The organism is Streptomyces solincola (genome assembly GCF_002982015.1).
Taxonomy (GTDB): Bacteria; Actinomycetota; Actinomycetes; order Streptomycetales; family Streptomycetaceae; genus Streptomyces; species Streptomyces solincola.
Genome location: NZ_PVLV01000074.1, coordinates 1 through 48470 on the forward strand (window position 1 = coordinate 1; position 48470 = coordinate 48470).

36 protein-coding genes and 1 pseudogene are annotated in these 48470 nt (G+C 73.4%); 17 read left to right on the plus strand and 20 right to left on the minus strand.

Going from position 1 to position 48470, the window contains the following annotated elements; all coding sequences use genetic code 11:
* Nucleotides 1-128: 128 nt before the first annotated feature.
* Together C6N75_RS05500 and C6N75_RS05505 are read left to right on the plus strand one after the other, a co-directional pair.
* The gene (locus tag C6N75_RS05500) at nt 129-1565 is read left to right on the plus strand and encodes an FtsW/RodA/SpoVE family cell cycle protein (RefSeq protein WP_105867705.1); all 1437 of its coding nucleotides are present in this window, start codon (nt 129-131) and stop codon (nt 1563-1565) included.
* Complete coding sequence (locus C6N75_RS05505; RefSeq protein ID WP_105867706.1) at nt 1562-3022, plus strand: penicillin-binding transpeptidase domain-containing protein; 1461 nt, start codon at nt 1562-1564, stop codon at nt 3020-3022. The genes C6N75_RS05500 and C6N75_RS05505 overlap by 4 nt, the downstream gene beginning before the upstream one ends.
* A gap of 23 nt (nt 3023-3045) precedes the next feature.
* Here C6N75_RS05505 and C6N75_RS05510 read toward each other — a convergent pair whose 3' ends face one another.
* A complete protein-coding gene (locus C6N75_RS05510; RefSeq protein WP_105867707.1) occupies nt 3046-3750 on the minus strand; it encodes a hypothetical protein in 705 nt (234 codons plus the stop codon).
* A gap of 336 nt (nt 3751-4086) precedes the next feature.
* Between C6N75_RS05510 and C6N75_RS05515 the strand changes: the two genes are divergently transcribed.
* The 4 genes from C6N75_RS05515 to C6N75_RS05530 all read left to right on the plus strand — a co-directional run bounded on the left by C6N75_RS05515 (nt 4087) and on the right by C6N75_RS05530 (nt 7541).
* Nucleotides 4087-5022, plus strand: coding sequence for an AurF N-oxygenase family protein (locus C6N75_RS05515; RefSeq protein ID WP_105867708.1), 936 nt, complete (start codon nt 4087-4089; stop codon nt 5020-5022).
* A gap of 39 nt (nt 5023-5061) precedes the next feature.
* The gene (locus C6N75_RS05520; protein ID WP_105867709.1) at nt 5062-5784 is read left to right on the plus strand and encodes a TetR/AcrR family transcriptional regulator; all 723 of its coding nucleotides are present in this window, start codon (nt 5062-5064) and stop codon (nt 5782-5784) included.
* A gap of 24 nt (nt 5785-5808) precedes the next feature.
* Complete coding sequence (locus tag C6N75_RS05525; RefSeq protein ID WP_105867710.1) at nt 5809-6117, plus strand: hypothetical protein; 309 nt, start codon at nt 5809-5811, stop codon at nt 6115-6117.
* Between the two features lie 89 nt (nt 6118-6206).
* Nucleotides 6207-7541 carry a C40 family peptidase gene (locus C6N75_RS05530; RefSeq protein WP_181160353.1) on the plus strand — a complete coding sequence of 445 codons (1335 nt, stop codon included), beginning with the start codon at nt 6207-6209 and terminating at the stop codon, nt 7539-7541.
* 9 nt (nt 7542-7550) lie between these two features.
* On the opposite strand, the gene C6N75_RS05535 is transcribed toward C6N75_RS05530, so the two are convergent.
* The 5 genes from C6N75_RS05535 to C6N75_RS05555 form a co-directional block, all read right to left on the minus strand.
* Nucleotides 7551-8789 carry a styrene monooxygenase/indole monooxygenase family protein gene (locus C6N75_RS05535; protein WP_105867712.1) on the minus strand — a complete coding sequence of 413 codons (1239 nt, stop codon included), beginning with the start codon at nt 8787-8789 and terminating at the stop codon, nt 7551-7553.
* A gap of 61 nt (nt 8790-8850) precedes the next feature.
* Entirely contained in the window at nt 8851-9480 is a 630-nt protein-coding gene (locus tag C6N75_RS05540) for a GTP-binding protein (RefSeq protein WP_181160355.1), read from the minus strand.
* Nucleotide 9481: 1 nt separating this feature from the next.
* Entirely contained in the window at nt 9482-9895 is a 414-nt protein-coding gene (locus tag C6N75_RS05545; RefSeq protein WP_105867713.1) for a DUF742 domain-containing protein, read from the minus strand.
* On the minus strand, nt 9892-10482 hold the full coding sequence (locus C6N75_RS05550) for a roadblock/LC7 domain-containing protein (protein WP_105867714.1): 591 nt from the start codon (nt 10480-10482) through the stop codon (nt 9892-9894). The genes C6N75_RS05545 and C6N75_RS05550 overlap by 4 nt, the downstream gene beginning before the upstream one ends.
* Nucleotides 10479-13346: a sensor histidine kinase gene (locus C6N75_RS05555; protein WP_105867715.1), complete on the minus strand. Its 2868-nt coding sequence runs from the start codon at nt 13344-13346 to the stop codon at nt 10479-10481. Before C6N75_RS05555 ends, C6N75_RS05550 begins: the two co-directional genes overlap by 4 nt.
* A 349-nt stretch (nt 13347-13695) precedes the next feature.
* On the opposite strand from C6N75_RS05555, the gene C6N75_RS05560 reads away from it, so the two are divergent.
* Nucleotides 13696-14472, plus strand: coding sequence for a hypothetical protein (locus C6N75_RS05560; protein WP_105867716.1), 777 nt, complete (start codon nt 13696-13698; stop codon nt 14470-14472).
* A 19-nt stretch (nt 14473-14491) separates the two neighbouring features.
* On the opposite strand, the gene C6N75_RS05565 is transcribed toward C6N75_RS05560, so the two are convergent.
* The 3 genes from C6N75_RS05565 to C6N75_RS05575 form a co-directional block, all read right to left on the minus strand.
* On the minus strand, nt 14492-14959 hold the full coding sequence (locus C6N75_RS05565) for a MarR family winged helix-turn-helix transcriptional regulator (RefSeq protein ID WP_105867717.1): 468 nt from the start codon (nt 14957-14959) through the stop codon (nt 14492-14494).
* Between the two features lie 101 nt (nt 14960-15060).
* Nucleotides 15061-15480 carry a RidA family protein gene (locus tag C6N75_RS05570; protein ID WP_105867718.1) on the minus strand — a complete coding sequence of 140 codons (420 nt, stop codon included), beginning with the start codon at nt 15478-15480 and terminating at the stop codon, nt 15061-15063.
* 109 nt (nt 15481-15589) lie between these two features.
* Nucleotides 15590-18418 carry a M4 family metallopeptidase gene (locus C6N75_RS05575; RefSeq protein ID WP_258177243.1) on the minus strand — a complete coding sequence of 943 codons (2829 nt, stop codon included), beginning with the start codon at nt 18416-18418 and terminating at the stop codon, nt 15590-15592.
* Nucleotides 18419-18566: 148 nt separating this feature from the next.
* On the opposite strand from C6N75_RS05575, the gene C6N75_RS05580 reads away from it, so the two are divergent.
* On the plus strand, nt 18567-19487 hold the full coding sequence (locus C6N75_RS05580) for a TrmB family transcriptional regulator (protein ID WP_105867719.1): 921 nt from the start codon (nt 18567-18569) through the stop codon (nt 19485-19487).
* A gap of 12 nt (nt 19488-19499) precedes the next feature.
* Here C6N75_RS05580 and lon read toward each other — a convergent pair whose 3' ends face one another.
* Nucleotides 19500-21953 carry an endopeptidase La gene (gene lon, locus C6N75_RS05585; RefSeq protein ID WP_105867720.1) on the minus strand — a complete coding sequence of 818 codons (2454 nt, stop codon included), beginning with the start codon at nt 21951-21953 and terminating at the stop codon, nt 19500-19502.
* Between the two features lie 161 nt (nt 21954-22114).
* On the opposite strand from lon, the gene C6N75_RS05590 reads away from it, so the two are divergent.
* Complete coding sequence (locus C6N75_RS05590; RefSeq protein WP_105867721.1) at nt 22115-22753, plus strand: GNAT family N-acetyltransferase; 639 nt, start codon at nt 22115-22117, stop codon at nt 22751-22753.
* Here C6N75_RS05590 and C6N75_RS05595 read toward each other — a convergent pair.
* Nucleotides 22714-23538 (minus strand): rhomboid-like protein, encoded by an 825-nt coding sequence (locus C6N75_RS05595; protein ID WP_181160354.1) that lies wholly within the window; start codon nt 23536-23538, stop codon nt 22714-22716. The genes C6N75_RS05590 and C6N75_RS05595 overlap by 40 nt on opposite strands.
* Before the next feature lie 194 nt (nt 23539-23732).
* Between C6N75_RS05595 and C6N75_RS05600 the strand changes: the two genes are divergently transcribed.
* From C6N75_RS05600 to C6N75_RS05615, 4 genes are all read left to right on the plus strand, one after another.
* Nucleotides 23733-24443 carry a spermidine synthase family protein gene (locus C6N75_RS05600; protein ID WP_407703195.1) on the plus strand — a complete coding sequence of 237 codons (711 nt, stop codon included), beginning with the start codon at nt 23733-23735 and terminating at the stop codon, nt 24441-24443.
* Between the two features lie 165 nt (nt 24444-24608).
* Entirely contained in the window at nt 24609-25352 is a 744-nt protein-coding gene (locus C6N75_RS05605) for a response regulator transcription factor (protein ID WP_105867722.1), read from the plus strand.
* A gap of 146 nt (nt 25353-25498) precedes the next feature.
* Entirely contained in the window at nt 25499-26569 is a 1071-nt protein-coding gene (locus C6N75_RS05610) for a HAMP domain-containing sensor histidine kinase (protein ID WP_105867736.1), read from the plus strand.
* Between the two features lie 334 nt (nt 26570-26903).
* A complete protein-coding gene (locus C6N75_RS05615) occupies nt 26904-30809 on the plus strand; it encodes a multifunctional oxoglutarate decarboxylase/oxoglutarate dehydrogenase thiamine pyrophosphate-binding subunit/dihydrolipoyllysine-residue succinyltransferase subunit (RefSeq protein WP_105867723.1) in 3906 nt (1301 codons plus the stop codon).
* A gap of 75 nt (nt 30810-30884) precedes the next feature.
* Here C6N75_RS05615 and C6N75_RS05620 read toward each other — a convergent pair whose 3' ends face one another.
* Together C6N75_RS05620 and C6N75_RS05625 are read right to left on the minus strand one after the other, a co-directional pair.
* Complete coding sequence (locus tag C6N75_RS05620; protein WP_105867724.1) at nt 30885-31124, minus strand: DUF397 domain-containing protein; 240 nt, start codon at nt 31122-31124, stop codon at nt 30885-30887.
* On the minus strand, nt 31121-31942 hold the full coding sequence (locus C6N75_RS05625; protein WP_105867725.1) for a helix-turn-helix domain-containing protein: 822 nt from the start codon (nt 31940-31942) through the stop codon (nt 31121-31123). The genes C6N75_RS05620 and C6N75_RS05625 overlap by 4 nt, the downstream gene beginning before the upstream one ends.
* 150 nt (nt 31943-32092) lie before the next feature.
* Between C6N75_RS05625 and C6N75_RS05630 the strand changes: the two genes are divergently transcribed.
* Nucleotides 32093-32578 carry an ATP-binding protein gene (locus C6N75_RS05630; RefSeq protein WP_105867726.1) on the plus strand — a complete coding sequence of 162 codons (486 nt, stop codon included), beginning with the start codon at nt 32093-32095 and terminating at the stop codon, nt 32576-32578.
* On the opposite strand, the gene C6N75_RS05635 is transcribed toward C6N75_RS05630, so the two are convergent.
* The 3 genes from C6N75_RS05635 to C6N75_RS05645 form a co-directional block, all read right to left on the minus strand.
* Complete coding sequence (locus C6N75_RS05635; protein ID WP_105867727.1) at nt 32562-33116, minus strand: hypothetical protein; 555 nt, start codon at nt 33114-33116, stop codon at nt 32562-32564. The genes C6N75_RS05630 and C6N75_RS05635 overlap by 17 nt on opposite strands.
* Nucleotides 33117-33288: 172 nt before the next feature.
* Nucleotides 33289-33723, minus strand: coding sequence for an Imm10 family immunity protein (locus tag C6N75_RS05640; RefSeq protein WP_105867737.1), 435 nt, complete (start codon nt 33721-33723; stop codon nt 33289-33291).
* Nucleotides 33720-40685, minus strand: coding sequence for a polymorphic toxin-type HINT domain-containing protein (locus C6N75_RS05645; RefSeq protein WP_258177244.1), 6966 nt, complete (start codon nt 40683-40685; stop codon nt 33720-33722). Before C6N75_RS05645 ends, C6N75_RS05640 begins: the two co-directional genes overlap by 4 nt.
* Nucleotides 40686-41019: 334 nt before the next feature.
* On the opposite strand from C6N75_RS05645, the gene C6N75_RS30460 reads away from it, so the two are divergent.
* Nucleotides 41020-44112 (plus strand): FG-GAP repeat domain-containing protein, encoded by a 3093-nt coding sequence (locus C6N75_RS30460; RefSeq protein ID WP_258177245.1) that lies wholly within the window; start codon nt 41020-41022, stop codon nt 44110-44112.
* Between the two features lie 84 nt (nt 44113-44196).
* On the opposite strand, the gene C6N75_RS05655 is transcribed toward C6N75_RS30460, so the two are convergent.
* Together C6N75_RS05655 and C6N75_RS05660 are read right to left on the minus strand one after the other, a co-directional pair.
* A complete protein-coding gene (locus C6N75_RS05655) occupies nt 44197-44394 on the minus strand; it encodes a DUF6191 domain-containing protein (RefSeq protein ID WP_105867729.1) in 198 nt (65 codons plus the stop codon).
* 30 nt (nt 44395-44424) lie between these two features.
* Entirely contained in the window at nt 44425-44607 is a 183-nt protein-coding gene (locus C6N75_RS05660) for a DUF6104 family protein (protein WP_019075209.1), read from the minus strand.
* Between the two features lie 116 nt (nt 44608-44723).
* Here C6N75_RS05660 and C6N75_RS05665 point away from each other — a divergent pair, with 116 nt between their 5' ends.
* Nucleotides 44724-45584 (plus strand): DUF4097 family beta strand repeat-containing protein, encoded by an 861-nt coding sequence (locus C6N75_RS05665; RefSeq protein ID WP_105867730.1) that lies wholly within the window; start codon nt 44724-44726, stop codon nt 45582-45584.
* Between the two features lie 2 nt (nt 45585-45586).
* Complete coding sequence (locus tag C6N75_RS05670) at nt 45587-46516, plus strand: PadR family transcriptional regulator (protein WP_105867731.1); 930 nt, start codon at nt 45587-45589, stop codon at nt 46514-46516.
* Here the strand turns inward: C6N75_RS05670 and C6N75_RS05675 are convergent.
* Both C6N75_RS05675 and C6N75_RS05680 read right to left on the minus strand, forming a co-directional pair.
* Nucleotides 46513-46947: a PIN domain-containing protein gene (locus C6N75_RS05675; protein WP_105867732.1), complete on the minus strand. Its 435-nt coding sequence runs from the start codon at nt 46945-46947 to the stop codon at nt 46513-46515. The two genes, C6N75_RS05670 and C6N75_RS05675, sit on opposite strands and share 4 nt — an antisense overlap.
* A 169-nt stretch (nt 46948-47116) precedes the next feature.
* Nucleotides 47117-48396 (minus strand): annotated as a pseudogene (locus C6N75_RS05680) (glycoside hydrolase family 5 protein).
* Nucleotides 48397-48470 lie beyond the last annotated feature (74 nt).

Below are 48470 nucleotides of genomic sequence, written 5' to 3' on the forward strand. Positions count from 1 at the left end.
CTCCCCCCCTGCCGGAGACGCGCTGACGCGGAGCCGCCCGCGTCGCCACTCCCGGCGGATGAGGATCCGCGCACGCCACCCTGCGCAGATAAACGGACATATCGCCCACCACTTGCTACGTTCCCGGCATGACCGCCACCGGGCCCGCCGGCCGCCCCACCGGAAACCCCGCCGCCGTGTCCGGTGGGGCGGGTGGGCGGCGCGGGGTGGAGCTGTGCCTGCTCGTCGGCGCGGTGCTGATCTCCGTGTACGGCTATGTCGCCGTGGGGCTGGCGCACGACGGGGCGGTGCCGCCGGACGCGGCCGGGTACGGGGCCGGGCTCGGGCTGCTGGCGCTGCTGGCGCACGGCGCGGTCCGGGTGCGCGCCCGCCACGCCGACCCGCTGCTGCTGCCGATCGCGGTGCTGCTCAACGGCCTCGGCCTGGTGCTGATCTACCGGCTGGACCTGGAGACCCCCGGCGACCGGGCCGCGCCCGCCCAGTTGGTGTGGTCCACGCTCGGCGTCGGGCTGTTCATCGCGGTGGTGGCGGCGCTGCGCGACCACCGCACGCTCCAGCGGTACGCGTACGTCTGCGGCGCGGCCGCGCTGCTGCTGCTCGCCGCGCCGATCGGCTTCCCCGAGGTGAACGGGGCCCGGATCTGGATCCGGTTCGGGCCGCTGTCGTTCCAGCCGGGCGAGTTCGCCAAGGTGCTGCTGGCCGTCTTCTTCGCCGCCTATCTGGCCGCCAACCGGGACGCGCTGGCCGCGCGCGTGCACCGGAGCGTGCCGGTGCTGGCCGGCGGCGCGGCCCGGGAGCGGCGGATGCGGCTGCCGGCCGGCCGGGTGCTCGGACCGGTGGTGACCATCTGGCTGGTCAGCGTGGGGGTGCTGGTGTTGGAGCGGGACCTCGGCACGTCCCTCCTCTTCTTCGGGATGTTCGTGGTGGTGCTGTACGCGGCGACCGGGCGGGCGAGCTGGGTGGCGATCGGGCTGCTGCTGGCCTCGGCCGGCGCGTTCGCCGTCGGCAGCGTCGAGCCGCATGTGCACGGCCGGGTGGAGGACTGGCTGCACCCCTTCGCGTCCATCGAGGCGGGCCGGGGGCCGGACCAACTGGCCCAGTCGCTCTTCGCGTTCGCCGCCGGCGGGATGCTGGGCGCGGGGCTCGGCCGGGGCGAGTCGGTGCTCATCGGCTTCGCCGCCAAGTCCGACTTCATCCTGGCGACCGCCGGGGAGGAGCTGGGACTGGTCGGGCTGACCGCGCTGTTCCTGCTGTACGCGCTGTTCGTGGCGCGCGGCTACCGCACCGCGCTGTCGCTGCGCGACCCGTTCGGACGGCTGCTGGCCACCGGGCTGGCCACCGTCCCGGCGCTCCAGGTGTTCGTGATCGCGGGCGGGGTGATGGGGCTGATCCCGCTGACCGGGATGGCGATGCCGTTCCTGGCGCAGGGCGGCTCGTCGGTGGTGACCAACTGGATCATCGTGGCGCTGCTGGTGCGGGTCAGCGACTCGGCCCGCGCCCCGGATCCGCCGCCCACCCTCGCCGGCCTCCCCGACCGGGTGCCCGCGGGGGAGGTCCCGCGGTGATCCCCTGCATCCGGCGCGCCGCCGCGCTGTGCCTGCTGCTGCTGGCCGCGCTGCTGGTCAACGCCGTCCGGGTGCAGCTCGTCGACGCGCCCGAGCTGGACCGCAACCCGGCCAACCGCCGCCCCGCGCTGGCCCGTTACGCCGAACCGCGCGGGGACATCCTGGTCGGCGGGCGGCCGGTCACCGGCTCCCGGGACACCGGCGGGAGGCTGCGGCACGAGCGGACCTACACCGACGGGCCGCTGTACGCGCCGGTCACCGGCTACGCCTCGCAGACCTACGGCACCACCCTGCTGGAGCACACCGAGGACGGCATCCTGGCCGGGACCAGCGCGATGCTCACCGCGCTGCCGCTGTGGCGCGACCTGAGCCGGTTCCGGCCGCCCGGCGGGACCGTCCACACCACCGTCCGCGAGCAGCTCCAGCGCATCGCGTACGAGGGGCTGCGCGGCAAGCGCGGCGCGGTCGCCGCGCTCGACCCGTCCGACGGCCGGATCCTCGCCCTGGTGACCAGCCCGTCCTACGACCCCTCGGTGCTCTCCGGCACGGGGAAGGCGGCGAGCGGGGCGTGGGCGCGGCTGAACGCCCGTACCGACCAGCCGATGCTCAACCGGGCGCTGCGGCAGACGTATCCGCCCGGCTCCACCTTCAAGATCGTGACGGCGGCGGCGGCGCTGGAGTCGGGGGCGGTGGAGGACCCGGACGCCCCGAGCGGCGTCCCCGAGCCGTATCTGCTGCCGGGCACTCGCACCCGGCTGCCGAACGAGGCGGCCGGCTGCGGCGACGCCTCCCTCGCCTACGCGGTCCGCTGGTCGTGCAACACGGTGATGGCGCAGTTGGGGGTGCGGGTGGGCCTGGCCGGGATGCGGGAGGCGGCGGGCCGGTTCGGCTTCAACGACGCCTCGCTGCGGGTGCCCTCGGCGGTGGCCCGCTCCAATTTCGACGACGACCTGACCGTGGACCGCCTGGCGCTGTCGTCGATCGGCCAGTACGACACCCGGGCCACCCCGCTCCAGATGGCGATGGTGGCGGCGGCGGTCGCGCACGAGGGCGAGATCGCCCACCCGTACCTGGTGGAGCGGACCACGACGGCCGACGGCGACACCGTACGGCGGCATGTGCGCACCTCGTACCGGCGGGCGATGAGCCCGTCGACCGCCCGGGTGCTCCAGCGGCTGATGGTGGAGGCGGTGGAGCGCGGCTCCGGCAAGCGGGCGGCGATCCCGGGCGTGGTCGTCGGCGGCAAGACCGGCACCGCCCAGCACGGCATGGACAACATCGGCACCCCGTACGCCTGGTTCATCGGCTGGGCGAAGCGCCCGGACGAGGTCCGCCCGGCGGTGGCGGTGGCGGTGGTGGTGGAGGACGCGGCGGCCAAGCGGCAGGACATCAGCGGCGGCGGCAGCGCGGCCCCGATCGCCCGGGCGGTGATGGCGGCGGCGCTGGGCGACCGCTGACGAGCCCTCGCGGAGGGCGGGTTTCAGCCGATCGGGGTGCGGACCTCCGCGCGTATCGCCACGGTCCGCTCCGCCGCCTCCGCCAGGTCGAAGTCGCCGGCCTGGGCGTCGGTCGCGGCGGTGTCCATGAAGGCCACGCCGGCGACGGTGTTGGCGTCGCCCCAGGCGCACATGGGGAACAGCACGGGCGAGCCGTCCGCTCCCTCGGCGGACAGCACCGCGCACTCGATGGCGGTGTCGGAGCCGGTCGGGGTGACGTCCTCGGCGGGCTTGGCCACGGTGGCGTTCTCGGCGGTGGCCGCGCCCCGCAGCACCGAACCCCGCTCCAGGTGGGGCTTCTTGACCTGCCCGTGGAACCCGGAGAGGACGATGACCTTGCCGCCCTGCTCGCCCTGGGCGGTGTACTGGCCGATCGCGGCGCCGTCCGCCCGGGTGTCGGCGGAGGTCTTCCCGGTCAGGGCCGCGCCCTCGGTGCCGCTGAGATCCTGGAGCAGCGTGTACTCGCCGTCCAGCAGGGACTTGGGCACGGTCAGCTTGTACTCGGCCTTCGGGAAGGCCCCTGAGGAGGACACTCCGCCCACCCCGTCGGCGATCGACTTCACGCCGTAGCCGAGGGCGCCCAGCACCACCAGTCCGCCGATGACCAGCAGCGCCACCGTGCCGCCCCGCCCCTTGCGCGGCGGCGGCTGCTGTCCGTAGGGCCCCGGGTGCCCGTACCCGTGGCCCACCGGCTGCGGCTGCCCGTAACCTCCGGGCTGGGGCTGACCGTGCCCCCCGGGCTGGGGCTGCCCGTAACCTCCGGGCTGGGGCTGACCGTGCCCCCCGGGCTGGGGCTGCCCGTAACCTCCGGGCTGGGGCTGACCGGCGGGGTACGGGCCGTAGGGGCCGGTCGGCTGATGGGGCGGCGGAGGCGGCATGCTCATGCCGTCAGGTTATGTGACGGGGCGGCGCGCCTGACCTCACCCGTCCGAGTGGACGCCGCACAGGCATTGACGCGCTTGCTGACGGGCAGTCTTATAAGAGGTGACCGCTGGTAACGCGACTCGACGCGAGGTGCCTTCGACATGACCGCCGTGACCGAACGGGACGTCCGCCTGCTCAGCGACGCACTCGGGCCGCTCCGGGACCGCGAGCAGGTCGCGGCCCGCCTGCTGGAGGCGTCCGCCAAGCACTCCTTCGACCCGGACAAGGACCTGGACTGGGACACCCCGCCCGAGCCCGACAAGTGGTCCTGGCCACCGGAGCTGGTCTCCCTCTACGGCACCCCGCTGTGGCGGCGGATGTCCGAGGAGCAGCGGATGGACCTGGCCCGGCACGAGGCCGCCTCGCTCGCCTCGCTGGGCATCTGGTTCGAGATCATCCTGATGCAGCTGCTGGTCCGCCACATCTACGACAAGTCGGTGACCAGCAACCACGTGCGCTACGCGCTCACCGAGATCGCCGACGAGTGCCGGCACTCGATGATGTTCGCCCGCATGATCCAGTACGGCGGCGCCCCGGCGTACCAGGTGCCGCGGGTCTACCACAACCTCGCCCGGGTCCTGAAGACGGTCTCCACCACCCCCGGTTCGTTCGCCTCGACCCTGCTCGGCGAGGAGATCCTGGACTGGATGCAGCGGCTCACCTTCCCCGACGAGCGGGTGCAGCCCCTGGTGCGCGGGGTGACCCGCATCCACGTCGTGGAAGAGGCCCGGCACGTGCGCTACGCCCGCGAGGAGCTGCGCCGCCAGATGGTCACCGCCCCGCGCTGGGAGCAGGAGCTGACCAGGCTGAGCTGCGGGCAGGCCGCGCAGGTCTTCTCCGTCTGCTTCATCAACCCGCAGGTGTACGAGAACGTGGGCCTGGACCGCCGGGAGGCGCTGGCCAACGTCAAGGAGAGCGGCCACCGCCGGGAGGTCATGCAGTCCGGCGCGAAGCGGCTGACCGACTTCCTGGACGACATCGGCGTGCTGCGCGGTCCGGGCCGCCGGATGTGGCGCAGGTCCGGGCTGCTGGCCTGACCCGCTCCCCCTCCCCCGGACCGGGGTTACGCTGCGGACATGACCAGTGCCGCCACCCCCGCCTACCGCCGGCTCAGCGTGCAGGAGCGCCGCCGGCAACTGCTCGGGGTGGCGCTGTCCCTCTTCGCGCACCGCCCGCCCGAGGAGGTCTCGCTCGACGTCGTCGCCGAGGCGGCCGGGGTGTCGCGCCCGCTGGTCTACCGCTACTTCCCCGGCGGCAAGCAGGAGTTGTACGAGGCGGCGCTGCGCTCGGCCGCCGACCGGCTGGAGCTGTGCTTCGCCGAGCCGCCCGCCGGGCCGCCCACCGAGCGGCTGACCCGGGTGCTCGACCGCTACCTCGCCTTCGTGGACGAGCACGACGCCGGCTTCAGCGCCCTGCTGCGCGGCGGCAGCGTGGTGGAGACCTCCCGGACCACCGCCATCGTGGACGGGGTGCGCCGGGCCGCCGCCGGGCAGATCCTGCTCCACCTGGGCGTCCCCTCCCCCGGCCCGCGCCTGCGGATGATGGTGCGCACCTGGATCGCCTCGGTGGAGGCCGCCTCCCTGATCTGGCTGGACGAGGGCAAGCCGCCACCGGTCGCCGCCCTGCGCGGCTGGCTGGTGGACCATCTGGTGGCGCTGCTCACCGCGACCGCGGCGACCGACCCGGAGACGGCCGCGGTGCTGGCCGCGCTGCTCGCCCGGGAGTCGCCGGACGGCCCGGTCGGCACCCTGGCCCGGCGGGTGCTCCCCGTCGTCGCCGACGGCGCCCGCCTGCTGTGACGCGGGAGGGGTGACACTGGAGGGGTGCGAAGCGAGAACACGCCCTTCCGTGGCGGCCCCTTGGACGGCCGGGTCCTGCCGGTGCTGACCGGGCCCACCGGCCACCCGCCGGCCTGGTACACCGTGCCCGTGCCCGCCGAGGACGGCGGCCCGCCCACCGTGCTCGCCTACCGCCGGGTCCCGGCCGGCCACACCCGCCGGCTCGGGCTGCGCCGGGGCTGGACGTACGAGTACGCCCCCGAAGGGCGCCCACCGAGGGAGATCCGCTGGCCCTGGTCGAAGCCGAAGGACGGCGGCCCGGGCGGAGGGTCCGGCGGGGCCCCGCGGGAGTGACCGCCGTGGGCCGGACGGCGTAGTCCCGAGCCGGTCATATGATCATCCGCCGCCTTCGCGCGCATCATCCGTGCGGAGGTGGTGACGTCATGCCAGGAAGGCTGCTGCGGGCGGTCTGCGCGCTCGCGCTGGCGGCGACCCTGCCGGCCGTCCCCGCGACGGCGACCCCCCGGATGCCGGAACCGGAACCGGCGGCGACGGCCGGCGCTCCCTCGGGGGCGGCGGCCGGGCCGGAGGGTCCGGAGGCGGAGACCGGGCCGGAGGGTCCGGACGCCGGCACGGAGCCGGAGGGTGCGGACGCGGGCACGGAGCCGGAGACCGGGCCGGAGGGTCCGGAGGCGGAGGGCACGGGCACGGCGGCGGGCGCCGGGGCGCCCCTGGCCGCGCCCGGCACCGTCGCCGGGATGCTGGGGAGGCTGCGCACGCTGTACCAGCAGGCCGAGGAGGCCACCGAGGCGTACAACGCCGCCGAGGAGGAGCTGAAGACGCTCGGCGGGCAGACCCGCGCGCTCAGCGGCGACCTCGCCCGCACCCGGGAGGCGCTGGCGCGCGGCCGGGCCGAGGCGGGCAGGCTGGCCCGGGCCCAGTACCAGGGGCGGACCGTCCTCCCTGACGCGCTGCGGCTGCTGTTCTCCCGCGACCCCGACCGGGCGATGACCCAGAACCACGTGGTGCGGCGCGCCGCCCGGGAGCGGGCCGCGCTGGTCAGGCGGCTGACCAGCGGCGAGAAGCGGGCCGGGGAGCTGGCCACCGCCTCCCGTACCGCCCTGGACCGGGAGCGGGCGCTCGCCGCCCGGCGCCGGCAGGCCAGGGACGCGGTCACCGCGAGGCTGCGCGAGGTCGAGGGGACGCTCGCCGGGCTGTCGCCCGAGCAGGTGGCCGAGCTCGCCACCCTGGAGTCCGCGCAGACCGCGGGCGCCCAGCGGGCCCTGGTGGACGCCGGGGAGCTGGACCCGGACAGCGGGGCCGCCCCCTCGGCGACGGGCGCCCGGGCGGTGGCCTACGCGGCCGAGCAGCTCGGCAAGCCCTACCTGTGGGGCGCGGAGGGGCCCGGCTCGTTCGACTGCTCCGGGCTCACCTCTTCGGCCTGGGCCGCCGCGGGCCGGGCCATCCCGCGCACCAGCCAGCAGCAGTGGCGCACCCTGCCCCGGGTGCCGCTGCGCTCGCTGCGCCCGGGCGACCTGGTGGTCTACTTCCCCAAGGCCACCCATGTGGCGCTCTACCTGGGCGACGGCAAGGTCATCCAGGCGCCCCGCCCCGGCGGCCGGGTCAAGGTCTCGCCGCTGGCGGCGAACCCGCTGCTCGGCGCCGTACGCCCGGATCCGGCGGACCTGCCGCTGGCCGGCTACGCCGCGCCGGAGCTGCCGGCGGGCGCGGCCGACGGCTCCGACGCCGGATACGACGGCGGCCCCGTCCGGGGCTGAGGGGGGGCGTCAGTTCGCGGGGGCGACCGAGGCCAGATAGGCGGCGGCCTTGTCCGGCTCGTAGAAGAAGTCCTCGAAGTCGCCGGGGTCGTTGAAGCCGTTGGCGAACCGGTCGGCGACCGGCGGGAGCTGCCCGGCCGCGCCGATGAGGTTCAGCACGTGCTCCGGCGGGACGCCCAGCATGGCGTTGGTCCACTTGGTGACGTGCCGGGCGGTGTCCCAGTACCGGTCGAACGCCGCCCGCATCCACGCCTCGTCGAACGGGGCGTCGCCGTGCGCGGTGATGGAGTCCAGGTAGGAGGCGGCGCACTTGGACGCCGAGTTGGAGCCCTGGCCGGTGATCGGGTCGTTGGCGACGACGACGTCCGCGACGCCGAGGACCAGCCCGCCGCCGGGCAGCCTGCCGACCGGGTTGCGCACGGTGGGCGCGTACCGGCCGGCGAGGGTGGAGCCGGCGTCGGTCAGCTCGACCTTGGTGGCCCGGGCGTACTCCCAGGGCGTGTAGCGCTCCATCAGCTCCAGCGTCAGCGCCAGGTGCTCGGAGGGGTCGGTGACGCCCCGGAAGACGTCCAGCGGGCCGCCGGGCAGGCCCTCCCAGAACAGGATGTCGGCCCGGCCGCCGACGGTCAGGGTCGGCATCACGAACAGCTCGCCGACGCCCGGCACCAGGTTGCAGCGGACCGCCTCGGTGTCCGGGTGCTCGGGCCGCGGGCCGAGCCCGTGCACGTACGACACGGCCAGGGCGCGCTGCGGCTCGCGGTACGGCGAACGGGCCGCGTCCCGCTCGAACAGCGACACCAGCTCGCCCTTGCCGGCCGACACCAGCACCAGGTCGTAGGTGCGGGCGAAGTAGTCCAGGTCGGAGACGGCCGCGCCGTGCACCACGAGCTGGCCGCCGCGCTGGGTGAACACCTCCATCCAGCCGGCCATCTTGACCCGCTGGTCCACGGACTGGGCGAAGCCGTCCAGCCTGCCGAGCCAGTCGACGGCCCGGGCGCCGTCGGGTGCGGCGACGGAGACGCCCAGGCCCTCGATCCGGGGCGCCTGGTCCTCCCAGAAGTTCAGGCCGAGGTCGCGCTCGTGCTGGAGGGCGGTGTGGAACATGCACTGCGTGGACATCACCCGGCCGGACCGGACCTCGTCGGCGGTGCGGTTGGACATCAGGGTGACCTCGTAGCCCCGCGACTGGAGTCCGAGGGCGAGCTGGAGCCCGGACTGCCCGGCTCCGACGACGAGTATCTTCCGCATCGCGGTCGTTCTCTTTCTCTGCTGCTGGTGGGGAGGGGTGCTGCCGGGAAGCTGCCCGGAGCTATGCGGGGGTGGTCTCCAGGGCGCGGGCGACGAGCGCGAGCAGCGCCTCGACCACGGTGGCCTTCGACCGGGCGTCCATGAGCACGATCGGCACCCGCGGCGGGACGGTGAGCGCCTCGCGCACGTCCTCGGCCGCGAACAGCTCGCTGCCGTCGAAGTGGTTGACGGCCACCACGTACGGCAGCCCGCAGCTCTCGAAGTAGTCGAGGGCGGGGAAGCAGTCGGTGAGCCGGCGGGTGTCGGCCAGCACCACCGCGCCGATCGCGCCGCGCACCAGGTCGTCCCACATGAACCAGAACCGCTGCTGACCGGGCGTACCGAACAGGTACAGCACCAGGTCGTCGTCGAGGGTGATCCGGCCGAAGTCCATCGCCACCGTGGTGGTGGTCTTGCCGGGCACCCCGGTGAGGTCGTCGGTCTCCTCGCTCGCCCGGGTCATCAGCGCCTCGGTCTGGAGCGGGGTGATCTCGGAGACGGACCCCACGAAGGTCGTCTTGCCGACGCCGAAGCCGCCCGCGACCACGACCTTGGTGGCCAGCGGCGCCCGGGTGTGGTCGAGCTGCCAGGGCTGCTCGCCGTCGTCGGGCACGGGGTCGACGTCGTCCCCGGGGCGGTCCAGCGGCTGTATCTCAGAGACGGCGGAGGCCACTCAGCACCCTTTCCAGCAGCGCGCGGTCGGGCCGCCCGGCGCTGTGGCCGGTCCCGTACACGCGGATCCTTCCCTGGTCGGCGAGGTCGCTGAGGAGGACCCGGACCACGCCCAGGGGCATCCTCAGCCGCGCCGAGATCTCGGCCACCGTCCGCATCCGGCGGCACAGCTCCACGATGGCGCGGCTCTCCGGCATGCCCCGGGCGGCGGGGCGGTCGGCGGCCGGCGTCTCCAGCGCGGCGACCAGCGTCTCCACCAGCAGCACGTGCCCGAAGCGGGTCCGGCCGCCGGTCAGCGAGTACGGGCGGACGCGGGCGGGGCGCCGGTCGGCGCCGCGTACCGGCAGCCGGGGGGCGGCGGCGAAGGCCGCGCGCGCGGCGGACACGGCGCTCATCGGCCGTCCTCCCGTTCCGTCGACTCCATCGACTGGGCCAGCTCACCGCGGAGTTCGGGGGTCAGGACGTGTCCGGCCCGGCCGACGAACAGCGCCATGTGGTACGCCACGACGCTCATGTCGCAGTCCGGCGTGGCGTGCACGCCGAGCAGCGAGCCGTCGCTGATCGACATGACGAAGACGCTGCCCTCCTCCATGGCGACCATGGTCTGCTTCACCGCGCCGCCGTCCATCAGCTTGGCCGCGCCGATGGTGAGGCTGGCGATGCCGGAGACGATGGTGGCGAGGTCGGCGGTGGAGCCGCGCGGTCCGGCGGCGTCGCGGGACGGCAGCGGGCCGTCCGTCCGCTGCCCGCCCCGGCCGGTGTCCGCGGCGCGCGCGGTGGGCGGTCGGTCGTCGGCGCCGCCGTCGGGCACCGGGTCGGAGGAGAGCAGCAGCAGGCCGTCCGAGGAGACCACGGCGACCGAACGGACCCCGGGCACCTCCTCGACCAGGTTGCCCAGTAGCCAGTGCAGGTCTCTGGCCTCACGGCTCAGCCCGAACGTGGCGGTTCCCGTCGCTGTGCTGGTGCCGGTCGTCGCAGTCAACCGCGTGCCTCCTCGACTGTCTCCCCCGTCTCCTCGGCGCGCGCGCCCTGCGCACGTGCCGCTTCCCGGTGTACTGCTTCCTCCGTCTGCGGGCCGGTCCGGCCGGCCCCCTCGTGCGTCTCCGCCCGCTCGGCGGCGGCGATCTCCGCCTCGACGTCCCGCCGGCCGTCCTTGGCCCCCTGCTGGAACCCGCCCAGCCTGCGCCGCAGCGCCTCGGCGTCCACCCCGCCGGCGCGCCCGGCGGCCGGCGCGGACGGCGCGACCACCCGGGGCGTGCGCTTGGGCAGCCCCTTGTCGGTGACCCGCTCCCAGCGCGGCTCGTGCGGGCGGCGGTGCTCGTCGTGCTCGGCCGGGGCGGGCTCGTCATCGGCGGCGTCGCTCGCCTCCGCCGTCGTCGGCTCCCGATCCGGCTCCGGCTCCGGCTCTGCCTGTGCGTGCGTCTCGTCCGCCGCCTCGGAGTCGGCCGCCACGGGGTCGGAGGCCGGGCGGGGCAGCCGGACCTGGAGCGTCGTCTCGCCGGCGACGGGCTCCGCGTCCTCGGGCGCGTCCTCGGGCGCCTCCTCGACCGTCGCCTCGGGCTCCTTGGACGGCGGCGTCTCCTGGCGGTCGCGGGCGCCGGGCAGGGCGTTGGAGTTGGCTTCGGCGGTCGAGCCGGGCAGGTTGAGCGGCGGCCCGGTGACGGTCTCGACGGGCGGGGCCTCGGCGAGCAGCGCGGGCGGCAGGACGGCGAGCGCGATCAGGCCGCCGCCCTGCTCCGGGGCGCGCAGCTCCACCCGTACGCCGTGCCGGGCCGCGAGCAGCGCGGTGACCCGCATCCCCAGCCCCGTACCGCCGTCCGCACCGGCGTCCGCGCCTGGTTCGGCGAGGCGGGCGTTCAGCTCGGCGAGGCGCTCCGGCGGCGCCCCTATCCCGGTGTCCTCCACCGAGACGACGATCTCGCCGCTCTCCAGCGCCCGGGCGGAGAGCTGGGCCTTGGCTTCCGGCGGCGAGAACGAGGTGGCGTTCTCCAGCAGTTCGGCGAGCAGGTGGCTGAGGTCGTCGGCGGCGAAGCCGGCGATGTGGGCGTGCGGCGGCAGGGCCTGGATGACGACCCGCTCGTAGCGCTCGATCTCGCTGACCGCGGCGCGCGCCACGTCCACCAGCGGCACCGGGTCCTGGTGGGCGTGGTGGTGCTCGTGGCCGGCGAGGACCAGCAGGTTCTCGCTGTGCCGGCGCATCACGGTGGCCAGGTGGTCCAGCCTGAAGAGGGTGGCGAGCCGGTCCGGGTCCTGCTCGCGCTCCTCCATCTGCTCGATGACGCCGAGCTGGCGCTCGACCAGGCCGAGGGTGCGCAGCGAGAGGTTGACGGTGTCGGGCCGGCCGGAGTCCCGCAGCCGGGCCAGTTCGGCGGTGAGCGCCGCGATCTCGGCGGTGCGTTCGGTGGCGTCGGCGCGGTGCGCGGCCAGCTGGGCGGCGAGCGCCTCGCGCTCCGTCTCCGCGGCCTCGGCCCGCTTCCGGGCGGTCCGGGCGGCCCCCTGGAGCGGCTCGGGGGCGGGGGCGGGCTGCTGGGCGGCCGAGGCCCGCTCGGCGAGGACGGCGAGCTTGCCGTGCAGGGTGTTCAGCGACCGTACGACCTGGGCGAACTCGTCGTTGCGGCCGGTGAAGCGGACCGGCTCCTCGGCCTGCGGGGCGGGGGCCTCGGCGAGCCGGGCGGCGCCTCGGCGCAGGACGGACAGCGGCCGGGTGAGGCTGCGGGCGACGGCGGTGGAGATGGCGATGGCGAGCAGCAGCAGGACGCCGAGGGCGGCGACCCGCAGTTCCAGACCGGTGACGTCGTCGTCGCGCAGCCGTTCCATCCGGGCGATCTCGTCGGTGGCGAGCGCGGATTCGACGCCCCGCATCTGCTCGATCCGGGCGGTCAGCGCGGCGTCGAGCTTCTCGGGGTCGGTGGCGCGTTCGGCGTCGGTCAGCGCGGGGGCGTCGGTGAGGCGGGCGAGGAAGCCGTCGGCGGTGGTGACGTCGGGGCCGGTGACGGTGGCGGCGAGGCGTTCGCGGGCCGAGGCGGGCGCGGCCTGGCCGAAGTCGGCGAGCGCGGCCTGTTCCCGGACGCGGGACTGCTGGGCGGCGGTGGTGAGTTCGCCGCGGGTGCGGCCGGCGGCCTCGCCGGCCGGGTCGGGCGCGGGGACGAAGCGGCCGGTGGCGGGGTCGTAGACGGTCTGGCCGCTCTTCTCGCCGGGCGTGGCGAGCGCGGCGAGCAGCAGGCCGCGGGTGGCGGACGCCTGGTCGGCGGCCTGGCCGAGTTCGGCGAGGGCGCGGGCCCCGGAGCCGGCCTCAGCGGCGCGGGCCGGGACGCGGTCGGCCAGCTCGGCGGAGAGGGTCAGCAGCTTGCCGACGACCCTGGTGTACGCGCGGTGGGCGGCGGTGGCGGTGTCGTCGCCGGTGAGGGCGGTACGCCGGATGTCGCCGACGCCGGCCAGTTCGCGGCGCAGGTCGGCGGGGGCGGTCTCGCGAATCTCGCTGATCTGCCGGTCGACGCGGGCGCTGAGGGCCCGGTCCACGGCGGCGGGCCGCGCCGGTGCGCCCGCCTCGGCGGGCGGCTGCTCGCCACGGCCGGCGGCGACGTACGCGGTGACGTCGTCGCGCTCGTCGGCCAGGGAGTGGGCGAGGGTGACGGCCTGCCGGTTCAGTTCGGCGCGGGTGACCAGGGCCTGGGAGTCGTTGAGGTCCTGGGAGGCGGTGAGGAGCATGGGGGCGCCGGCGGCCAGGACGGTGAGGCCGGTGAGGGCGACTCCGATGACGAGCCGGCTCCGTACGCGCTTGCGGCGGCCGCCCGGTGCGTGGGGATCGCCGGGGGTGTCACTGCGCTTCTGCACCGATGCTCGCATTCCTGGAAACGAGAGGTGACGGCCGGTCACCACCGGGCGCTCACCTCTGGTACGGCTTCCGACCTTGGCAGCGCCGCCGCGGGGAACGCACGCGTCGGCCTCTTGGCCACCTGAACGAGTGAACAACACTCCGGAGTTGGCGAACAACTCGGGCGGGCGCCCGGCGCGCGGCCCGGCGCGCACGCGGGTTGAAAGTTCGTCGGGGGCTTTGGCAGGATGCGCGCCCGCATCCCGCCGGCTTCTGCCGGGTGCGCCCCGCCTGCCCGCCTGACCAGCCACGACCCCGCCGCCCGGGGCGGGACGGGGCGGGCGTCCCCCGGCGCCGGGGGTCTCCGGCAGACTGGCCCCCATGCATGCTGAGATCGCGTCGGCCCCGGCCGCGCCGGAACGGCCCAACGAGGACTGGGTGTCGGTGGCGGGTCCGGCGGACGGCCAGGGCGGTGCGCTGGTGCTGCTGGACGGGGTGACGCCGCCGCTGGACGACGACGGATGCGCGCACTCGGTGCCGTGGTTCGTCACCCGGCTGGGTGGCGCACTGACCGAACTGTCCACTTCGCGGCGCGACCTGACCCTGGCTGAGGTGCTGGCGGAGTCGATCCGGCGCACCGCGGACGCCCACCGCTCCACGTGTGACCTTTCTCACGTTCGCACGCCGCAGGCAACCGTGGTCGTCGCCCGCTGGGACGCGGTGGAGCTGGAGTACCTGGTGCTCGCCGACTCCGTGCTGCTGCTCCGGGCGCCCGGCGGCGCGGTCCGGGCCGTGCTGGACGACCGCCTGGCCCGCCTCCCCGCCTCGTCCCTCGTCTCCCACGCCGTCGTGGACTCCACCGTCCGCAACCGCGAGGGCGGCTTCTTCACCGCCGCCGCCGATCCCTCGGTGGCCGCCCGTGCGGTGACCGGCTCGGTGCCGCGGTCCGAGGTGGCGGCCCTGGCCGCGCTGAGCGACGGGGCCTCCCGCTGGACCGAGCTGTTCGCCGCCGGCGACTGGGCCGACTGCCTGGAGGTGCTGCGCACCGAGGGCCCCCGCTCCCTGATCGCCCGGGTCCGCGCCCTGGAGCAGTCCCCGCCCCTCCCCGTCCGCGGCAAGACCCACGACGACGCCACAGCGGCGTACGTCCAGTGGTGACCGTCCCCGCCCGGCCCCCTCAGTCCTCCGCGCCCGCGTTCAACTGGCGCAGCAGTCTGGCCAGTTCGGCGACCTCGGCGCGGTCCCAGCTCGCGAGCGTGCGCTTGTAGCGGGCGCGGCGGGCGTCGCGCACCCGGTGGAAGCGGGTGCGACCCTCCTCGGTGAGCCGGACCAGCGAGGCGCGCCCGTCGGCCGGGTCCGGGTCGCGGGCCACCAGCCCCAGGTCCTCCAGGGCGCGGAGCTGCCGGCTCATGGTGGCCTTGCCGACCCCGAAGTAGCCGGCCAGCGCCGTGGCCCGCTGGGTGCCGGCGTCGGCGAGCCGCACCAGCAGCCCGTACGCGGCCGGCTCCAGGTCCGGGTGCACCTCGCGGGCCATCTCGCCCGAGGAGGCCCGGGCCCGCCGCAGGAAGACCGCCAGCTCCCGCTCCAGCGCCAGGAACTCCTGCTCCCCCGCCGCCGCGCCCCGCCCCGTACCGCTCTCCCGCACCTCAGCACCCCTCGCACGCTCACGGCCCACCGGATGTGTCCCCGCCACGGACGACCGTCCCCGCGGCGCGGCCCCAGTATTTCCCAGCCGGGCCCCGGCCTTCACTCCGGCAGCGCGGCGGTGAGGTCCACCTCCACGAGCTGCCCCTCGTAGCCGAGCTGGGCGACGCCGAGCAGCGTGCTCGCGGTGGTGAACGCCTCGCCGATGACCGAACGCCTCAGCCGGCCCCAGGTCTCCGCGAGCACCGCCTGCCGGGGGCTGGCCACGTAGATCACCGACCGCACCACGTCCTGCGGCCGCGCCCCGACGGCCTCCAGCGCCTTCAGCGCGTTCGCCGCCACCTGCTCGACCTGCGCGTCGAGGTCTCCCTGCCCCACCACGGCGCCGCCCTCCCCGACCGGGCACTGCCCGGCCAGGTACGCGGTCCGCCCCGCCTCCACGACGGTGACGTGGTGGTAGCCGGGAGTGCCGTGCAGATTCTCGGGGTTGAGCCGGGCGATGCGCCCGCCGGAAGTCGCCATGCCCCGAGTCTGCCGTCCCCCCGGGCCCGGCGGTACCGGCTTTCCCGGACACGCCTGACCCCCGGCGCCGTCCGCCGGGGGTCAGGGGCAACAGGGGTTCTGCCGGTGGTCAGCCGCAGGCGCCCGCGGGGCGGGGGCGGGTGGCGAGGGTGGTCCAGCCGGTGGTGCCGTCGAGCCAGACGACCTGGGTGCCGGAGACGGCGGCCGGGGAGATCTGCTCGCCCCGGTTGCAGGAGACCCGCTCCTTGCGGGAGCCGTCGGTGGTGAACTGCCAGTTCTTCGGCAGGGTCTCGTTGCGCCAGGCGGTGTCGGGCACCGTGGCGTTGACGGTGACGGCGGTGTCGGAGACCGTCAGGTCGGACGGGATGAGGGCGGCGGGCTTGCCCTCGGCGGAGATGTCGTAGGGGTCGGAGCCGTCCAGGTCGGCGCGGCGGATGCCCATGCGGGCGTCGGCCGAGTCGGATTCGGTGAGCCAGAAGACGTGGGTCTTGTTCAGGCCGGTCTGGCCCAGGGTCTCGGGCTCGTCGAGCTGCTCGGCGAGGGTGGTGCGGCCGGTGGCCAGGTCGCGCAGCTCCACGCCGAGGCGGTAGGCGCCGGTGGTGGCGTCCGGGTAGAGCTTGGCGTAGGCGAGGCGGCCGGCGGCGACGGACGGCAGGGCGGTGAGGACCTCGTCGCTGTTGCCGTCGACGGCGGTGGGCTGCTTGTCACCGGGGCGCAGGTACTGCACGTGCCGGTCGAACAGGCCGAGGGTCTCGAAGACGACGGTGCCCTGGTCCACGCGGAGGCCGGAGACGTCGGCGGTGGTGGAGGAGAAGAGCTTCCTGACGGGGCCGCCGGCGATCGGGCGGGAGAGGATGTCGAGGCCGGCCTCGCCGTAGGCGGTCCAGACGACGGTGGCGCCGTCGGTGGCCGGGTTGACGTGGTAGCGGCCGTCGTTGGGGCTCATCAGCTTGGGCGCGCCGCGGCCGTCGGCGCGGCCGGCGTAGACGGAGTAGGGCTCGGTGCCGTCGTCGTTGGACTTGGCCGCGGTCCACCAGCCGCCGCCCGCCTGGACGGTGGAGCCGGTGGTGTTGAGCTTGCCGAACAGTTCGTCGGAGTCGACGCCGAGTGCCAGCTCCCAGTCGTCCACGATGCCGTGGGCGTTGAAGGAGCGCTTGGTGACGGAGATCTGCTTGGCGGTCGCGCCCACCTCCCTGGCGGCGGCGAGGACGGCGTTGCGGCCGTCGGTGAAGCCGTCCAGCGGGGTGAGGTAGGAGGTCAGCGCCTTGTAGACGATCTTGTCGGCGAGTTCGGCGCCGAGGTCCTGGCGCATGTCCCACAGCGCGCCGGAGAAGATGGTGGAGTTGAGGTGGACGCCGCCGTTGTCGGTGGAGAAGGTGACCCCGAGGAAGTCCTTGGAGGTCGTCGCCCCGTCGTTGAGGTCGCGCAGGGCGCAGGCGCGCGGTCCGCCGGTGCGGCACAGGTCCTCGCCGATGAGACCGGCGTCGGGGTGGTCCATCGGGGTGCCGGAGCGGTCCACGTCGATGGCGTTGCCCAGGTAGTCGGCGATCGCCTCGTTGAGGGCGCCGGACTGGCCGGCGTAGACGAGGTTCGCGGTGTTCTCCACCACGCCGTGGGTCATCTCGTGGCCGACCACGTCCAGGTCGGCCGAGAGCGGCCGGTAGGTCTCGTCACCGCCGCCGTACACCATCTTGGTGCCGTCCCAGAAGGCGTTGACGAACGGCATGCCCCACTCGGTCACGCCGACCAGGGATTCGACCGCGCCGCCGCGGCCGTCCAGGCCGTCGCGCCCGTGCCGCTGCTTGTAGTAGTCGTAGACCTGCCCGGCCGCCCAGTGCGCGTCCACCGCGCCGGACTCGGTGGCCTCCTTGCCGAACTCCGGGGTGGGCGAGGAGAACTCGGCCAGGCCCTCGGGCCAGGTGCCCAGCACCTCGTAGACGTCCTTGTCGCGGGCGTCCCAGGTGGTGAGGGAGTTCTTGCTGCTCGCGGCCATCCGGGCGTCGTCGGCCATCAGGTGGCGGCCGCCGGACTCGCGGACCTCCAGCGGGACGCGGGAGCCGTCGAGCCGGACGCCGGAGCCGGTCGCGGCGGCGGACGCGGGACCGGCGGCGGGCGCGGGACCGGCGGCGGGCGGCGTGCCGACCGCCGTGCGCTCGGGGGCCAGCGTCTTGATGCCGCTGAAGCTCAGCAGCGGGTAGCCGGCCCGGGCGTCCACGTAGACCTGCTGGAGGACGGGCGCGCCGGTCGCCGGGTGGGCCCCGCGCACGGTGACCTGGTAGGCGAGGACGCCCTCGCCGCGCGGGACGACGACGAGGCCGGCGGCGTCCCCGGTCAGCGGCGCGGCCTCCTCCTTGCGCACGCCCGGGGCGTTCTTCAGCGACAGCTTCGCCCCGCCGAGGCGCTCCATGGTGGCGGTGACCGCGCGGCGCACGGCGGTGGCCTCGTCCACGGCGGGCTTCACCCCGGTGGTGAGCCCGGTGAAGTACTTGCCGGAGGTGCCGGTGACGACCCGCTTGCCGTCCGCCTTCTCCATCCGGACCAGGTACTGGCCGCCGAGCACCGGCACCCCGCGGTGCTTCTGCTGGAGCCGGACCGTCTCCTCCGCGCCCTGCTTGAGGGTGCCCACGGGGGCGAGATCGCGCCCAGGTTCGGCGATCTTGTAGCGGTCCTCCTCGGCGGCCAGATGGGCCTTCGCCGCGTCCGCCGCACCGGCCTTCGCGTCCACCGCCTCGCGGATGCCGTCCACCAGGGACGGCGTGTCGGTCCGCGCTCCCGGGATGACGTCGATGGCCTCGGCGGGCGGCTCCACGGCCGCGGACGGGGTCGCCGCCCCGGCCGGCGCCGCCGTGATCAGCAGGCCCGCGGCGGCCAGCAGCGCCGCCGCCCTGGCCCCCGTCCGTATCCCGATCCCCGCCGTGTGCGTACTGGGTCTGCGCACAGTCCGTACCCCTCCCACGTGCTGGTCAGCCGTTCAGGTGGTCATGGCCATGCAAGCCGTGAGGCGTCGGCGCGACAACGGGCCGGCAGGGGTGAGAAGTGGACACGCGCACTTGTGAGGCGGTGCGGAGGCGGTGAGAATCCCCGGCATGATCCAGGGAGAACTGACCACTCTCGGCCTGGGCCGGACCGAGGAACGCGCGTACGCGGCACTGCTGCGCCACCGGGGGGACGGGGCGGAGGAGTTGGCGCGGAAGCTGGGGCTGCCGCGCCGACGGCTGGACGCGGCACTGGACCGGCTCGTACGGCACGGCTTCGCCAGCCCACCGGACGGCGGCGGCGGTGCGGACGGCCTGCCCCGCCCGGCCCAGCCCGCCGCCATCCGCTCGCTCATCCACCGCCGCCAAGCCGAACTGCACCTGCGCTCGGCGGAGTTGGAACGACTGCGGATGGCCGCGGAACGGCTGGAGCCGCCGGACGGCGGGGTCGGCGGCGGCGGTACGGAGCCGGTGACCGGCCCGGCCGCCATCGCCGAGCGGACGGCCCGGCTGCTGGCGGGCGCCCGGCAGGAGATCGCCGTGCTGGACCGCGCCCCCCACGCCGTACCGGCGGCGCGGCCGGGCCCGGGCGTGGCGGTGCGCGCGGTGCTCGCCCCCGGCGGCCCCGGCGGGCCGCCCGCCCTCGCGGGCCCCGGGGTGCGCACCGCCGCCGACGTCCCCGTACGCCTGCTGCTGGTGGACCGGCGCACGGCCCTGCTGCCGCCGGCCGACCCGGACGCCCCGGACGCCGCCGCGCTGCTGGTGCGGGAGGGGCTGCTGTGCACGGCGCTGCTGGGGCTGTTCGACTCGGTGTGGGAGCGGGCCGAGCCGCCCGGGGTGCCGGGCCCGGAGCGGGAGCTGCTGGCGCTGCTGGCGGCGGGCCTGAAGGACGAGGCCATCGCCCGCCGCCTCGGCGTGCACGTGCACACCGCCCGCCGCCGCATCAGCAGGCTGCTGGACACCCTCGACGCCCGTACCCGCTTCCAGGCGGGGGCACGGGCGTCGGTACGGGGGTGGCTGGAGGGCCCTTGAGGCCCTCGGGCGTCAGGCGGCCACCGGGGCCTCCGAGGCCGCAGCGGGGGCACCGGCCGTCGCCGGGGCCAGGGCCAGCTCCAGGACCTGGCGGACGTCGGTGACCGGGTGGACCTCCAGCGTGTCCAGGATCTCGGCGGGGACGTCGTCCAGGTCCGCCTCGTTCCGCTTGGGGATGACCACGGTGGTGATGCCCGCCCGGTGCGCGGCGAGCAGCTTCTGCTTCACCCCGCCGACGGGCAGCACCCGCCCGGTCAGGGAGACCTCGCCGGTCATCGCCACATCGGTGCGCACCAGCCGCCCGGAGAGCAGGGAGGCGAGCGCGGTCGTCATGGTGACGCCCGCGCTGGGGCCGTCCTTGGGCACCGCGCCGGCCGGGAAGTGGACGTGCACGCCCCGGTCCTTCAGCCCGGTGACCGGCAGTTCCAGCTCGGCGCCGTGCGAGCGCAGGAAGCTCAGCGCGATCTGCGCGGACTCCTTCATCACGTCGCCCAACTGGCCGGTGAGGGTCAGTCCGGCGGCCCCGGTCTCCGGGTCGGCGAGCGACGCCTCCACGAAGAGGACGTCCCCGCCGGCGCCGGTGACCGCCAGGCCGGTGGCCACCCCGGGCACGGCGGTGCGCCGCTCGGCCGGGTCCTGCGCGGACTCCGGTACGTGGTGGGGGCGCCCGATCAGCGCGCGCAGGTCGCCGGCGGTGAGGGTGGACGGCAGCTCCCGCTCGCCCAGTTCGCTCTGCGCGGCGACCTTGCGCAGCAGCCTGGCCAGGGAGCGCTCCAGGTTCCGCACGCCGGCCTCGCGGGTGTACTCGCCGGCCAGCCTGCGCAGCGCGCCCTCCTCCAGGGTCACCTCGCCGCCGGCCAGTCCGGCGCGCTCCAGTTGGCGGGGCAGCAGGTGGTTGCGGGCGATGACGACCTTCTCGTCCTCGGTGTAGCCGTCCAGCCGGACCAGCTCCATCCGGTCCAGCAGGGCCTCCGGGATGGCCTCCAGGACGTTTGCGGTGGCCAGGAACACCACGTCGCTGAGGTCGAGTTCGACCTCCAGGTAGTGGTCGCGGAAGGTGTGGTTCTGGGCCGGGTCGAGGACTTCGAGCAGGGCGGCCGCCGGGTCGCCGCGGAAGTCGGAGCCGACCTTGTCGATCTCGTCCAGCAGCACCACCGGGTTCATCGACCCGGCCTCCTTGATCGCCCGGACGATCCGGCCGGGCAGCGCGCCGACGTAGGTGCGGCGGTGGCCGCGGATCTCGGCCTCGTCGCGGACTCCGCCGAGGGCGACCCGGACGAACCGTCGCCCCATGGCGTGCGCGACGGACTCCCCCAGCGAGGTCTTGCCGACGCCGGGCGGGCCGACCAGCGCGAGGACCGCGCCGCCGCGCCGGCCGCCGACCACGCCCAGGCCGCGGTCGGTGCGGCGCTTGCGGACGGCCAGGTACTCGGTGATGCGCTCCTTCACGTCGTCCAGGCCGGCGTGCTCGGCGTCCAGCACGGCGCGGGCGCCGGGGATGTCGTAGCGGTCCTCGGTGCGCTCGTCCCACGGCAGCTCCAGGACGGTGTCCAGCCAGGTGCGGATCCAGGAGCCCTCCGGGGACTGGTCGCTGGAGCGCTCCAGCTTCTCGACCTCCTTGAGCGCGGCCTCGCGGACCTTCTCCGGCAGGTCGGCGGCCTCCACCCGGGCCCGGTAGTCGTCGCTCTCCTCGCCCTCGGCGTCGCCGTTCAGCTCGCGCAGCTCCTTGCGCACGGCGTCCAGCTGCCGCCGCAGCAGGAACTCGCGCTGCTGCTTGTCGACGCCCTCCTGGACGTCCTTGGCGATGGACTCGGCCACGTCCTGCTCGGCGAGGTGCTCGCGCAGCTGCTCGGTGGCGAGCCTCAGCCGGGCGACGGGGTCCTCGGTCTCCAGCAGGGCGACCTTCTGCTCCAGGGTGAGGAAGGGGGAGTAGCCGGCGTTGTCGGCGAGCGCGGAGACGCCGTCGATCTGCTGGACGCGGTCCACCACCTGCCAGGCGCCGCGCTTGCGCAGCCAGCTCGTGGCCAGCGCCTTGTACTCCTTGACCAGCTCGGCCACCGCGCCGGGCAGCTCGGCGGGCACGCTCTCCTCGATCTCCGCGCCCTCCACCCACAGGGCGGCGCCCGGGCCGGTGGTGCCGGCTCCGATCCGGACCCGGCTGCGCCCGCGCACCAGCGCGCCCGGGTCGCCGTCGGAGAGCCGGCCGACCTGCTCGACGGTGCCGAGCACTCCGGTGCCGGCGTAGGAGCCGCCGACCCGCGGCACCATCAGCACCCGGGGCTTGCCGGCCGAGGCCCCGGCGGTGCGGGCGGCGGCCTGGGCGGCCTCGACGGCGGCGCGCACGTCGGCGTCGGTCAGGTCCAGCGGCACCACCATGCCGGGGAGCACGACCTCGTCGTCGAGCGGCAGCACGGGCAGGGTGACGGCGGTGGCGGCGGTGGGCACGGACTCGGCGGACTCGGCCATGATCTCCCCTAAGGCATCCAAGTTGAGCTTGCTGGACTCAATAACGCTGTAGGAGCTCAATGCATGGCGGGGCGGTGATGTTCCCACCGCCACCCGTGTTCGCTGCGAGCGATCAAGAAAGCGGTGGCGCGGAGGGGTCGCCGTCTGCTTGTAATAGCCGCATGGACCGACAGACCATTACCGATATCTGGGTACGCGGGTGGGCGCTGTCCCGGGGCACGCCCGCACCCGTGGTCGAGCCCTGGGGGTACCGCATCGACGTCGGACTCCCGCGCCACGTCTTCCGGCACGTCCTGCCGGAACCCGACGGCCCGGCCGTGCGACACCTGTGCGAGACGGTGACCACCCCGCACGCCTGGCTGAAGGTGCTCGCCGGACCGGAGGACACCGCGCGCTGGATCACTCCGGGCTGGACGGTGCCGGACGACCCCGGCTTCATGATGACCCTCGACCTGCGCCCCGGACCGGCCCCGCGGCCGCCGCGCGGGTACGCCGTGCACGGCACGGAGGAGGACGGGGTGCTGCGGGTGCGGGTCCTCGGCCCGGACGGGTCGCTCGCCGCCCGGGGCCAGCTCGCCCGGGCCGGCGCCGGCCTCGCGGTGGTGGACCAGGTCGAGACCTCCGCCGAGCACCGCCGCCGGGGGCTGGGCAGCACCGTGATGCGCACCCTGGAGTCGGCTGCCGCGGCGGCGGGGACCACCCGGGCCGTGCTGGCGGCCACCACCGACGGCCGGGCGCTGTACGAGGCGGTCGGCTGGCGCTACCGCGCCCCGCTCACCGGGATCGTGCGCACCGGCTGACGGCCGCTCCGGGCGCGGTGCGCGGCGGCCCGGCGGACCAGCGGGCGGCAGGCCAGCCCGACCAGCAGCGCGATTGGGTGCCCCCAGTCGGTGAGCGGGTCGGCGAACTCGACCAGGTCGATCGCCAGCAGCACCGCCACCCAGCCGAGCACCAGCGTCCGGGTGAGAGGGGTGAGCAGCCAGGCCAGCGCACCGACGGAGGCCAGCAGGCCGAAGCTGACGCCGTAGTCCAGGCGGTGCAGCGAGGTGTGCGGCAGGTGTCCGGCCAGCACCGACAGGGCGACCGGGATCTCGGTGGCCAGGGTCGCCAGCACATGGCCCAGCACGAAGACGGCGGCCGTGCGCCGGCCGCCGATCCGCCGCTCCAGCGCGGTGAGCACGGCGACCAGCCCGGCGGCGTACGCGGAGAGCGGCCCGCCCGGCAGCCACAGCGCGCTGGCGAACAGCGCCCGCAGCGGGGCGCGCACCAGGTGGGCGGCGTCCGAGCTGGACGCCTGGAGCAGTCGGGCGACGGAGTCGGCGTCGCCGAGGCGGGCGTAGAGCGAGGTGAGGGCGAGCACGGCGAGGTAGCCGAAGGTGAACGGCGTCCGGCGCGGCGTGGGCAGCAGCCGCCCGAGCCGGACCGCGAGACGGCCGCGACCCTCGGCGTTTCCGCCGCCGGACGGGAGTCCGCGCACTCCGAGGGCCGGCTCGGCGCCGTCCGCCGGGGGGAGGCTCGCGGGCGCCCCGCAGGCCGGCTCGGCGCTCTGCACCGGGCCGGTGGTGCGGGTGAGGAGCTGGTGCACCGCGAGGCCGCCCTTCGGTCAGCCGGGCCCGCGCGCATGCCGTGGCGGGCCCACCGGCCGGGAACCTGCCCACGGAGGCCGTTCCATGCCGACCCGCGCTCATGATCTCCGTCACATCGCCGGGGCAGGGGCAACCCGGGCGCCGGTGGACGCGTCCGCCGCCGCCCGGCGAACCAGCGGCCTAGGGTGGCCCCATGGCTGTGACGACCGCGCCCGAGACGCCCGAGATGCCGCACGCACCCACACCTCCGCAGACGCTCGACCGGCGCGAAGGCCCGTACGGCGAGGTGGTGTTGCGCCGGCGCGGCCAGCACCTGGAGATCATCGCCAACGGGGTGTTCCTGATGGACACCTCCGACGGGCGCTCGGAGCGCAGGCTGGTCGAGGCGGCGCGCGACGCACTGGGCGCGCGGGCCCACCCGGCGGTGCTGATCGGCGGGCTGGGCGTGGGCTTCTCCCTGGCCCAGGCCGCCGCGGACCCCTGCTGGGGCCGGATCGCGGTGGTGGAGCGGGAGCAGGCGGTCCTGGACTGGCACCGGACCGGCCCGCTGGCCGCCGTCTCCGGTGAGGCGCTGGCCGATCCGCGCACCGTCCTCGTGCACGACGACCTCTCGGCGTATCTGCGCCAGACCCCGGACGGCTACGACGCGCTCTGCCTGGACATCGACAACGGTCCGGACTGGACGGTCACCGAGGGCAACAACTCCCTCTACTCCCCTGCCGGGTTGGCGGCCTGCGCGGCCCGGCTCAACCCGGGCGGGGTGCTGGCGGTGTGGTCCGCGCGGCCCTCCGCCGATTTCGAAGCCTCCTTGCGGAATGCCGGTTTCAGCGGGGTACGGACCGAAGAGATCCCCGTTGCCCGGGGCGTACCCGACGTGGTCCACCTCGCCGTTCGCCCTGCGTAGCCGGGACGCGGTCGGTGCCTTTACGCTGCTTGCCGGGCAGCCGCCTTCCCGGGCGCCCGTCGGCCGGAGTGCCGGCGGCGCCGTCGTCCCCGACGGCCGGGCCGGCGCCGCCCGGGTCACGGCACGGAACTACACGCTCGCGCAGGACGCGACAGGGGCGGGGCGATGGAGCAGACACACACCAGTCCGAACGGCACGGCGGCCGCGCCGGGCGCCGCCACCCAGCGCCGGGTGCTGGTCGTCGAGGACGACGGCACCATCGTCGAGGCGATCTCCGCCCGGCTGCGCGCCGAGGGCTTCCAGGTGCAGACGGCCACCGACGGGCCGGCGGCGGTGGAGGCGGCCGAGGCGTGGCAGCCGGACCTGATGGTGCTGGACGTGATGCTGCCGGGCTTCGACGGCCTGGAGGTGTGCCGCCGGGTCCAGGCGCAGCGCCCGGTGCCGGTGCTGATGCTCACCGCCCGCGACGACGAGACGGACATGCTGGTCGGTCTCGGGGTCGGCGCGGACGACTACATGACCAAGCCGTTCTCGATGCGGGAGCTGGCGGCCCGGGTGCACGTGCTGCTGCGCCGCATCGAGCGCGCGGCGCAGGCCGCGGCCACCCCGCGCAGCGGCATCCTGCGCCTGGGCGAGCTGGAGGTGGACCACGCGCAGCGCCGGGTGCGGGTGCGCGGCGAGGACGTGCACCTGACGCCGACCGAGTTCGACCTGCTGGTCTGCCTGGCGAACACCCCGCGCGCGGTGCTCTCCCGCGAGCAGTTGCTGGCCGAGGTGTGGGACTGGGCCGACGCGTCCGGGACGCGCACGGTGGACAGCCACATCAAGGCGCTGCGCCGGAAGATCGGCGCGGAGCGCATCCGCACCGTGCACGGCGTGGGCTACGCGCTGGAGACGCCCGCGCCGTGAACGGGACCGGGGCCGCGAGCGGGACCGGCGCCGGGACCGGCCCGCGCCGACGGGTGCTCGGCGCGTTCGCCCGGCGCGCCCTCGGCCGGCGGCCGTCCGGGCCCCGGGCGACCCGCGGCAGCGGCCGGGACCGGCTGCGGGCGGCGCTGCGCAGGCTGCGCGCCCTGCCGGTGTCGATCAAGGCGAAGCTGGGCACCCTGGTCGTGGTGTCGGTGTTCATCACCACCGGGCTGCTGATGGTGGCCCTGCGCACCGAGACCGAGCTGCGGTTCATCACGGTCTTCTCGGTGATCGCCACGCTGCTGATCACCCAGTTCGTGGCGCACGGGCTGACCGCGCCGCTGGACGAGATGAACACGGTGGCCAAGGCCATCTCGCACGGCGACTACACCTGCCGGGTGCGGGGCGCGGACCGCCGGGACGAGCTGGGCGACCTGGCGTCCACCATCAACCTGATGGCGGACGACCTGGAGGCGGTGGACCGGCACCGCAAGGAGCTGGTGGCGAACGTCTCGCACGAGCTGCGCACGCCGATCGCGGCGCTGCGCGCGGTGCTGGAGAACGTCGTGGACGGCGTCTCGGAGGCCGATCCGGAGACCATGCGCACCGCGCTGAAGCAGACCGAGCGGCTGGGCCGGCTGGTGGAGACGCTGCTGGACCTGTCCCGGCTGGACCAGGGCGTGGTGCCGCTGCGGGCCAACCGCTTCGAGGTGTGGCCCTACCTCTCCGGGGTGCTCAAGGAGGCGAACCTCGCGGCCGCGCTGCGCCGGCTCAGCTCCGGTTCGGGCAACCACTCCCGTACCGACGTGCACCTGCACCTGGACGTGTCGCCGCCGGAGCTGACCGCGCACGCGGACGCGGAGCGGCTGCACCAGGTGGTGGCCAACCTGATCGACAACGCGGTCAAGCACTCCCCGCCGCACGGCCGGGTGACGGTGCGGGCGCGGCGCGGGCCGCTGCCGGAGTCGCTGGCGCTGGAGGTGCAGGACGAGGGTCCGGGCATTCCGGAGTCGGAGTGGCACCGGGTCTTCGAGCGGTTCAACCGGGGCAGTGTGTCCTCCCCGCACGGCCCGGGCAGCGACGGCGGCACGGGGCTGGGGCTGGCGATCGCGCGCTGGGCGGTGGAGCTGCACGGCGGCCGGATCGGGGTGGCCGAATCGACCCGCGGCTGCCGTATCCGCGTCACCCTCCCGGGTATTCCGCAGCAGCGCGGTTGACGATCCGGTTGACGTTTCGGGCCGCCTCGCCGTTGGCGTAGGGTCGGACGCGGAAGCTCCGGTTTCGCCTACCGCGTCCGTCCGGAGCCGTCGCGGCCCGCCAGGGCCGCGACCAGCGGATGTGTGCCGCCCGGCGGCGGCCGCAGCCGGGCCCTCGGTTACCCGTTCGCAAGCGAACCACGCTTGTTTCCCGCCATTTATCGCCGTGAAACGCGTCTCACGATGTGATCTACGCGACGATGGCGATGCCCGGCCTGCACGTCCGGGCCGGGGAGGCGTAGCCTTTATTTCCGCTGTCCATCACCTTGTGAAGCGGAAGAGGGCGGTTACCGCCGTGTCGTCTCAGTCCCCCAGTAATGCGAGCACATCGACCGACCCGGACGGACAGGGACGGAACCCTGCCGCCGCGTTCGGCGCCAACGAGTGGCTCGTCGACGAGATCTACCAGCAGTACCTCCAGGACCCGAATTCGGTCGATCGCGCCTGGTGGGACTTCTTCGCCGACTACAAGCCGGGCGCCGCCGGCTCGGCGGACAAGCCCGCGGCCGAGACCGCGCAGACCTCGACGCAGGCCGCCGCCCCGGCGCAGCAGCCGCAGGCCGCCCCCTCCGCTCAGGGACAGGTTCCCGCTCCGGCCGCCGCACAGCCGGCCGGCGCGCAGCCCGCCCCCGCGGCGAAGGCCCCCGCCGAGCAGGCCGAGCAGCCCAAGGCCGCCCCCGCGCAGCCGAAGAGCGAGCAGCCGAAGGCCGAGGCCCAGCCGAAGGCAGAGCCCAAGCCGCAGCCCAAGGCCGCCGAGCCCGCGCCGCAGACGCAGGCCAAGCCCGCCGCCAAGGCCCAGCCGAAGGCTTCCGCGGACGACGCCGAGGCCCCGGCCGGTCCCGAGTTCGTGACGCTGCGCGGCCCCTCCGCCGCGGTCGCCAAGAACATGAGCGCCTCGCTGGAGCTGCCGACCGCCACCTCGGTGCGCGCCGTCCCGGTGAAGCTGCTGTTCGACAACCGCATCGTCATCAACAACCACCTCAAGCGCGCCCGCGGCGGGAAGATCTCCTTCACCCACCTCATCGGGTACGCGATGGTGCAGGCCATCAAGGCCATGCCGTCGATGAACCACTCCTTCGCGGTGAAGGACGGCAAGCCCACCCTGGTCAAGCCGGAGCACATCAACTTCGGCCTCGCCATCGACCTGGTGAAGCCCAACGGCGAGCGCCAGCTCGTGGTGGCCGGCATCAAGAAGGCCGAGACCCTCGGCTTCTTCGAGTTCTGGCAGGCGTACGAGGACATCGTCCGCCGCGCCCGGAGCAACAAGCTGACCATGGAGGACTTCACCGGCGTCACGGTCTCCCTGACCAACCCCGGCGGCCTGGGCACCGTCCACTCGGTGCCGCGCCTGATGCCCGGTCAGTCCGTCATCATGGGCGTCGGCTCCATGGACTACCCGGCCGAGTTCCAGGGCACCTCCCAGGACACCCTGAACAAGCTGGGCATCTCCAAGGTGATGACCCTCACCTCGACCTACGACCACCGGGTCATCCAGGGTGCCGCCTCCGGCGAGTTCCTGCGGATCGTCGCGGGCCTCCTCCTCGGCGAGGAGGGCTTCTACGACGACATCTTCAAGTCGCTGCGCATCCCCTACGAGCCGGTGCGCTGGCTCAAGGACATCGACGCCTCGCACGACGACGACGTCACCAAGGCCGCCCGCGTCTTCGAGCTGATCCACTCCTACCGGGTCCGCGGCCACGTCATGGCCGACACCGACCCGCTGGAGTACCGCCAGCGCAAGCACCCCGACCTGGACATCACCGAGCACGGCCTCACCCTGTGGGACCTGGAGCGGGAGTTCGCGGTCGGCGGCTTCGGCGGCAAGTCCATGATGAAGCTGCGCGACATCCTCGGCGTGCTGCGCGACTCCTACTGCCGCACCACCGGCATCGAGTTCATGCACATCCAGGACCCGCGCCAGCGCAAGTGGATCCAGGACCGCGTGGAGCGTCCGCACTCCAAGCCCGAGCGCGAGGAGCAGCTGCGCATCCTGCGCCGGCTCAACGCCGCCGAGGCGTTCGAGACGTTCCTCCAGACCAAGTACGTCGGCCAGAAGCGCTTCTCGCTCGAAGGCGGCGAGTCCGTCATCCCGCTGCTGGACGCGGTGATCGACTCGGCCGCCGAGTCGCGGCTGGACGAGGTCGTCATCGGCATGGCCCACCGCGGCCGGCTGAACGTCCTGGCGAACATCGTCGGCAAGTCGTACGCGCAGATCTTCCGCGAGTTCGAGGGCAACCTCGACCCGAAGTCGATGCACGGCTCCGGCGACGTGAAGTACCACCTGGGCGCCGAGGGCACCTTCACCGGCCTGGACGGCGAGCAGATCAAGGTGTCGCTGGTCGCCAACCCCTCCCACCTGGAGGCCGTCGACCCGGTCCTGGAGGGCGTCGTCCGCGCCAAGCAGGACGTCATCAACAAGGGCGGCACCGACTTCACCGTCCTGCCGGTCGCCCTGCACGGCGACGCGGCCTTCGCGGGCCAGGGCGTGGTGGCCGAGACGCTCAACATGTCCCAGCTCCGCGGCTACCGCACCGGCGGCACCGTGCACATCGTGATCAACAACCAGGTCGGCTTCACCGCCGCCCCGGAGTCCTCGCGCTCCTCGATGTACGCCACCGACGTGGCCCGCATGATCGAGGCGCCGATCTTCCACGTGAACGGCGACGACCCCGAGGCCGTCGTGCGCGTCGCACGGCTGGCCTTCGAGTTCCGCCAGACGTTCAACAAGGACGTCGTCATCGACCTCATCTGCTACCGCCGCCGCGGTCACAACGAGGGCGACAACCCGCAGTTCACCAACCCGCAGATGTACAGCCTGATCGACAAGAAGCGCTCGGTGCGCAAGCTCTACACCGAGTCGCTGATCGGCCGCGGCGACATCACCCTCGAAGAGGCCGAGCAGGCGCTCCAGGACTTCCAGGGCCAGCTGGAGAAGGTCTTCGCGGAGGTCCGCGAGGCCACCTCGCAGCCCGGCACCGCCCAGGTCCCCGACGCCCAGGCCGAGTTCCCGGTCGCCGTGAACACCGGCGTCTCCGCCGAGGTCGTCAAGCAGATCGCCCAGTCCCAGGTGAACGTCCCGGACCGGGTCAAGGTCCACCCGCGGCTGATGCCGCAGCTCCAGCGCCGCGCCGCCTCCGTGGACGACGGCACCATCGACTGGGGCATGGGCGAGACCCTCGCCATCGGCGCGCTGCTGATGGAGGGCGTCCCGGTGCGCCTCTCCGGCCAGGACACCCGCCGCGGCACCTTCGGCCAGCGCCACGCGGTCCTGGTCGACCAGGAGACCGGCGAGGACTACACCCCGCTCCAGTACCTCTCCGAGGACCAGGCCCGCTACAACGTCTACGACTCGCTGCTCAGCGAGTACGCGGCGATGGGCTTCGAGTACGGCTACTCGCTGGCCCGCCCGGACGCGCTGGTCATGTGGGAGGCGCAGTTCGGCGACTTCGTCAACGGCGCGCAGACGGTCGTGGACGAGTTCATCTCCTCCGCCGAGCAGAAGTGGTCGCAGACCTCCGGCGTCACCCTGCTCCTGCCGCACGGCTACGAGGGCCAAGGCCCGGACCACTCCTCGGCCCGCCCCGAGCGCTTCCTCCAGATGTGCGCGCAGAACAACATGACCGTCGCCATGCCGACGCTCCCGTCCAACTACTTCCACCTCCTGCGGTGGCAGGTGCACAACCCGCACCACAAGCCGCTGGTCGTCTTCACCCCGAAGTCGATGCTGCGCCTGAAGGCGGCGGCCTCGTCGGTGGAGGAGTTCACCACCGGCGGCTTCCGCCCCGTCATCGGCGACGACACCGTCTCGCCCGAGGCGGTCCGCAAGGTCGTCTTCTGCGCCGGCAAGGTCTACTACGACCTGGAGGCCGAGCGCCAGAAGCGCGGCGACACCACCACGGCCATCATCCGGCTGGAGCGCCTCTACCCCCTGCCGGGCGCGGAGCTCCAGGCCGAGATCGCCAAGTACCCGAACGCCGAGAAGTACCTGTGGACGCAGGAGGAGCCCGCCAACCAGGGCGCCTGGCCGTTCATCGCGCTCAACCTGATCGACCACCTGGACCTGGCCGTCGGCGCGGACATCCCGCACGGCGAGCGCCTGCGCCGCATCTCGCGCCCGCACGGCTCGTCCCCGGCGGTCGGCTCCGCCAAGCGCCACCAGGCGGAGCAGGCCCAGCTCGTGGCCGAGGTCTTCGACGCGTGACGCCGTAGGCGACGAACGGGAGCGCCCCCTGCCGGACCCGGTCCGGCAGGGGGCGCTCCGTCGTTCCCGACGGCCTCAGCCCCGGGCGGCGAAGGACACGAAGCTCGCCCAGGACCCGGGCGCGACGGCGAGCTGGGGGCCGCTCTTGTCCTTGGAGTCGCGGACCCGGACGGCGTCCAGGGTGTTGGCCACCTCGACGCAGTTGTCACCCGAACCGCTGCTGTAGCTGCTCTTGACCCAGGCCACCTCGACGCAGTTGTCCCCCGCGCTGCCGCTGTAGCTGCTTTTGAACCAGGCCAGTTCTGTGGTGCTCATCTCGCTCCTCGCATCTGCCGCAACAGGCTCAGGGACTCCTCCAGGGAGAGCGCCTGTGACCGCATCCTGGCATACCGCATCTGGAGCGTGCTGACCACTTTGGGATCGGTGATGAGATGGCCGCTCTCCTGCCCCTCGGAGTACGCGAACCACTGGTTGTCCGGCGTTTCCAGGAGGGCGATGGGGCCGTCCATGCCCCCGTGCATCGCCCGCGCGAGCGGCATGACCTGCACCTCGATGTTGCGCTGCTCGGCCAGCGTGAGGATGTGATCGATCTGCCCCGGCGCCACCTGCTCGCCGCGCACCAGCACATGCTCCTCGACGATGAAGCTGAACGCCGTGTTGGGCCGCTCGTAGAGCAGTTGCTGCCGCTCCGCCCGAGCCGTCAGACGTGCCTCGATCTGGTCGTCCCCGAATGGTGGCAAGTGATTGGCGAACAGTCTCCGCGCGTACTCCTCCGTCTGAAGCAGTCCCGGCACCAACCGGCACTCGTACGTGTAGAGGCTGATCGCCGTCTTCTCCAGCTCGGCCCACTGGCGGAACCAGCTCGCCAGCCCCTTTCGCCGCGAGAGGTACTTCGCCGCGCCCCGGATCGCGTCGAACGCGTCCAGGACCTCCTCCGCCCTCTCCACGAAGCCCGCCGACGGGAGGCGGCGGCCCTGCTCCACGGAGGCGATCGTCGGCACCGAGTACCCGACCAGCGGGGCGAACTGCTCCTGGGTCAGCCGGGCGCGTCGCCGGAACGCCTTGACCACCTCCCCGAACGCCTTCAGGCTGTCGGAGGTCTCCGGCTCCGAAGTCCCGTCGTCCAGCGCCATGTCCGGTCACCTCCGCGTCGGTGTCGCTCGCAACCGCAACATCGTGACGCCCTGTCACCGGTACCGTCCACACTTCGTACCCGTACGCTGACTGAGCGTACGAGTGGCTGATCTGGAGTACCGGCCTCCCACCGGGCCAAAGTCACTGCCATGAGCAACCCGGCGTCGCCCCCACGGGGACCACTCGCACAACTGTCCGTGACCGCACCGGCGTTCGTCCAGCGGTTCAGCTCCACCCCGCGCGGGGCCAGGCTCGCCCGCCGGCTCGCGGCGCACCAGCTCGACCGCTGGGGCTTCCCGCACGGCGGCGCGCTCTCGGACGCGGCCGTGCTCATCGTGGCCGAGCTGGCCGCCAACGCGGTCACCCACGGGCGGGTGACGGGGCGGGACTTCGAGCTGCGGCTGGAGCGGGCCGCCGGCGCGGTGCTGCGGATCGAGGTGACCGACACCCGGGGCGAGCAGCGGCCGCCCGGTCCCGGCGAGCTGCCGAGGGCCGACCCGGAGCAGGTCGGCGGGCGGGGGCTGCTGCTGGTGGAGGCGCTGGCCGACCGGTGGTGCGTGCTGGACCGCGTACCGCCGGGCAAGACCGTACGCGCGGAGCTGGACGTGCCCGCGCGGCTCACGCGGGACCGCTGATCACGGTCCCTTCGGGCAGCTTGCGCACCTGGCGGGCGATGGCGACGCAGTCGTCGAAGTAGGCCCGGCGGTCGGTGCGTTCGCGGTTGGCCAGGTCGTCCTCGCCGCCCAGGAGCAGCGGTGTCCGGTAGCCCACCGCCTCGTCGAAGCCCAGGGGGTCCGGGTCGCCGGGGTAGGTCTCCCGCCACGCGCGGAAGTCGGCGGCCCCGAACGGGTCGCCGTCCTCCTCGGCGGCCGCCGCGCACCAGGCGTCCAGGTCGAGCCCGGTCGCCGTGGCCAGGCCCCTGGCGGGGTCGACCACGACGACGCCGTCCGCCCCGGCCAGCAGCTCGCGCCCGGCCCAGTCGAAGGCGAACGGGAAGTACCGCCCGTCGATCCCCTTGGCCAGCCGCACGCAGGCCGCGTACGACTCCTGCGCGGAGGCGGGCGTGTGGAACCGCAGCAGTCCGTGCGCCAGGGTCCGCCCCGACGGCGAGGCCTTGGGTTCTTCGACCGTGCCTGTCACCGAGTAGCGCCGCAGCAGTGCGTCAACACTCATTCTGCCTCCACCTCCGACGAATTGGGCCACGAGGTTCGCCTCCGACTCGTGCTCGGTGTGCCCATCCAGGTCAAGACCCTCTGCGCCACCACACGACGGAACCCGGTCACCGTGAGACGCATGTCCACGATGACCGGGCTCCTCTGATCCGTGTCAGCTCGCGATCACGATTCTACGAGTCGGTCCCCGGGTCAGCGAGAGCCGATCCACCGAGATGCGGACGCTTTTCGGACGCGCCCCAGTCCAGGATCTCTCGAAGCCTGGCAGCCAGAACGGCGCGATCGACGTCTACTCCCTCCAGATGCACTGCGACCCCGGAGGGGACTTCGAGGGCTCCCGCGCCCTCCTCGGTGAACTCGAGTGTGAGAAGCGCATCGGTCAACTGCACACTGCGCAGACACCCGTAGGCGGTGAAACCCCGCTCCGTGGAGATGTTGTACGAGTCCAGGCCTGCTTCGATCTCCTGTTCGTCCGGGTCGTACGTGGATCGCTGGATCGACAGCGACATGTCTTCGCCGCTTTCAGTCGCTCCCGCGACAGCTACTTCGAGGGTCTCTTCATCGTCGTAGTCCTCGAAGAAGCCGATTTCCGTCGCTGTCAGCCTCATCGCCGACGCCTCCCTCCGCTGGCCACCCATGTTCCGGCGCCCTTGACACCGTCCCAAACATACGTGACGGAAACGCCCAGCTCTCGAACCATTCGGTTCATGGCTCCTCTGCATCGCGAGCATGGGGGAAGTTGTCCCTGCATCCTCACGACATCGCCACGACTCAGCGGGTACTTACCAAAGAAGGGGTCGTTGGGCAGCGACACCTTCGGCCCCGTGGACGCTCCCGCCATGCGGGAGAAGCGGTGCTCTGTGTGAGTGAACGCCGTGTTGTTCGGGTAACCCAAGGAGTCTTCCTGCGGCGTCATGTCACCGCTCTCCAGCGTGACGTTGACCTTGGACTGACCGTCTGCACCGGTAACCGATATGTCGCACATGTGGCCATTGCCGCCTGTGTTGTGTACCAGGACAGATGTCCGGCCAGCAGCGACGTAGTACGTATGCGCGTCTGTGACGGTCAGGTTGTGGGCCGTGGCTTGAGCGGTCCATCGCTGCACCGCGCGGATCTGCACCAGGGTGCCGCCTGATGTGCGCAGCCACTGACCGACTTCAAGCTGGCCGGCATCCACCCACTTGCCCAGGGCCGGTACCCAGAACGGGTGGCCCTGAGTGGCGGTCACTGTGGACTCCTGGCCCTTCCTCTCTCCGTGTCCAACGGCCATCGTGACCTTGACGAGGTGCTTCCGCCCTTCCCCGATGATGGTGGCAGTCGCCGTCTGGATCGTGGACTTGCCGGTCTTGGGGTCGGTGGCGATGACCTTGTCACCCACCTTGACCTTCTCGATCGGTTTCTTGCTGCCGTCAGCCATCAGCACCTGAGTGCCGGGAACGAAGCTGTTCGGCGTGGGACAGCTACCGTTTCCGCCCGACAGCGATTGGGACACCTGGTCCTGCACCGCCTCGGACGCTTGGTCCTTGGCCTCGGACTTGGCTTCTTCCCGGGCCTTGGACGAACCGCCGCGCTGTGCCGGCTTCCTCGCCTGCGACGGCTTCGGCCGCGGCTTGGGCTGTGCCCTCGGCTTGGGCCTCGGCTTGGGCCGAGCCGCCGCCTTGCGGGCCGCTGCCCTCTTGGCCGCGGCACGACGGGCCGCCGCACGCGCGGCCTTGGCCCGTGCCTGGGCGGCCGCACGCCTCGCCGCGGCGCGCTTGGCCGCCGCACGCTGAGCGGCACGCTTGGCCGCGGCGCGCTTGGCCGCCGCCGCCTTGCGGGCCGCCTCGCGCTTGGCCTTGGCGGCCGCACGCTTGGCCGCCTCGATGGCACGCTTGCGGGCCAGGGCCGCAGCACGACGGGCCGCCGCCTGGGCCGCCTTGCGGGCCGCGATGATCGCCGCCCGGCGGGCCGCCGCACGAATGGCCGCCTGGATCGCGATCCGGGCGGCGATGCCGATCAGGATCGGGAAGAACTCGCCCGACGGGTCCGAGAACGTCGCCGGGGCGTTGTTGCTGTAGGCGTACGGGTTGATCGTCGCCGGGTTGCTGTAGTCGACCATCGGGTCGACCGAGATGAACCGGCCCGTCGCCGGGTCGTAGTCGCGGGCGCCGAGCCTGGTCAGGCCGGTGTCCGCGTCTCTGGTGCCGCCGACGAAGCCGCGGTCGCCCGGCCAGTCCGAGGGTTGGGCGCCTCGCTGCTCCCCGAAGGGCATCATCTTGCGCCGGGTCACGGCCAGGTTGGCGCTGGCCATGTCCACCACGGTGTGTGAGCTGCCGTGGTGATCGGCGAGCATCAGCTCCCGGCCGCCGCCGGTGGACCGCACGGTGGTGGAGCCGTCCGGGTGGGCGTAGAAGCGCTGGGCCTTGACGGAGGTCAGGTCGGCGCTGACGGTCAGCTCCGCCTCTCCCAGATACAGCGTCTTGCTGCCGTCCGCACCGGTGCGGATCAGACGCCCGCCGTCCGACCCATAGAGGTAACTGGTGGACTGGGTGCCGCCGCCCTCGACGGGCCAGGACACCTTGCGCATCTGGCCTTCGACGTCCCACTCCAGGGTCTGGGTGGTGCCGCCGTGCTGACGGGTGGTGGTGTTGCCGGCCTTGTCGTAGGCGAAGGTGTTGAGCCGCTCGCCGGCCGGCCCGGTGGACTTGACCTCGGCGAGGGCGTTGGGGCCGCCGACGCCGGGCTTGCCGTAGGTGTAGGTCCGGGTGACGTTCTTGCTGGTGTCACCGGTGGTGTCGTGCTCGGTGAGCTTGGTGCGGTTGCCCGCGGCGTCGAACTCGAACGACTGCCAGTAGGCGTCAGGACCGCCGACGGTGTCCTTGGAGGGACCGGCGCTGCAGTCCTCGGTCTTCGCAGTCCAGGCCGAGGTCATCTGCCTCAGCTTGTCGTAGACGAAGCACTGGGTGTCGGTCTTGCCCGAGTCTGGAGCGGCCGCGCCGGGAGCGTCGGTGATCTTGGTGACGTTGCCGGCGTCGTCGTACCCGTAGCGGGTCTCGCTGATCCGGCCCGGGGTGATCGAGCGGTCGAAGGTCGCGTTGGTCAGCCGACGGGTGAACTCGTCGTAGATGTAGCTGCCGTAGACCTTCTTGTTGAGCGTGCCCGCGTCAGTGCGCAGGATCTCGCCGAACGCCGAGTACTGCACGTCGTTCAGGTACATGGTGGCGCCGCCGATGGAGATCGGCAGGTCGTCGGAGTTGTACCGGAAGATGACCGGCTCGGTGGTCAGGCCGCCCAGACCCGGCAACTGGGCCACGGCGATGTTGCCGGTCGGGGTGTAGGTGTACGAGTAGGCGTAGGTGCCGGCGAGTCCGGTCTCCTCCGCCGGGATGACGGTCTTCGACTTCTTGACCCGGTAGGCGTTGTCGTACTCGGTGATCTCGTCCCGGTACTCGCGACCGTTGTCGTAGCGGATGGACGCCGTGGGCAGCCCCTTGCCGAGGGTGTCATAGGTCCACTCGAGCCGCTTGGGTCCGGTGGCGCTCCCCTCACGAAGGGACGTGGGGCGGCCGCCGTTGTCATACGTCGTGACCAGCTTGTTGCCGCGCGGGTCGGTGGACGAGATGACGTTGTCCGAGGCGTCGTACTCCATGGTGGTCCGGCCGCCGTCGGGGTCGACGCTCGCGGTCTGGCGGCCGCGTCCGTCGTACTCGAAGGTGGTGACCGCCCCGCCCGGCGCCGTGATCTTCACGACGTTGTCCAGGTGGTCGTACTCGTACTCGGTGTCCCGCCACGTGGTGCGCGCGTCGTTGGTGTACTCGCGCAGACGGGTGGTGCGGCCCTCGGCGTCCTCGAAGGTCGCGGTGACCGTGTCGCCCTTGGGCGGGATGGTGGTGGAGACGTCGCCGTCGATCTCCGTGGTGGTGCGCAGCTTCTCGACGCCGCGGTGGTAGGTCACCTCGGCGATCGGCTCGCCCATGCCGTTGTAGGTGGTGCGGTTCTGCGAGGGGACCTCGTTGTCACCGACCGTCAGCAGTTGGGGCGCGGGCTCCTTGTCGTTGAAGTAGCCGTCGTTGGACTTGGAGGTCCGGCCGGCGGAGTCGTAGAAGGTGTCGTTGACGATCCGCCCGGCGCCGGCGACGGCCTCGTCCTGGGTCTGCCGCTCGCGCAGCAGGCCGTCCATGATCTCGTAGGAGACGGCGTACTCGCCGTTGTCCTTGAGCGTCCTGGTGGTGACGACGGTGGGGCCGTCGCGCCGGATGGCGTAGTCGTACGTGGCGTTCGGCGTCTGCGTCGCCGGGTCGCGGTCGATCTCCCATACCTTCAGCAGCCGGCCCAGGGGGTCGTACTGCATGGTCGCCTTCTTGCCGTTGGCGTCCGTCTCGACCAGCGGCATGCCGCGCACGTCGTCGAAGTCGGTCGTCTCGGTGTGGCCCAGCGGGTCGGTGGTGACCGTCTTGACCGGGCGGGCGATGGTGGCCGGCGTGTTGACGACCGTGGTCTTGCGGTTCTCGGCGTCGTAGGTGGCGGTCTCGCGGCCGTGGATGTCGTACTCGGTCCGGTCGATCGTCGTGTAGCCGGTGCCCTCGGCGTTGCGCTCCTGGACCTCGGTCGGCAGGCCCTTGGTGGGCGCGGCGCCGAAGGCCAGTCCGTCGTAGAGGGTGCGGGTGTCCTCGACGACCTCGCCGCCACTGGTGCCGCAGGCGCCCAGGGTGGTCAGCTCGCGCGACTCCAGCTCCAGGATGTGCGCCCCGGTGTTGCGGGCGTAGCTGGTGGTGGAGCACATCCGCTTGCCGCCGGGCGTGGTCTCGTCCACCTGGGTGGGCAGGCCGTGGGAGTCGTACGTGGTGACCTCCTTGGCGGTGCGCCAGGTGTCGCCCTTGACCCGCTCGCGGGTGGTGACGGTCTCCGGCCGGGTCATCCACGCCTCCAGCGGCGTGGTGCCGGTACGGGCGCGGGACGCGGTCTTCACCGCCCAGGCGGTGGTGAGCACCGAGGAGTCGACGGCGCCGCCGTCGGACTCGTAGGTGATCTGCTCGCGCAACTGGCCCTGGTAGTGGCCGAGGTCGGGGACGGAGCCGCCCTGGGAGTCCTCGACGGCGGCGGTGCGGGTGCCGCTGGGCAGCTTGTCGCCGTGCATGCCGCGGAAGTAGCGGTGCTCGGTGAGCTGCTTGACGTCCGAACCAGTGCCGAGGCGGGTCTTGACCCGCTCGTAGCCGCGGTACTGGGACCAGGTGCGGTGCTTGTTCTCGGTGAACTCGCTCTCGTCGTACGCCCAGGCGGCGCCGCCGACGAACTCGTAGGAGGTGACCTTGGGCGTGCTGCCCGCGACCAGGTCCTCCTCACTGACCTGGGTGACCACGTACTTGTGGAACCAGTCCTGGACCGGCTTCAGCGCGCCCTTGGGAGTCCAGTACTGCGGGTAGCAGCGCATGGAGTTGGACTCGGGCGAGGCCGGCATCCGCCGGGTCGGCAGCAGGGTGCAGTCGCGCGGCGAGTAGGTGATGCCGATCCGGCCGCCGGTCTCGGTGTCGATGGCGTGGATGCGCTGCCGGGAGAACGGGGGCAGGCCCTCGATGCCGTCGACGCGGTTGTCGAGCTGCTGGCCGAGGAAGGAGACCTTCGGCATGTCGGCGGTGCCGCCGGCGCCATGGCCGGTGCGGGTGATGGAGTCCAGCCACAGGGCGGGCGAGGTGCCGTCGCCGGTGGCGGGGAAGTTGTTCTCCAGCGCCCAGGAGTCGACGTTCTTCAGCGCGGAGCCGACGAGGACCTGGGTGCTGATCTTCGTCAGCCGCTTGGTGGACCAGAAGGTCGGACCGTACTTGTCGGTGCACTTCTCGCCCGACAGGCACTGCTGGTCCAGCGGGACGTCCGGCCAGTGCTTGGCGTTGGCCGCGGTCCGCTTGGACTCGGCGCAGTCGAACGAGGTGCCCGGCACGCAGCGTTCGGCGACGGTGAACGAGACGCGTCCGGCGGGCAGGCCGGTGAACAGGGCACTCGCGCGCTGGCCGTAGTCGATGCGGGCCAGGTCGGCGGAGCGGGTGTACGCGATCTGCTGGTCGGCCTTCATGTTCTGGCCGTAGTAGTTGGTGTGCTTGTTCCACCACAGCGTCATCGCGTCGCCCAGCGGGTCCACGACGTAGTCCAGGTTCCAGCGGTAGGCCTGGGCGCAGTCGGAGTCCATGAACGCGGTGGCGTGGCAGGGCTCACCGGGGTGGTTGCCGAACACCGGGACGGTGAGGGCGGAGTTGGTCACCTGGGTGGTGGCGCCCGGCAGCTTGTTGAGGCCGAAGTGGTACTTCACGCCGTCGGTGCCGGTGATGACCCAGTACTCGCCGTCCTTGGCGCCGTTGGCGGCGCCGGTCTTGCGCTCGACGCGGGTGCCGTCGTCGTCGGCGGGGCGCCAGGTGTTGCCGGTCTCGTCGGCGTCGTCGCGGACCAGTTCGCTGGTGTTGCCGCCGAGCGACATCACGACCTGGTCGGAGCCCCAGCACAGGTCGCCGTTGTCGGCGGTGTTGTTGGGCGCCTTGCCGTCGACCTTGCCCTTGTCGTCGGAGCAGGAGCGGTACTTGCGCTCGATGAAGCCCGGCTCGTAGTCCCAGCCCTCGGCGATCCAGGAGGACTGGCCGTTGGTGGAGGCGGTGCGGCCGTCCACGGCCTGCGAGGAGTACGAGAGCTCGATCTCGGGCTGCGGGCCGCCGGGGACCTCGGGCGACTCGACCGGGTAGGTCCAGGAGAACCCGCCGGAGGAGGAGCCGGCCATCCAGGAGCCGGACGGGGAGAGCGAGGTGGCGCCGTGGTTGCCGCCGGGGCCGGCGGAGTCCGCGGTCGCGGCCAGCACCATCGCGCCGCCGGAGGCGGCACGGGCCGCCTTGCCGGGAGCGGTGGTGGCCTTGCCGGTCAGGTCGACGGTGGCGTGCACCGTACCGGCCTCGGCGTCGTTGCCGCCGGTCAGCTCGGTGCGGGTGCGGCACTGGGCCTTGTCCGGGGTGGTCAGCGCACAGGCGGGAAGCTGGACCAGGCGGAGCCGCGAGCCCCAGTCGCCGCCGTAGCTGTCCTTGAACGCGGAGTAGTCCAGAGCGAGTTCGACCCGGCCGGTGGCGGCGGCGGAGGTCGCGGTCTTCGCCGGGGCGGCGGTGAACAGCACGCCTTCGACGCCGGCCTTGCGGGCGGCCGCGGTGTCCTTGAACTCGACGCGGGCGGCCGAGCCCTTGGCGGCCGGGGCCGTGTGCGCCCCCGCGGCGGCACGGGCGCCGGACTTCGCGGAGGTCTGGGCGGCCGGGGCCGGACGCAGGGTCACCGGGGCCTTGGCCAGTCCGGCGCCCTCGGTGGCGGCGCCCAGCGACGGCTGGGCGGCGAGGCCCTTGCGCGCGGCCGGGGCGCCGGCGCCGGCGACCTGGACGGTGAAGCCTCCGGTGGGCCGCTTGTCGGCGGCCGGTGACCAGGGCTTGGCCGCGTCGTTGCGGGCAGCGGCCCGCTTGGTGGTGTGGTTGCGGCCGTCGACCGACCGTTCCCGCTCGATATCGCTCAGTCTGGTGCGGAGTCCGGCGGCGGCCGCCGGATCGTCCGGCACGAAGCCTATGAGTAGCGCCATGAAGACGACCATTGACACCGATCTGTGCCAATGGCCCAAATAGCGCAACTGGCTAGCCAGTTGCTGCACAGGTCCCTCCCCTGATCTTTGCAGCGTGCATGAAACGTGATGACATTAGTCGGCTCGGGGAGGGTCAGCAAGCAAAGTTTGCGGCCCTAAACAACCCGTCAAGCGGTCAGGAACAGGCAAACATCGCGCAAAAGTGACCATGTACTGTTCCGCCGAGCCCGTGCCACCTCCGTGGCGGCTCACCAGCACTCACAGAGGATTTGGGGGACTTTCAGCTATGTCAGCCCGTACACGAGGGCGAAGAGCGAGACTCACCGCGTGCGGTGTGGTCGCCGCCGTCCTGGTCGGCGGCGTCCTGGGGACGGCGCCGCTCGCCATGGCCGCCCCGGTGACCACGGACCAGTCGGCCGCCGATGCCCCAGTCGAGCCGAAGGCCGCGCCCGGCTCGGAGGTCAGCGCCCTGGAGCAGGCGGCCGAGACCGGGGAGCCGGTCGAGGTTGCCGAGGCCCGCAGCGAGACCAGCGAGACCTACGCCCTGCCCAACGGCAACCTGCGCACCACCCAGCACAGCATGCCCTTCCGGGTGAAGCGCGAGGGCGTCTGGACGCCCGTCGACACCGACCTGGCCGCGGTGAACGGCCGGATCGCCCCCAAGGCGGCCGCCGGTGACGTGACCTTCTCCGCCGGTGGCACCACGCCGCTGGTGACGCTCACCGACCAGGGCCGCACCCTGTCGCTGAGCTGGCCGAAGCCGCTGCCGCAGCCGGTGCTCGCCGGCGCCACCGCGACCTACCGCGAGGTGCTGCCGGGCGTCGACCTGGCGGTCGCCGCCGGTGTGGACGGCTTCAGCCAGGCCCTCATCGTCAAGACCCCCGAGGCCGCCGCCAACCCGGAGCTGGCGACCGTCGACTTCGGGCTGAAGACCGACGGACTCACCGTCACCGAAGATCCGGCGACCGGTTCCCTGCGCGCCCTCAACCCGGTCGGCCAGAGCGTGTTCGCCACCTCCACCGCCCGGATGTGGGACTCCTCCGGCCAGGAGCCCGCGCCTACCGTCCAGACGGGCAGGGCGGCCGCCAAGCCGCAGGCCCGTACCGCGAAGTCCGCGTCTCCGGTCGCCGCCTCCACCGCGACCTCCTCGGACCTCGCCCCGGGCGCCAACAGCGCGACCGTGGACGTCACCGTCTCGCCCGGCAAGCTCAGCCTCAAGCCCGACCAGGAGCTGCTGACGGCCCCCGACACCACGTACCCGGTCTACATCGACCCGCGGATGACCGGCGCCCGCCAGGCGTGGACCATCGCCTACAAGCCGCACCCCAACGACAGCTACTGGAACGGCACCGGCTGGAGCGGCGGCACCACCGGCGAGGCGCGGGTCGGCTACGAGTCCTCCAGCGGCGGCACCGCCCGCTCCTTCTTCCGCGTCGACTCCAAGTTCCTGGCCGGCGTGAAGGTGGTCGACGCGCAGTTCCAGATCACCGAGACGCACTCGTGGTCCTGCACCGCCAAGCCGGTCGAGCTGTACCTGACCGGCGGCATCAGCTCGGCCACCACCTGGAACAAGCAGCCGAGCTGGTCCACCCGCCAGGACAGCAAGCCCTACGCGCACGGCAACGAGGCGTTCGGCTGCCCCGACAAGGCCGTGGACTTCGAGGCGAATGACGCCGCCAAGAAGGCCGCCGCCGGCAAGTGGAGCACCATCACCTTCGGCCTGCGCGCCCCGCAGAGCGCGGAGGACGGCAAGGACGAGTACAGCTGGAAGAAGTTCAAGCCGGACGCCAAGCTGATCGTCGAGTTCAACCGCGTGGGCAAGGCGCCCTGGGCGCTGGACACCAGCCCCAGCACCAAGACCGCTGCCAACGACTGCGGCAACGGCTCCACCTACGTCACGGTCGGCAACACCGACGTGAGGCTTCAGGCGCAGGTCTGGGACCCCGACGGCGGCAAGGTCAAGGTCCAGTTCCATCTGTGGGCCACCGGCAAGCACGACGTCTCGCCGGGCATCATCCTCGACCAGAAGGTGGAGAGGACCGTCTCGGCGACGGACTCCAAGGGCGTGCTGGCCTGGGTCGACGTCCCCAAGGCGCTCCTGGACAAGCACAAGGGCGTCAGCGGCGGGCAGTTCTCCTGGAAGGCGCAGGTGGAGGACCCCCTCGACGCCAACTTCGCGTCCGACTGGACGCCGACCTCCGGCGCGCCCGGATGCCGCTTCGGCTTCGACCCCTCCGCACCGGCCCACCAGCCGACGGTCGTCTCTAAGAACAACCGGTACCCGGAGAACACCGACGGGGCCCTGGCGCGCACCGACGAGGTCTTCGTGCTCGACTCCGCCGATCCGGACGTCGTCGAGTACAAGTGGGACCTCGACCGGACGCCGCCGAGCAAGTCCGTTCCCGCAGCGGGCAAGGGCGGCCCGGCCGAGATCACGGCGCAGCCGCTGACCCCCGGCCCGCACACGCTGTATGTACAGGCCTTCGACGCCGGCAAGAACGCCAGCCCGGTCCGCGCCTACCGTTTCACCGCCACCAGCACCGGCATCGTCGACAAGCCCGGTGACGTGAACGGCGACGGGCAACCGGATCTGCTCACCGTCGACGGCACGTCGGCGTTGAGGCTGTACAGCGGGACCGGTTCCGGCGCGGTCGCCACGGGCGTGCCTCTCGGCTCGAAGCCGGACTGGAGCGGCGCGCTGCTCACCCACCGCGGGACCATGAACGAGGACCCCTACGAGGACCTGGTCGCCCGCAAGTCCGACGGCAAGTTGTGGCTCTACCCCAACGACGGCCTCGGTGAGTTCACCGACGCCACCAAGCAGGAGATGTACGTCTTTCCTGACAACGAGACCGGGGAGTCGATCGACCCGGCCGCCATCAGGCAGATCGTCTCGGTCGGTGACATCACTGCGGACGTCGAGGAGAACCACCAGTCGGACTTCGTGGCGGTCATCGGCGACCGGCTCTGGTTCCTGCCCGGATTCGCCAACGGCGCCGTCTACTCGGGCTACCCGATCGGCACCTCCGGCTGGACCAACATGCACCTGGCCTCGCCCGGCGACCTGGACGGCGACGGCAACGTCGACCTCATCGCCCGCAACGCCGCCAACGGCGAGGTGTGGGTGTACAAGGGCCGCTCCAACGGCGACGCGGACGGCGACGGCGTCCCGGACGGCGGCACCGACCCGTCCTCGCTGGGCGCCGGGTCGAGCCGGGTCGCCTACGCCACCGGCTGGACCCCGGCGGTCCGCCCGCTGATCACGGCGGGCGGCGACTCGGACGGCGACGGGATCTCCGACATGTGGACGACCACCGCGAACACCTCGGCGGGGCTGGAGTTCCTGCCCGGCCGCCGCACCGGTCTGATCGGCGCGCCGAAGGTCGTCGGCACGGGCGGCTGGCAGCCGTTCAAGGCGATCTCCTGACGCCTCGGCGATGACAGGGGCCCGGCCCCGCGAGCACCTCTCGCGGGACCGGGCCCTTCGCGTACGGCCGCCGGGGCCGTGCGGCTACTCCGCCAGCTCGTCGCCCTCCTGCGCCCGGGCCCCCGGGACGCGGATGACGACCACGCCGCTGCCCAGGTCTATCGGACCGCGCCCCGGGTCGGCGTCCCCCACCCCCTCCAGGGTCATCTCCTGGCGGCGCTTCTCCTCTTCGGTGTGCCGCCGCCCGGGGGCGAACAGCTCGTTCAGTGCGCTCCCGAACATGGGATCTCCCTCGGTGGCGGCGGTGGCCGCCTACTCGTCGTCGTCCTCGTCGTCCAGCCGGGCGAGCCAGGTGGCGAGGCGCTCGACCGGGACCTCGAAGTCGGGGTTCAGGTCGACGAAGGTACGGAGCTGCTCGGCGAGCCACTCGAAGGTGACCTCCTCCTCGCCGCGCCGCTTCTCCAGCTCTTCGATGCCGCGGTCCGTGAAGTACATGCGTACAGCCTATCGAGCACGCGGGAAAGCCCTCGGCTCTCTTGACGCACCCGATCCGCGATATATCGTATTCAGCAGAGAACGCGATATGTTGCGTGTCGAGCCGAGGAGGCGCCATGCCGGAGTGGACGGTCAGCGAGCCCGTGCGGCTCAGCTTCGACGATCCCGTCACCGCACTGCGCGTGCGGGTGGTGGACGGCGCCGTGCACGTGGTCGGCGCGGAGGAGGGACCGGCGCGGCTGGAGGTGTCGGCGGTCGGCGGGCCGCCGCTGGAGGTCACCCTGGCGGACGGGGTGCTCACCGTGGCGTACCCGGACCTGCACTGGCAGGGGCTGCTGTCCTGGCTGGGCGGCAAGGAGCCGCGCAGCGCCGTGGTCTCGCTGGTGGTCCCGGCGGGCGCGGACGTCTCGGTCGGGTACGTGGGCGCGGAGGCGGTGGTCTCGGGCGTCCGGGGCCCGGTGACGGTCCGCGGGGTGCAGGGCTCGGCGACGCTGACCGGGGTCTCCGGCGAGGTGCGGGCCGAGACGGTGGCCGGGGACGTGGAGGCGCAGGCGGTCACCGGCGACCTGCGCTTCCGCTCGGTGTCCGGCGGGCTGACGGTGGTCGAGGGCGCCGGTCCCTCCGTGCGGGCGGAGTCGGTCAGCGGGCATGTGGTGCTCGATCTGGACCCGGCGGCCTGGGCCGCCGAGACGCCCGGGGACGTACGGCTGAACACCGTCTCCGGGGAGGTCGCCGTCCGGCTGCCGTCCCCGGCCGACGCGCAGGTCGAGGCGAGCACGGCGGGCGGCAGCGTCGCCAACGCGTTCGAGGACCTGCGGGTGGACGGCCAGTGGGGGATGAAGCGGATCACCGGCCGGCTGGGCGCGGGCCGGGGCGTGCTGAGGGCGACCACGGTGTCCGGCTCGCTCGCGCTGCTGCGCCGCCCGGAGGACCCGGAAACCGCCCCCGACTCCTCCTTCGAAGGGAAGGTGCTCTAGAGATGCCCCCCGTCTTCGCGCACGGCCGGCTGCGGCTGTATCTGCTGAAGCTGCTGGACGAGGCCCCGCGCCACGGATACGAGGTGATCCGGCTCCTGGAGGAGCGCTTCGAGGGGCTGTACGCGCCCTCGGCGGGCACGGTCTACCCGCGCCTGGCCAAGCTGGAGGCCGAGGGGCTGGTCCGGCACACCATCGAGGACGGCGGCCGCAAGGTGTACGCCATCACCGACGCGGGCCGCGCCGAACTGGCCGACCGGGGCGGCGAGCTGGCCGACCTGGAGGTGGAGATCCGGGACTCGGTGGCCGCGCTGGCCGCGGAGATCCGGGAGGACGTGCAGGGCGCGGCCGGTTCGCTGCGCCGCGAGATGCGGGCGGCGGCCGGGGAGAGCCGGCACGACGAGGGCGACCCCTGGACGGCGGCGAAGGAGGAGCTGCGCCGGGCCCGGCAGGAGTGGCGGGAGCAGACCAGGCGGGCCAAGGACGAGTCCAGGCGGGCCCGGGAGGACGCCCGCGACGCCCGCCGGCAGGCCGAGGAGGCCCAGGAGCGGGCGCGCCGGGAGATGCAGCGGATGGCGCAGCAGGTGCAGGACCACCTGTCGGGGCGCGCGGGGCAGTGGCCCGGCGGGGTCCGGGACGGGCTGTCCGACCTGGCCGGCCGCCTCGGCGACCTCCTCGGCGGTACGCCGACGCCGCCCGACCCTCCGCACGCCGGGCCCGGCCCGGATCCGGCCCCGGACTGGGGCCGGGTGGATCCGGCCGAGGACCCGGCCCGTGCGCTGGAGAAGCTGCTGGACAAGCTGCGCGACGACGTCCGCGACGCCGCCCGCGACCACGGCGTCACCCCCGCCCAGCTGACCGGGGCCCGCGCCGAGTTGGCCGCGGCGGCGGCCCGGATCGACGCGTTGCTGCGGGGGCCGGGGGGCGTCGCCTAGAGGTCGTCGGGCAGGAGCCGGAAGCGCGGGTGGCGGTCGAGCGGGCGCACGGCTCGGAAGTCCCGCACGTCGCGGGTCAGGACGGCGTCGGTGCCGTAGTGGGCGGCCAGGCAGACGTTCACCGCGTCGACCAGATCGAGGTCGAGGTCCCGGTAGCGCGCCCGCACGTCCAAGGCGGCGTCGAGGAGTTCCCCGGTGGTCTCGGCCAGGACAAGCCGCAGGGAACGGGTGCGCTGCGACAGCTTCCGCAGGATGGCGTCGGCCGCGGCGCGCCCCGCCCTGGCGGTGGCGACATGATGGATCTCGGTGAGAGCGAGCGGGCTGGCCACCAGCAGAGCCGCCTGGTCGGCCGCCTTCCGGGCCGGCACGCACGCGGGATCGCGCGAGTTGAAGAGGGCTAGCAGCCCTGAGGTGTCGGCGACGACGATCACCGCGCGTCCGCCTCGGGGCCGCCGTCCTCCACGGCACGGGCGACGATGCGCCTGATGCCGTCGCCGGTGATCGGGTCGCCCAGGTCGAAGACGTCGCCCTCCTCGAGGAAGGGCTCGTCCCAGACGCGGGTGGCCAGGGCATGTCGTGTACCACCCGGGTAGGAGGCCCTCAGGCCACCGCGGCGGTCCAGGTGATCGCGACCCGGGCCCCCGGGGCCGCGGAGATCCGGACCCGGGCCGACGCCCCCGGTGCGACCACCGTCGTCCGGGGCCGGGCGCGGCCCGCCGCCGAGAGCCGCCAGCCGGTGGGGCTCGGCGGGAGGGAGACCACGGTGGCGCCGGCGGTGGCCTCGTAGCGGACGCCGTCCGGACCGGCGGAGACGTGCCGTCCGGCCACCGCCTCCGCGTACGGCGCGGCCGTCCGCTCCTTGTTGGCGCGCCAGCGGCCCTGGGCGTCCAGCGCGCAGTAGCCGCCGCCGTAGCACCAGACATAGCCGGCCCAGCCGGAGCCGTAGCGGTTCAGGGAGGCGAGCGCGTCGCGGTAGAAGCGGCCCATGTTCGGCAAGGAGTTGTTGAGGGGGCCCCACTCCCCGACGACCACCGGGACCCGGTGGCGGCGCGGGTAGACGGTCACGGCGGCCTCGTACGCCTCGATCCAGCCCGCCGCCGGGTCGTAGTCCGCGCCCGCCTCCATCGCGGTGTTGTAGAAGTGCGGGGCGTAGACGACCTTGGCGTCCCCGATCCGGCCGAGGCCGGTGGACACCCCCTCCCCCACGATCGGCGTCGGCTCGACGAACAGCCAGGTGTCCTCGTCCACCGAGCGGATCGCCCGCGCCAGCCGGTTGTACATCGGGGTGAGCTGGTCGCGCTCGATGCGGCGGGCCGCGTCCGGCAGCGGCTCGCCGGGGCGCAGCTCGCCCATCGGCTCGTTGACGAGGTCGTAGCCGAGGACCGCCGGGTGGTCGCCGAACCGGTCGGCCAGCACCCGCCACATGGCCGCCTGGGCGCGGCGCAGGTCGGGGTCCTCGTAGAGGTGGGTGAACGCCCGCTGCACGGCGGGCTCGAAGTACTGGAGAACCAGTCCTCGGGGCGCGGGGTGAAGGGGAGCCCGTCGGTGCGGGTCGCCCAGGCGGGGATGCCCCGGTGGCCGAACGCCGGGCCGAAGACGTCCTGGTGGGCGTCGATCACCACCCGGACGCGGTGGCGGTGCGCCCAGCCGAGGACGCGGTCGATCCTGCGGAGGTACTCCTGGCTGTAGTGGCCTCGGCGGGGCTCCAGGTCGTCCCAGAAGACCAGCAGCCGGGCGAAGTCGAAGCCCCGGGCGCGCAGGTCGCGGAAGTGGCGCTCGGTGACGGCGGCGAGCGCGCTCTCTCCCCGGCCCGCCTTGTCCTCGACGTTCCAGCCGCGCAGGGTGAGCACCCGGCCGTGCTCGTCGGTGAGCGGGGGGATGCCGGCGGACGGCGACGGCGACGGCGACGGTGAGGCCGGGTGCCGGGGCGGGGGCCCGGCACCCAGCCTCACCG

Coding starts and splice junctions, on each gene's coding strand:
- C6N75_RS05645 (WP_258177244.1), bottom strand. CDS start 40,685: ATGGCGCTACTCATAGGCTTCGTGCCGGACGATCCGGCGGCCGCCGCC.
- C6N75_RS05535 (WP_105867712.1), bottom strand. CDS start 8,789: ATGCGGAAGATACTCGTCGTCGGAGCCGGGCAGTCCGGGCTCCAGCTC.
- C6N75_RS05570 (WP_105867718.1), bottom strand. CDS start 15,480: ATGGCGACTTCCGGCGGGCGCATCGCCCGGCTCAACCCCGAGAATCTG.
- C6N75_RS05515 (WP_105867708.1), top strand. CDS start 4,087: ATGACCGCCGTGACCGAACGGGACGTCCGCCTGCTCAGCGACGCACTC.
- C6N75_RS05665 (WP_105867730.1), top strand. CDS start 44,724: ATGCCGGAGTGGACGGTCAGCGAGCCCGTGCGGCTCAGCTTCGACGAT.
- C6N75_RS05520 (WP_105867709.1), top strand. CDS start 5,062: ATGACCAGTGCCGCCACCCCCGCCTACCGCCGGCTCAGCGTGCAGGAG.
- C6N75_RS05660 (WP_019075209.1), bottom strand. CDS start 44,607: ATGTACTTCACGGACCGCGGCATCGAAGAGCTGGAGAAGCGGCGCGGC.
- C6N75_RS05635 (WP_105867727.1), bottom strand. CDS start 33,116: ATGAGTGTTGACGCACTGCTGCGGCGCTACTCGGTGACAGGCACGGTC.
- C6N75_RS05655 (WP_105867729.1), bottom strand. CDS start 44,394: ATGTTCGGGAGCGCACTGAACGAGCTGTTCGCCCCCGGGCGGCGGCAC.
- C6N75_RS05590 (WP_105867721.1), top strand. CDS start 22,115: ATGGACCGACAGACCATTACCGATATCTGGGTACGCGGGTGGGCGCTG.
- C6N75_RS05600 (WP_407703195.1), top strand. CDS start 23,733: ATGGCTGTGACGACCGCGCCCGAGACGCCCGAGATGCCGCACGCACCC.
- C6N75_RS05630 (WP_105867726.1), top strand. CDS start 32,093: ATGAGCAACCCGGCGTCGCCCCCACGGGGACCACTCGCACAACTGTCC.
- C6N75_RS05670 (WP_105867731.1), top strand. CDS start 45,587: ATGCCCCCCGTCTTCGCGCACGGCCGGCTGCGGCTGTATCTGCTGAAG.
- C6N75_RS05620 (WP_105867724.1), bottom strand. CDS start 31,124: ATGAGCACCACAGAACTGGCCTGGTTCAAAAGCAGCTACAGCGGCAGC.
- C6N75_RS05625 (WP_105867725.1), bottom strand. CDS start 31,942: ATGGCGCTGGACGACGGGACTTCGGAGCCGGAGACCTCCGACAGCCTG.
- C6N75_RS05605 (WP_105867722.1), top strand. CDS start 24,609: ATGGAGCAGACACACACCAGTCCGAACGGCACGGCGGCCGCGCCGGGC.
- C6N75_RS05580 (WP_105867719.1), top strand. CDS start 18,567: ATGATCCAGGGAGAACTGACCACTCTCGGCCTGGGCCGGACCGAGGAA.
- lon (WP_105867720.1), bottom strand. CDS start 21,953: ATGGCCGAGTCCGCCGAGTCCGTGCCCACCGCCGCCACCGCCGTCACC.
- C6N75_RS05500 (WP_105867705.1), top strand. CDS start 129: ATGACCGCCACCGGGCCCGCCGGCCGCCCCACCGGAAACCCCGCCGCC.
- C6N75_RS05530 (WP_181160353.1), top strand. CDS start 6,207: ATGCCAGGAAGGCTGCTGCGGGCGGTCTGCGCGCTCGCGCTGGCGGCG.
- C6N75_RS05560 (WP_105867716.1), top strand. CDS start 13,696: ATGCATGCTGAGATCGCGTCGGCCCCGGCCGCGCCGGAACGGCCCAAC.
- C6N75_RS05555 (WP_105867715.1), bottom strand. CDS start 13,346: ATGCGAGCATCGGTGCAGAAGCGCAGTGACACCCCCGGCGATCCCCAC.
- C6N75_RS05640 (WP_105867737.1), bottom strand. CDS start 33,723: ATGAGGCTGACAGCGACGGAAATCGGCTTCTTCGAGGACTACGACGAT.
- C6N75_RS05545 (WP_105867713.1), bottom strand. CDS start 9,895: ATGAGCGCCGTGTCCGCCGCGCGCGCGGCCTTCGCCGCCGCCCCCCGG.